Annotated in this window: 48 protein-coding genes and 2 tRNA genes (1 of these 50 running past the window's edge); 20 read left to right on the top strand and 30 right to left on the bottom strand. The window is 53.1% G+C overall.

Features of this window, described 5'->3' with window-relative positions:
* From argH to uvrA, 12 genes are all read right to left on the bottom strand, one after another.
* Positions 1 to 429: the 5' portion of an argininosuccinate lyase gene (gene argH / locus N7326_RS09315; RefSeq protein WP_263088576.1), read on the bottom strand. Its footprint begins 1,023 nt before the window's first position; 429 of the gene's 1,452 nt are visible here — the first part of the coding sequence; its start codon is at positions 427 to 429; the stop codon falls past the left edge of the window.
* A gap of 81 nt (positions 430 to 510) precedes the next feature.
* Positions 511 to 1,707 (bottom strand): argininosuccinate synthase, encoded by a 1,197-nt coding sequence (locus N7326_RS09310; RefSeq protein ID WP_259080321.1) that lies wholly within the window; start codon positions 1,705 to 1,707, stop codon positions 511 to 513.
* A 9-nt stretch (positions 1,708 to 1,716) separates the two neighbouring features.
* Positions 1,717 to 2,235, bottom strand: a complete 519-nt coding sequence (locus N7326_RS09305; protein ID WP_259080320.1) for an arginine repressor — start codon at positions 2,233 to 2,235, stop codon at positions 1,717 to 1,719.
* A 22-nt stretch (positions 2,236 to 2,257) separates the two neighbouring features.
* The gene (gene argF, locus N7326_RS09300) at positions 2,258 to 3,232 is read right to left on the bottom strand and encodes an ornithine carbamoyltransferase (protein WP_259080319.1); all 975 of its coding nucleotides are present in this window, start codon (positions 3,230 to 3,232) and stop codon (positions 2,258 to 2,260) included.
* A 116-nt stretch (positions 3,233 to 3,348) separates the two neighbouring features.
* Positions 3,349 to 5,847 carry a phenylalanine--tRNA ligase subunit beta gene (gene pheT, locus N7326_RS09295; protein ID WP_259289659.1) on the bottom strand — a complete coding sequence of 833 codons (2,499 nt, stop codon included), beginning with the start codon at positions 5,845 to 5,847 and terminating at the stop codon, positions 3,349 to 3,351.
* A 49-nt stretch (positions 5,848 to 5,896) separates the two neighbouring features.
* Positions 5,897 to 6,928: a phenylalanine--tRNA ligase subunit alpha gene (gene pheS, locus N7326_RS09290; RefSeq protein ID WP_259080317.1), complete on the bottom strand. Its 1,032-nt coding sequence runs from the start codon at positions 6,926 to 6,928 to the stop codon at positions 5,897 to 5,899.
* A gap of 99 nt (positions 6,929 to 7,027) precedes the next feature.
* Positions 7,028 to 7,843 carry a TrmH family RNA methyltransferase gene (locus tag N7326_RS09285; protein ID WP_259080316.1) on the bottom strand — a complete coding sequence of 272 codons (816 nt, stop codon included), beginning with the start codon at positions 7,841 to 7,843 and terminating at the stop codon, positions 7,028 to 7,030.
* 598 nt (positions 7,844 to 8,441) lie between these two features.
* Positions 8,442 to 8,882, bottom strand: a complete 441-nt coding sequence (locus tag N7326_RS09280; protein WP_259080314.1) for a TM2 domain-containing protein — start codon at positions 8,880 to 8,882, stop codon at positions 8,442 to 8,444.
* A gap of 82 nt (positions 8,883 to 8,964) precedes the next feature.
* Positions 8,965 to 9,348, bottom strand: coding sequence for a 50S ribosomal protein L20 (gene rplT, locus N7326_RS09275; RefSeq protein ID WP_259080313.1), 384 nt, complete (start codon positions 9,346 to 9,348; stop codon positions 8,965 to 8,967).
* Positions 9,349 to 9,416: 68 nt separating this feature from the next.
* A complete protein-coding gene (gene rpmI, locus N7326_RS09270) occupies positions 9,417 to 9,611 on the bottom strand; it encodes a 50S ribosomal protein L35 (RefSeq protein WP_259080312.1) in 195 nt (64 codons plus the stop codon).
* A gap of 30 nt (positions 9,612 to 9,641) precedes the next feature.
* Positions 9,642 to 10,202: a translation initiation factor IF-3 gene (infC, locus tag N7326_RS09265; RefSeq protein ID WP_259080337.1), complete on the bottom strand. Its 561-nt coding sequence runs from the start codon at positions 10,200 to 10,202 to the stop codon at positions 9,642 to 9,644.
* Between the two features lie 285 nt (positions 10,203 to 10,487).
* On the bottom strand, positions 10,488 to 13,343 hold the full coding sequence (uvrA, locus tag N7326_RS09260) for an excinuclease ABC subunit UvrA (RefSeq protein WP_259080311.1): 2,856 nt from the start codon (positions 13,341 to 13,343) through the stop codon (positions 10,488 to 10,490).
* 88 nt (positions 13,344 to 13,431) lie between these two features.
* On the opposite strand from uvrA, the gene N7326_RS09255 reads away from it, so the two are divergent.
* The 3 genes from N7326_RS09255 (at position 13,432) to N7326_RS09245 (ending at position 17,332) form a co-directional block, all read left to right on the top strand.
* Entirely contained in the window at positions 13,432 to 14,022 is a 591-nt protein-coding gene (locus N7326_RS09255) for an MBL fold metallo-hydrolase (RefSeq protein WP_259080310.1), read from the top strand.
* Positions 14,023 to 14,109: 87 nt separating this feature from the next.
* Positions 14,110 to 14,979, top strand: a complete 870-nt coding sequence (locus N7326_RS09250) for a DoxX family protein (protein WP_263088571.1) — start codon at positions 14,110 to 14,112, stop codon at positions 14,977 to 14,979.
* 169 nt (positions 14,980 to 15,148) lie between these two features.
* Entirely contained in the window at positions 15,149 to 17,332 is a 2,184-nt protein-coding gene (locus tag N7326_RS09245) for a HelD family protein (RefSeq protein WP_259080334.1), read from the top strand.
* Here N7326_RS09245 and uvrB read toward each other — a convergent pair.
* Positions 17,329 to 19,416, bottom strand: coding sequence for an excinuclease ABC subunit UvrB (uvrB, locus tag N7326_RS09240; RefSeq protein ID WP_259080307.1), 2,088 nt, complete (start codon positions 19,414 to 19,416; stop codon positions 17,329 to 17,331). The two genes, N7326_RS09245 and uvrB, sit on opposite strands and share 4 nt — an antisense overlap.
* A gap of 25 nt (positions 19,417 to 19,441) precedes the next feature.
* Between uvrB and N7326_RS09235 the strand changes: the two genes are divergently transcribed.
* Positions 19,442 to 20,863 carry a DUF4185 domain-containing protein gene (locus N7326_RS09235; protein ID WP_259080306.1) on the top strand — a complete coding sequence of 474 codons (1,422 nt, stop codon included), beginning with the start codon at positions 19,442 to 19,444 and terminating at the stop codon, positions 20,861 to 20,863.
* On the opposite strand, the gene coaE is transcribed toward N7326_RS09235, so the two are convergent.
* Together coaE and N7326_RS09225 are read right to left on the bottom strand one after the other, a co-directional pair.
* The gene (coaE, locus tag N7326_RS09230) at positions 20,804 to 21,400 is read right to left on the bottom strand and encodes a dephospho-CoA kinase (RefSeq protein WP_259080305.1); all 597 of its coding nucleotides are present in this window, start codon (positions 21,398 to 21,400) and stop codon (positions 20,804 to 20,806) included. The genes N7326_RS09235 and coaE overlap by 60 nt on opposite strands.
* A gap of 72 nt (positions 21,401 to 21,472) precedes the next feature.
* Positions 21,473 to 23,506 carry a glucose PTS transporter subunit IIA gene (locus N7326_RS09225; protein ID WP_259158782.1) on the bottom strand — a complete coding sequence of 678 codons (2,034 nt, stop codon included), beginning with the start codon at positions 23,504 to 23,506 and terminating at the stop codon, positions 21,473 to 21,475.
* A 347-nt stretch (positions 23,507 to 23,853) separates the two neighbouring features.
* On the opposite strand from N7326_RS09225, the gene N7326_RS09220 reads away from it, so the two are divergent.
* From N7326_RS09220 to N7326_RS09210, 3 genes are all read left to right on the top strand, one after another.
* Positions 23,854 to 24,585 carry a 6-carboxyhexanoate--CoA ligase gene (locus tag N7326_RS09220; protein WP_259080302.1) on the top strand — a complete coding sequence of 244 codons (732 nt, stop codon included), beginning with the start codon at positions 23,854 to 23,856 and terminating at the stop codon, positions 24,583 to 24,585.
* Entirely contained in the window at positions 24,578 to 25,720 is a 1,143-nt protein-coding gene (locus N7326_RS09215) for an aminotransferase class I/II-fold pyridoxal phosphate-dependent enzyme (RefSeq protein WP_259080301.1), read from the top strand. The genes N7326_RS09220 and N7326_RS09215 overlap by 8 nt, the downstream gene beginning before the upstream one ends.
* Before the next feature lie 298 nt (positions 25,721 to 26,018).
* Positions 26,019 to 27,638, top strand: a complete 1,620-nt coding sequence (locus tag N7326_RS09210) for an aspartate:alanine exchanger family transporter (protein WP_259080300.1) — start codon at positions 26,019 to 26,021, stop codon at positions 27,636 to 27,638.
* A gap of 673 nt (positions 27,639 to 28,311) precedes the next feature.
* Here N7326_RS09210 and rpsA read toward each other — a convergent pair.
* Positions 28,312 to 29,784, bottom strand: coding sequence for a 30S ribosomal protein S1 (rpsA, locus tag N7326_RS09205; protein ID WP_259080299.1), 1,473 nt, complete (start codon positions 29,782 to 29,784; stop codon positions 28,312 to 28,314).
* A 196-nt stretch (positions 29,785 to 29,980) separates the two neighbouring features.
* Between rpsA and N7326_RS09200 the strand changes: the two genes are divergently transcribed.
* A complete protein-coding gene (locus N7326_RS09200) occupies positions 29,981 to 30,745 on the top strand; it encodes a class I SAM-dependent DNA methyltransferase (RefSeq protein ID WP_259080298.1) in 765 nt (254 codons plus the stop codon).
* Positions 30,746 to 30,762: 17 nt separating this feature from the next.
* Here the strand turns inward: N7326_RS09200 and polA are convergent, their stop codons facing one another.
* A complete protein-coding gene (gene polA, locus N7326_RS09195) occupies positions 30,763 to 33,444 on the bottom strand; it encodes a DNA polymerase I (RefSeq protein ID WP_396124775.1) in 2,682 nt (893 codons plus the stop codon).
* Positions 33,445 to 33,551: 107 nt separating this feature from the next.
* Here polA and N7326_RS09190 point away from each other — a divergent pair.
* From N7326_RS09190 to N7326_RS09170, 5 genes are all read left to right on the top strand, one after another.
* Positions 33,552 to 33,625, top strand: a tRNA-Leu gene (locus N7326_RS09190).
* A 92-nt stretch (positions 33,626 to 33,717) separates the two neighbouring features.
* Positions 33,718 to 34,641, top strand: coding sequence for a DUF368 domain-containing protein (locus N7326_RS09185; RefSeq protein WP_259080296.1), 924 nt, complete (start codon positions 33,718 to 33,720; stop codon positions 34,639 to 34,641).
* A gap of 409 nt (positions 34,642 to 35,050) precedes the next feature.
* Positions 35,051 to 36,007, top strand: coding sequence for an ABC transporter substrate-binding protein (locus tag N7326_RS09180; protein WP_259080294.1), 957 nt, complete (start codon positions 35,051 to 35,053; stop codon positions 36,005 to 36,007).
* An 83-nt stretch (positions 36,008 to 36,090) separates the two neighbouring features.
* Complete coding sequence (locus tag N7326_RS09175; RefSeq protein ID WP_259080293.1) at positions 36,091 to 37,017, top strand: amino acid ABC transporter permease; 927 nt, start codon at positions 36,091 to 36,093, stop codon at positions 37,015 to 37,017.
* Between the two features lie 16 nt (positions 37,018 to 37,033).
* Positions 37,034 to 37,801, top strand: a complete 768-nt coding sequence (locus tag N7326_RS09170; protein ID WP_310470506.1) for an amino acid ABC transporter ATP-binding protein — start codon at positions 37,034 to 37,036, stop codon at positions 37,799 to 37,801.
* On the opposite strand, the gene coaD is transcribed toward N7326_RS09170, so the two are convergent.
* Genes coaD through N7326_RS09135 form a run of 7 tightly spaced genes read right to left on the bottom strand, consistent with a single transcriptional unit; the run spans position 37,798 to position 44,694 of the window.
* Positions 37,798 to 38,286, bottom strand: coding sequence for a pantetheine-phosphate adenylyltransferase (gene coaD, locus N7326_RS09165; RefSeq protein WP_259080326.1), 489 nt, complete (start codon positions 38,284 to 38,286; stop codon positions 37,798 to 37,800). The two genes, N7326_RS09170 and coaD, sit on opposite strands and share 4 nt — an antisense overlap.
* A 17-nt stretch (positions 38,287 to 38,303) precedes the next feature.
* Positions 38,304 to 38,888, bottom strand: a complete 585-nt coding sequence (rsmD, locus tag N7326_RS09160) for a 16S rRNA (guanine(966)-N(2))-methyltransferase RsmD (RefSeq protein WP_259080292.1) — start codon at positions 38,886 to 38,888, stop codon at positions 38,304 to 38,306.
* A 3-nt stretch (positions 38,889 to 38,891) separates the two neighbouring features.
* A complete protein-coding gene (locus tag N7326_RS09155; RefSeq protein ID WP_259080291.1) occupies positions 38,892 to 39,107 on the bottom strand; it encodes an acetyl-CoA carboxylase biotin carboxyl carrier protein subunit in 216 nt (71 codons plus the stop codon).
* Positions 39,108 to 39,135: 28 nt separating this feature from the next.
* A complete protein-coding gene (locus N7326_RS09150; RefSeq protein WP_263088563.1) occupies positions 39,136 to 41,247 on the bottom strand; it encodes an ATP-dependent DNA helicase RecG in 2,112 nt (703 codons plus the stop codon).
* A gap of 10 nt (positions 41,248 to 41,257) precedes the next feature.
* Positions 41,258 to 43,006, bottom strand: a complete 1,749-nt coding sequence (locus N7326_RS09145) for a DAK2 domain-containing protein (RefSeq protein ID WP_263088562.1) — start codon at positions 43,004 to 43,006, stop codon at positions 41,258 to 41,260.
* 12 nt (positions 43,007 to 43,018) lie between these two features.
* Entirely contained in the window at positions 43,019 to 43,705 is a 687-nt protein-coding gene (locus N7326_RS09140; RefSeq protein ID WP_263088561.1) for a uracil-DNA glycosylase, read from the bottom strand.
* Positions 43,706 to 43,719: 14 nt separating this feature from the next.
* Complete coding sequence (locus N7326_RS09135) at positions 43,720 to 44,694, bottom strand: thiamine-phosphate kinase (RefSeq protein ID WP_259080279.1); 975 nt, start codon at positions 44,692 to 44,694, stop codon at positions 43,720 to 43,722.
* 234 nt (positions 44,695 to 44,928) lie between these two features.
* Between N7326_RS09135 and N7326_RS09130 the strand changes: the two genes are divergently transcribed.
* Positions 44,929 to 45,846, top strand: a complete 918-nt coding sequence (locus N7326_RS09130; RefSeq protein WP_263088560.1) for a DUF3515 domain-containing protein — start codon at positions 44,929 to 44,931, stop codon at positions 45,844 to 45,846.
* A gap of 65 nt (positions 45,847 to 45,911) precedes the next feature.
* Here the strand turns inward: N7326_RS09130 and N7326_RS09125 are convergent, their stop codons facing one another.
* Both N7326_RS09125 and N7326_RS09120 read right to left on the bottom strand, forming a co-directional pair.
* Complete coding sequence (locus tag N7326_RS09125) at positions 45,912 to 46,994, bottom strand: D-alanine--D-alanine ligase family protein (protein ID WP_259080277.1); 1,083 nt, start codon at positions 46,992 to 46,994, stop codon at positions 45,912 to 45,914.
* Positions 46,991 to 48,016, bottom strand: a complete 1,026-nt coding sequence (locus N7326_RS09120) for an NAD(P)H-dependent glycerol-3-phosphate dehydrogenase (protein ID WP_263088559.1) — start codon at positions 48,014 to 48,016, stop codon at positions 46,991 to 46,993. Before N7326_RS09120 ends, N7326_RS09125 begins: the two co-directional genes overlap by 4 nt.
* Before the next feature lie 181 nt (positions 48,017 to 48,197).
* On the opposite strand from N7326_RS09120, the gene N7326_RS09115 reads away from it, so the two are divergent.
* Complete coding sequence (locus N7326_RS09115; RefSeq protein ID WP_259080273.1) at positions 48,198 to 49,148, top strand: NUDIX hydrolase; 951 nt, start codon at positions 48,198 to 48,200, stop codon at positions 49,146 to 49,148.
* 70 nt (positions 49,149 to 49,218) lie between these two features.
* Here N7326_RS09115 and N7326_RS09110 read toward each other — a convergent pair whose 3' ends face one another.
* The gene (locus N7326_RS09110) at positions 49,219 to 50,334 is read right to left on the bottom strand and encodes a glycoside hydrolase family 25 protein (protein ID WP_259080272.1); all 1,116 of its coding nucleotides are present in this window, start codon (positions 50,332 to 50,334) and stop codon (positions 49,219 to 49,221) included.
* 1,393 nt (positions 50,335 to 51,727) lie between these two features.
* Between N7326_RS09110 and N7326_RS09105 the strand changes: the two genes are divergently transcribed.
* Positions 51,728 to 52,450, top strand: a complete 723-nt coding sequence (locus N7326_RS09105; RefSeq protein ID WP_259080271.1) for an IclR family transcriptional regulator — start codon at positions 51,728 to 51,730, stop codon at positions 52,448 to 52,450.
* Here the strand turns inward: N7326_RS09105 and N7326_RS09100 are convergent.
* On the bottom strand, positions 52,447 to 53,010 hold the full coding sequence (locus N7326_RS09100) for an HD domain-containing protein (RefSeq protein WP_259080270.1): 564 nt from the start codon (positions 53,008 to 53,010) through the stop codon (positions 52,447 to 52,449). The two genes, N7326_RS09105 and N7326_RS09100, sit on opposite strands and share 4 nt — an antisense overlap.
* A gap of 60 nt (positions 53,011 to 53,070) precedes the next feature.
* On the opposite strand from N7326_RS09100, the gene N7326_RS09095 reads away from it, so the two are divergent.
* Positions 53,071 to 53,868 carry a class I SAM-dependent methyltransferase gene (locus N7326_RS09095; protein ID WP_263088555.1) on the top strand — a complete coding sequence of 266 codons (798 nt, stop codon included), beginning with the start codon at positions 53,071 to 53,073 and terminating at the stop codon, positions 53,866 to 53,868.
* 36 nt (positions 53,869 to 53,904) lie between these two features.
* Here N7326_RS09095 and N7326_RS09090 read toward each other — a convergent pair.
* Positions 53,905 to 53,977 (bottom strand) — tRNA-Glu (locus N7326_RS09090).
* 104 nt (positions 53,978 to 54,081) lie between these two features.
* Between N7326_RS09090 and N7326_RS09085 the strand changes: the two genes are divergently transcribed.
* The 3 genes from N7326_RS09085 (at position 54,082) to N7326_RS09075 (ending at position 57,464) form a co-directional block, all read left to right on the top strand.
* A complete protein-coding gene (locus tag N7326_RS09085) occupies positions 54,082 to 54,957 on the top strand; it encodes a DUF4300 family protein (RefSeq protein WP_263088551.1) in 876 nt (291 codons plus the stop codon).
* 1,013 nt (positions 54,958 to 55,970) lie between these two features.
* On the top strand, positions 55,971 to 56,681 hold the full coding sequence (locus N7326_RS09080; protein ID WP_259080265.1) for a hypothetical protein: 711 nt from the start codon (positions 55,971 to 55,973) through the stop codon (positions 56,679 to 56,681).
* Between the two features lie 60 nt (positions 56,682 to 56,741).
* Positions 56,742 to 57,464 (top strand): hypothetical protein, encoded by a 723-nt coding sequence (locus tag N7326_RS09075; RefSeq protein ID WP_263088548.1) that lies wholly within the window; start codon positions 56,742 to 56,744, stop codon positions 57,462 to 57,464.
* On the opposite strand, the gene N7326_RS09070 is transcribed toward N7326_RS09075, so the two are convergent.
* A partial coding sequence (locus N7326_RS09070) for a hypothetical protein (RefSeq protein WP_263088545.1) occupies positions 57,411 to 57,671 on the bottom strand: 261 nt, incomplete at its 5' end. The two genes, N7326_RS09075 and N7326_RS09070, sit on opposite strands and share 54 nt — an antisense overlap.

Below are 57,671 nucleotides of genomic sequence, written 5' to 3'. Positions count from 1 at the left end.
ATCTAGGGCTATGTCACGAATGGCATCACGTACCCACATCCTGAAGAGGGTAGCTACCTGGTCGTTACGGGATCGTCCCGCACGCAGCCGCCCACCGACTTCTGGGCCTACAAGCTCTATGAGGCCGCGCTCGAGGGCACCGTGCACATCCTCATCTGTTGGCAGCGGCTGGAAGCTCCCATCTTGAACACGCTCGCCTAATAGCTCAAGTCCACTCAACATGGTCTCCAGATCAGAGTCGGTGAGTAGCTGAGCTTTGTGCAGAACTCTAGCGTGCGCTTGAGAAGCCAAGATATCATAAGGTGCTAAAACCCAATCGAAATGGGTAGATACTGAGAGATTAAACATTGCTTCGGATGGACCGCCAGCGAAGCGTCCACCCCACAGTGCGCCTTGGTTAGTTCTATGTGGAGCCGATGTGTCTTCCATGATTATTTCCTTAGAGTAAAGTGTGCTCACTAGACAAAGGGGCCCAAAGGTTCATGTACCTTCAGGCCCACGTCTTCTTATTTAGGCTTCGCGATCTCGCTTATTGGAGATTTTCGACGACAGCCCGTGCAACTCCACAAAACCCTTGGCAAAGGTTTGGTCGAAAGTGTCGCCGGTATCGTACGTGGCAAGGTTGAAATCATAAAGCGAATGATCCGATTTACGACCATTGACCGTACATTTACCGGCATGCAGCACCATGCGAATATCGCCAGTGACATGCTCCTGAGTGGAGTCTATGAAGGCCTCGAGCGAGCGCTTGAGAGGGCCGAACCACAGACCATCATAGACTTCCTCTGACCAGCGGGCGTCGATCAGCCTCTTGTAACGGGCTAATTCACGCTCAATGGTCACGTCTTCGAGAGCCTCATGCGCAGTGATCAACGCAACGGCCCCTGGAGCCTCATAGACTTCACGAGATTTGATACCCACCAGACGGTCCTCGACCATATCGAGCCGACCAATTCCTTGAGCTCCTGCCCGGCGATTAAGTTCCTCGATGATCTGCAATACGCTGAGTTGACGTCCGTCCACGGCCACCGGCGTTCCATGCTCAAAGGAAATGGTCACCTCATCAGGAGCATTTCCGAGAGCTGGGTCCTCGGTATAGGCGTAAAGGTCCTTGGTCGGTGGATTCCAGAGATCCTCAAGGAAGCCGGTCTCCACCGCGCGGCCCCACACGTTTTGGTCAATGGAAAATGGAGATTTCTTGGACTGCTCGATTGGTAGACCGATCTCCTCCGCGAACTGGATTGCTTTATCCCTCGTCCATGCATAATCGCGGGCTGGCGCAATAATATCGAGTTCTGGAGCTAAAGCCCTAAACCCAACCTCGAAACGCACCTGGTCGTTGCCTTTTCCAGTACAACCGTGCGCAACGTGCGTACCACCATGCTGGTGCGCGGCTTTCACCAAGTGCTGAACAATGAGGGGGCGCGAAATAGCCGACACCAATGGGTACTGCTTCATATAAGCACCGTTAGCTTTGATGGTGGGAAGGCAATAGTGTTCAGCAAATTCGTCTCGAGCGTCGATTATGACCGACTCAACCGCACCGCAGTCGAGAGCGCGCTGCCGTACTGATTCCATATCTTCACCACCTTGGCCCAGATCGATCGAAACTGCCACGACCTCGCCACCGGTCATTTTGGCCAGATATGGGATAGCGACCGAGGTATCGAGTCCGCCAGAATATGCAAGTACAACGCGATTGTTCATGTTTTCTCCTTAGTTTTTAGGTGATGTTCCAGGAAGACGTGTCTTCTCTTGACGTATTAAAATCTCGGCGAGCTCCTTGCCACTCATAGGATCGCGAGCTAGCACAAACACGGTGTCATCACCGGCGATGGTACCCACGACCTCGTCCATACTGACTCTATCGATGAAACTTGCGAGAAAAGCGGCCGCTCCTGGTGGTGTTCTCAATACCGCGATCTGACCCGAATGATCTGCTGATACCAGCAAGTTATCCAGCATCTTGCGAAGCTTCTCTCGGGTTCCAGCGCCGGCAGCGACAGTGGATTCTTCCTCGAGAGCTCCGATTGCATAAAATGCGCGGCCATTATCGGGTCGAACCTTCTTCGCCCCCAGCTCGTCTAGATCCCGTGACAGCGTTCCTTGAGTGATATGAACATTGCGCTGTTTGAGCAAGGAGGACAGTTGATTCTGGCTGGACACGAGGTTTTGCTCGAGCAATTCCACGATCAGCGCTTGGCGGACCGTACGGGTGATCTGCGAATGTGCCATTGGTTTTCCAATTCCAGAAGTATTAAGTGTCGGAATTTGCTGCCAGTAACCACGTCAATAAAGCTTTTTGCGCGTGGAGACGGTTCTCGGCCTGATCGAAGACGACGGACTGCGGTCCGTCGATTACGTCAGCGGCTACCTCGTACCCTCGGTAGGCAGGCAAACAATGCATAAAGATAGCATTTTTATTAGCCTTCTGCATAATTTGTGGGGTTACCTGATAAGGCATGAAGTCCACACGTCGCTGCTCCGCCTGCTCTTCCATGCCCATAGATACCCATGTATCAGTGATGACAATATCGGCGCCCACAGCAGATTCGAGGTCACTGGTAATGCTAATATCAGCACCAGTCATCTCGGCCCGTGTGCGAGCTCTGTCAACATAAATTTTCGAAGGTTGATGGTTTTCAGGAGATATAACCGTTAGGTTCAATCCTGCTGTGGCGAAGCCAAGCATATACGAGTGAGCCATATTATTGGCGCCATCCCCGATATAACAAGCTCGCAGCTGCCCCAATGACCTTGGATCGGGACAAAGCTTTTCCATGATAGTCAGCAAATCAGCAATAATCTGACACGGGTGGAAATCATCGCAGAGACCATTTATGACAGGAACCGTAGAGCGGCTCGCCATATCCCACAGGTTTTTGTGCGCTGAAGTCCGCCACACGATTGCGGACACCATGCGTGAGAGCGTCGCGGCTGTATCAGCGTAGCTTTCTCCCTTACCTATTTGAGTGACCGAGGTATCTACCACGATCGCGCGGCCGCCAAGCTGGCTAATTCCGACGTCGAAAGAAAACCGGGTTCGTGTGGATGTCTTATCGAGGAGAACTGCCACGCTTTGCGGTCCACTGAGCGGCTTGAGATCCCACGGGTGTTTTTTCATCTCGAGCGCTAGCTTGAGAATATCGGCCTGTTCTTGGTGTGTGACGTGGTCATCGGCAAGAAAATGGCGCACTCCATTGATTATCGGCGATTGCTCGAATATGGACATAACGGACTGCCTCTCTTTCCAGTTACCTCACGATAACATAAATGCAGTCATATTAATTTTATGGCGGCTTTTGTGGGGCGAGCGATATCGCTCGCCCCACGTTATTCGGCCGAACTTTATGAGCGCATCGTCGCACCGAAGAGGTCACCAGCACGCTTAACAGCAGCTAAACGTCCTTCAGAGCATTCGTCATCGGTCAGAGTACGATCTTGAGCCCGGAAAGTCAGGGCAAAGGTGAGTGACTTCTTATGATCCCCTAGGGTCTCAGCACGGTAGATATCGAATAGTTCTGCACTTTCTAGAAGCGGGCCGGCGGCCTCAACGATGGCTGCTCGCACGTGCTCACTCGGCACATCTTCGTCGACTACCAGCGCCAGGTCCTGTTTGAGCGTGGGATAAGCGGAAAGGACTGGTGCAGGTAGAGTTTCCCGAATAGGTAGGGCTGTCATATCCATTTCCATGGCGCACGTTCGATGTGGCAATCCTAATTTCTCCACTATTTGCGGGTGGAGTTCTCCGGCATACCCCACCACGGTATCGTCTACCAGCAACGCAGCGCATCGACCGGGATGCCAAGGAAGCTCGTCGGCATTGCGCACTGTCAGAGTCACTCCAGCAGCCCGAGCTACGATCCGAGCAGCTTCGATCGCATCAGCATAGCTATAGGTCCGTGCTTGGGAAAGCGGCCCATCTACAGCAATCAAGCCCGAGCCAACTGCAGCAATATGAACGGGCTGATACGGCAGGGAGTTCATCACAGCCTCGATATCACGAGCACTCGGACGCGTGCGCACATCAAGCATTGGTGAACGTCCTCCACCGTGAGCGAAAGCCACCTGCTGCTGCCCAAATAGCGCTATATCGTTCGTACCGCGAGCTATATTACGACTCAAAGCCTCCAGCATAGAGGGAAGGAGAGTTGTTCCGATGATGGCGTAGTCGGCATCGAGTGGATTTTGCACGCTCACTACCGCGCGACGGGGATCATCAGCACTCAGACCCCACGTGTCGAATGTATCGTTTTTGATAAAGGGGGTGGGTAAAATCTCCACGTAGCCGTTATATGCTAGCGCATGACCAACCGCACGGCGTCGTTTCTGTGCTGGACTGAGACCATGACCCACGGGAGCCTGTGGAACGATTGATGGGATTGCCTCTAAGCCCTCGAGGCGTAGAATTTCTTCCACCAAGTCACACGGCTCCTCTAGATCCGGACGCCACGTCGCTGGCTTCACCGTGAGGTTCTCAGCTGCGGGATCCACTGTGACCTGGCATCCGACCTCTTTTAACCGGGCGACTACGGTGTCGAGACCGTAGTCGACGCCCACCAGCTCACTAGGGCGGGAGGCACGCATGAGGATCTCTGGCATGTCCGGAATTTCCCCCACGATTGTCGAATTAGGCTCGATGGAGCCACCGCCATAGCGAGCCAGGAGATCAGCGGCCAGATCTAAGGCAACCTCAACTAATGCTGGATCTACTCCACGCTCGAAACGCCTCGAGGATTCGCTCGATATTTTATGGCGACGGGAGGTTCTAGCGATCGAAATGGGGTCCCAGTGGGCGGCCTCGAGGTATATATCAGTGGTCGATTCGCTGATTTCCGAATGCGATCCTCCCATTACTCCAGCAAGAGAGAGCACGTGAGAATCGTCGGCAATGACGACATCTTCGAGGTCGAGTGCTTTAACCTGGTGGTCAATGAGCTCCAGCTTCTCCCCCGCTGCAGCACGCCTGATGCGAAGATCCCCCTCGATTTTATGCGCGTCGAAAGCGTGCATGGGTTGTCCTAGATACAGCATCACATAGTTGGTGATATCGGTTGGCAAATTGATAAGACGCTGGCCGGAGAGCAGGAGCTCACGCTGCATCCACAGTGGGGTGATTGCCTCGGGATCACAACCACTGACGTGGCGTATACCGAATCGCTGCGCCCGCGTGTCCTCTGCAATATGGATCTGTATTAATGATTCTGAGGCGGTAGGGACTCCAGAGATTTCTTCCAAGGCGGGGTCGTCGTAGTGCAATCCAAAAGCTGCCGCCAGTTCACGAACGAGGCCGCGTACCGAGAGAGCATAGCCGCGATCTGGGGTGATATTAACGTCGAAGACTGTGTCATCGAGCCCTAAAACGGAGCGAGCGTCTGCACCGAGTTCACCCTCATAATCGCTGAGCACAATGATGCCTTCAGATTTTTCGGTCAAACCCAATTCGGCAGCTGAACAAATCATCCCGGCGGATATGCGACCATAGGTTTCTCGAGTCGCGATTGCGAAGTTTCCGGGTAACACTGCACCGGGCAGCGATACAACTACTGTAGAGCCAACGGAAAAGTTGCGAGCTCCGCAGACGATCGATTGCAAGTCGCCTGTCCCGTTCGATTGTCCTACGTCGACATGGCAGTGTCGAATGGGCTTTTTGAATCCTTCCAGTTCCTCAATATCCGCCACACGGCCAATAACGAGGGGGCCTGAGATCTTCGGTAACTCTCGATACCCTTCGGTCTCGAATCCAACCCGGACGAAAGCGGCATCGAGTTCTTCGGCGCTTACCCCTGGCCATTGCGGATTGGACCGTTTCAACAGCGCGCTCAACCAGTTTTGCGAAATCAGCATAATGTCATTCTTCTCTCAAAAGTAAAATATTAGGAGTCCACAGCTAAATTTAGGCTTGAATGCCGAATGGTCGCGTGAATCGGACATCGCCTTCGACCATATCGCGCATATCATTGAGCCCGTTGCTGAACTGCAGCGTACGCTCGAGTCCCATTCCAAAGGCAAAGCCGCTATAGATATCCGGATCGATACCAGCAGCGCGCAGCACATTAGGGTTAACCATGCCGCAGCCACCCCATTCAATCCATCCGGCGCCACCCTTTTTGTGAGGGAACCATACATCAACCTCTGCAGATGGCTCCGTAAACGGGAAATAGTTCACGCGCATTCGAGTTCGGGTCTCGGGCCCGAAAAGGGTCCGTGCTAGGTGATCTAAAGTACCACGCAGGTGAGCCATGGTCAGCCCTTTATCTACTGCTAGGCCTTCAACCTGATGAAATACCGGTGTGTGGGTAGCATCGAGCTCGTCGGTCCTAAATACCCGGCCCGGACATACCACGTGAATTGGGAGGTCACGCGAGAGCATGGTACGCATTTGAACAGGGGATGTGTGGGTACGCAAGACTTGTGAGGAATCAGCTACTGAGACATGGAAGGTGTCTTGTAACGTACGGGCTGGATGGTCGGGGATAAAGTTGAGCGAGTCGAAGTTGAAATACTCTGCCTCAATCTCGGGGCCCTCTGCGACTTCGTAGCCCATCGCCACAAAGATATCTGCGATGCGCTCGCTGAGCGCTGTGATGGGGTGCAGGGCACCAGGCTTGGTTCGAGTCGTGGGAACTGTGACATCGACCCGCTCTGCGCGCAGGACTGCGGCATTTCGCTCCTCTTCGAGCACCAACTTTCGCTCAGCGAAGTACTTTTCGATACGTCCACGAGCCATATTAACCAAACGACCTGCCTCTTTACGGTTCTCCTTAGGCAATGTTCCCAGAGCCCGCCGAGCCTGCGGTATAGGCGCATCATCACCGAGATGATCTCGCCGCGCAGTAGCCAATTCATCGAGGTTTCGGGCCGCTTTGAAGGCCTTTTCCGCTTGTTCGGCGGCCGCTTGTAAGCTTGCTTGACTGAGCTCAGACACGTCTTTTAGTCTCCTTTGGATTTTTCGCGCCAGATAGCGCGCTTGTTACTCAATTAGCGTAGCCGACGGTATCAGCAGAGCCCAAGAAGACCTCGTCGACTAATTCTGACTATAAAGAGCCTTCGAAGATTCATATAAGCAGATGGCCGCCGCGGTAGCGAGATTTAGAGACTCAGCCCGCCCCCTAATAGGAATACGCACCCTCGAATCTGCTAGAGCTAGAATTTCCTCACTCAAACCATGTGCTTCATTTCCAAACAGCCAGGCTGTTGGCTGCGAAAGGATCTCACCGGCATTATCGAGGTCGATCTCACCATCGGCTGCAGTCGCCACAATATTAAGACCACTCGCTTTTAGTCGAGCTATACCGCTCGCTATATTTACTTCGCGAGCGACGGGAAGGTGAAAGAGTGAGCCCGCTGAAGACCGCACTGCTTTTGAAGACTGCGGGTCCACACTATGACCGAGAAAAATAACGGCATCTGCGCCAACTGCATCAGCAATTCGGATCAAGGTTCCTGCATTGCCCGGGTCACTTGTTTCAACCGGTACGCTAACTAGACGGGGTTTCCCGCGAAGGGCCTGGGCTGTAGACCATAAGACGGGTTCACACACGGCGTAAATTCCTGGGCTCGTGACCGTATCCGACAGCGATTTTGCCGCACGCGCCGTGATCGGATGTAGATAAAGTCCGAGATGCTGCGCAGTTTGAACGATATCTGCATAGCGTGCTGCCGCTTCCTCGGTAATAAATAGGTCCCGAGCGGCTCCTGTTGCTACGGCCGCCTCAACGGAATTTTCCCCTTCAACCAGAAACAAGCCAGTTTTTTTGCGGGCGGCGCTTCGATGCAATTTTGCAGCGTTGACAACCCGCGGCGTGCGCTCAGTATAGGGATCCTCGAAGTTCAGACTCATTGTTCGAATATTATCACGCGAGTAACTGTTGACCAGACAGTACAATCGCTCCGCTGGCGTGGTTCCCACGCAGGATCGAAACAAAACGAAGGCGGGACGCCATGCAATGAGGTAAACGCATCTTTTCGGACCTCTCAGGGATTCGAATTCGTGGTTGCAGGTCGCCGTGGAAAGCGGCGCCCTACTATCCTCAAATGCGCAGGGAAATCTTGATCTGGGAGGCTCCGCCTCTTTTCCGAATAAATCCTACTACGCTCAACCACCCGGAGATTCCTTATTCAAGTACGGATTAAACGGTGCATCTGGCTCAGCAACCTAAGCACATTATTGAGGTCACGTACGCGTCAAATATAGTGTGATAGTTGAGCGGAGGATTCTTAGCCATGTATATCTGACAGCCTCTCATTAAATTGATGTGATGAACGAACTCAACCACCATCATCGAACCAGCATGCGCTCCAGCCTTTTACATTAACTCACAGTGCATATGAGGCAATGGGTCATAGCAGATTCATAAAACCGTCTCCAAGGTTTTATTAGTTCCAAACCCCCTGAATTTTTCAGGGGGTTTGGAACTCTAAGTTCTGCGTAGGAGGGGCTATTTAGCCAAAGAAATTCCGTCGGCATCATGGGAGAAGGTGGACGCACCCACGAGGATGAGTATGAACTCCACAAAGGCCCATACGGCCACGCCAAAAACGATTGGAATGCCGATTAGTATGAACGAGGTGACTATTCCAGCTATATAAAGACCTAATTGCCAGGCAGCCCGCGTATTATAGCCCAAGTAAAAATTATGGGCGCCGAAGCCGCCGAGGAAGAAGGCAAGTATCGCAGCTATCGCCCATGATTTTGCAGGCAGGCTCATAGGAGAAGGGCTGGCATAGGTCGGCCCTACTGGTGCTTGCCGATAGTCGGGAAATTGCTGCCCACTCGAAGATGCCGGTGCGGGATACGGAAAGTCCTCCTGCTGGAAGGATCGGGGGGCTTCAGGATCAAAAGGGCCGTGCCATTGAGGGTCCGAATGTGGATTAGTCATAAGTTTTTTTCTAGGTCTTTCGCTCAGTTAGTTGTATATAAGCAAAGAACCCTGCTTGCGCAGGGTTCTTTGCTTTAGAATTTTAGGCAGCCTTTGGGGCGTTAACGTCCGCTGGCAGCGCGGCCTTGGCAGCCTCGCAGATTGCAGAGAAGGCGGCAAAGTCGTTAACCGCGAGCTCAGCGAGAATCTTACGGTCTACCTCGATGCCTGCGATCTTAAGACCTTGGATGAGACGGTTATAGGTGATGTCATTCATCCGTGCGGCGGCATTGATGCGAGTAATCCACAGTTTACGGAACTCGGACTTACGGGCGCGACGATCGCGGTAGGCGTAAGTCATTGAGTGCAGCCATTGTTCCTTTGCCTTGCGGTACAGGCGAGAACGCTGGCCACGGTAGCCCTTAGCGGACTTTAAAATCTCGCGACGCTTCTTCTTGGCGTTGAGTGAGCGCTTGACACGTGCCACTTTTAAAACTTCCTTACTTAATTAAGTTCTTACTGTATAGGTTGACGAGGATGAAGAAAGCGGGGGTTTTAAGCCTTGCCCAACAGACGCTTCACGCGCTTGACGTCGGCAGGGGCAACATCCTTCGTACCCTTCAGACGGCGCGTACGCTTGGAAGGCTTGCCCTCCAACAGGTGGCGGCGGTTAGCCTGCTCGCGGCGCAACTTACCGGAACCGGTCGTTTTGATTCGCTTAGCGGTACCCTTGTGGGTCTTCTGCTTCATGGGATTCAACGTCCTTATAACTTGTAGTGTTTACTTTTTACCCTTGCGCAATGGGCCAAGAACCATGGTCATATTGCGACCGTCTTGTTTGGGTCTTGCCTCGACTGCGCCGTATTCTGCGATATCCTCGGCTAGGCGCTCCAGAAGTCGATAACCCAGTTCAGGTCGCGATTGTTCGCGACCGCGGAACATGATGGTGACCTTAACTTTGGAACCCTTCTGGAGGAAGCGGATCACGTTGCTTTTCTTGGTCTCATAATCGTGGTCATCGATTTTCGGCCGGAATTTTTGCTCTTTGACAACTGTCTGCTGCTGATTTTTCCGCGATTCGCGGGCCTTTTGAGCTTGTTCGTATTTGAACTTGCCGTAATCCATGATTTTGCACACGGGCGGCTTCGCGTTTGGCGCGACCTCGACTAAATCCAGGTCAGCGTCGTATGCGAGCTTGCGGGCATCATCGATTCGTACGATTCCAACCTGCTCCCCGTTTGGTCCGACTAAACGAACCTCAGGGACTCGAATTCGATCATTAATGCGAGCTTCAGCGCTGATGGGGGTCTCCTCAAAGTAGCAAAATAAACAATATGTGATCTACCGGTTATCGCATTGGCTTCTATCCCAACACACAACGAAAACCCGTTTGCGTTATCCACACAAACGGGAGACCCTTGCACTCATACAGCAGTAACTCTTTCAGTGATATTACTGACGTACTCTTATACCTTGTGCCAACTTACTTTTTAAGCAAGCAGCCTCAGGTGGGAAGATCTCCTCTTGCGACCCCAACTGCATATTCTTCAGTAAAAAACATTCAGTCCAGGTGGTAGCTTCCCAAAGGTAGCACAGCACGAATCAAGCAAGCAAGTTCGAACCCAGTTAGGTCAAGATATTCGCTAGGAACTGGCCAGTGTACGAGCCACTTACTCGAGCAACATCCTCGGGAGTCCCCTCGGCCACCACCAGCCCTCCCCCAGAACCTCCTTCAGGCCCCATGTCCACAATCCAGTCAGCGGCTTTGATCACATCGAGGTTATGTTCGATGATGACTACCGAATTGCCTTTGTCAACCAAACCTTGAATCACCAGCATAAGCTTACGTATATCCTCAAAGTGCAAGCCGGTGGTCGGTTCATCCAGAATATAAATGGTGCGTCCGTTCGAGCGTTTTTGCAATTCCGCGGCGAGCTTCACGCGTTGAGCTTCGCCTCCAGAAAGAGTGGTAGCAGACTGCCCTAGTCGAACATAGCCAAGACCTACCTCAGTAAGAGTGTGAAGGTAGCGATGGATCGAGGTAATAGGTCGGAAGAACTCAGCTGCCTCGGATATGGGCATATCGAGAACCTCTGCGATATTTTTACCCTTGTATCGCACTTCAAGAGTTTCGCGATTATATCGAGCACCGTGGCAGACTTCGCATGGTACATAGACGTCTGGCAGGAAATTCATTTCGATCTTGAGAGTGCCATCGCCTCGGCAAGCCTCGCATCGCCCACCTTTAACGTTGAAGGAGAAGCGTCCTGGCTTATATCCTCGCACCTTTGCCTCTGTTGTCTCGGCGAAGAGCGTACGAACTTTATCGAAAACACCTGTATACGTTGCTGGATTTGATCGCGGGGTGCGACCAATGGGGCTTTGGTCCACTTGGACTAGTTTATCGAGATGCTCCATGCCTTCGACACGGGTTACTCGACCTGGTACCTGTCGTGCTCGGTTGAGCTCGTTGGCGAGTGTTTTGGCTAGGATTTGGTTAATCACGGTTGATTTACCCGATCCGGAAACACCCGTGACACAGGCCAGCACTCCTAGCGGAAGCGTGATGGTGATATCGCGGAGATTATTCTCGCGCGCACCCACAATTGTAAGCGCGCGCTCTTTATCGACCTCACGCCGCTGGGCAGGCACCCCCAATGTTTTCGCACCCGACAGATAAGCTCCAGTCAAGGATTCGGAACAATCTTTAATACCTTGGGGTGGGCCTTGATAAACAATCTCTCCCCCATACTCTCCTGCTAGCGGCCCAATATCTACCAGCCAGTCCGCTGCCTTAATGGTGTCTTCATCGTGCTCCACAACGATGAGGGTATTACCAATATCGCGCAGTCTTTCGAGAGTACCAATGAGCCGCTGATTGTCCCGCTGGTGCAGACCGATTGAAGGCTCGTCGAGCACATAGAGCACACCTGCTAAACCTGATCCGATTTGAGTAGCAAGTCGGATGCGCTGAGCTTCTCCACCTGACAACGTGCCTGCAGCACGGTTGAGGGTTAAGTACGTTAACCCCACATCAACAAGGAATTTAAGACGAGCTTGAATTTCCTTTAGTACGGCCCCGGCGATCATCGCCTGGCGTTTATTTAGCTCTAAGGAGTTCAGAAATTCACTGGCCTCCTGAATACTCAGCGCCGTGACACCGGCAATTGATAACTCCCCGAACTCGGCAGATCCCAACCTAACCGCCAGGATTTCGGGCTTCAATCTGGTTCCCTCGCAGGCAGGACATGGTATCTCCCGCATATAGGCCAGCAGGCGATCTTTTTGGGCATCGGAATCGGTCCCCTCTAAGCGTCGCTGTAGATTCGGGAGAACCCCCTCGAAAGAAGAGGTCCATGTGCGGGTACGACCGAAGCGATTTTTATACCGCACTGTGACTTTATCGGGGGCTCCATTGAGGACAATATCCTGCTGTTTCTTCGTCAATTCCTCGTATGGCGTGGCAGGGTCAATGCCCACAGTATTGCATAACCCCTTGATCAGCTTTTGGTAATAGCCGTCAGCGGAACCTGAGGTGCTGAAGGGGTGGATAGCCCGAATGAGGGGCGCAGATTTATCCGGTATAACGAGGTCGATATCAACTTCCAGGCGAGTTCCCAAACCGTCGCATGTCGGACAAGCGCCGAAGGGAGAGTTGAAGGAAAAGGCGCGGGGTTCTAATTCGTCCACCCCGATATCGTGGTTATTAGGGCACGCCAATTTTTCGCTAAAACGGCGACTGCGCTGCGGATGATCGTCAGGGAGGGTGAGGAAATCGAGTTCCACAATCCCATCAGCTAGTTTGAGGGCCTGCTCTATTGAATCGGTGAGCCGTTGCTTTTGAGCGGGCTTCACCTGCAAGCGATCGACCACTACCTCTATGGTGTGTTTTACTTGCTTCTTTAGCTCTGGCGGATTGGAGAGCGGATGGACCTCCCCGTCGACACGTACGCGAGCAAAACCCTGCTGCGCGAGTTCTAAGAAGAGATCAACAAACTCGCCCTTGCGAGCACGAACGACTGGTGCGAGCACCTGAAATTTCAGGCCCTCCTCCATATCCAGAACTTGATCGACAATTTGTTGCGGAGTCTGCCGCTCAATCGTTGCATCGCACACCGGGCAGTGTGCGATACCCGCACGCGAATACAAAAGTCTCAGGTAATCGTACACTTCCGTAATCGTTCCCACAGTCGAGCGAGGATTACGGTTGGTTGATTTTTGATCAATCGATACTGCAGGCGATAGGCCCTCAATGAAATCGACATCTGGCTTGTCCATCTGACCAAGGAATTGGCGCGCATAAGCACTCAAGCTTTCAACATAGCGACGCTGCCCCTCGGCGAAGATCGTATCAAAGGCCAGAGAGGATTTTCCTGAACCAGATAAGCCGGTAAAGACCACCATTGAATCGCGAGGGATACTAATATCTACGCCTTTGAGATTGTGCTCGCGAGCGCCTTTAACAACTAGCTGATCAGCCACTGGATGATTTTCCCTTCGATTCATTCTTAGGCATTATGCGCCCTATCGAACATAGCAACGAATAAACCCTTTCGCTACTGTGGGATCCATGGACTTAGATATTTTGACCTTGGGCACCATGGATAATAAAAGTTATGCTCTCAGTTGGGGCGACCGCACTCTCCTGATCGATGCTCCTGCACAAGCCGAAACTATTCTGCAATGGGCCAGTAGGAACGAGCGATCGATCGACGCTGTGCTCACCACCCACAGTCACGCAGATCATGTGGGCGCCTTGGTTCAAGTGCTTAGTGCTACTGGGGCACACCACTATGCTTCAGCGCTCGATGCCCCTGATCTCCCCGCCCCAGTCGATACGAAACTGTCGCACGGAGATACCCTCGAATTTTATGGCCAATATCTTCAGGTGATTATTTTGCGCGGACATACTCGGGGCGGAGCGTGCTTAGCCCTCCACAACGACGGCACCACACACCTATTCGTTGGAGATTCTCTTTTCCCTGGCGGCTTGGGTAAAACTGATTCACCAGCCGAATTCAAGCAACTCTTTTCCGACGTGAGCGCCCGACTCTTTGATAGGTTTTCCGATGATGCCATCGTGTGGCCAGGACATGGGAAACCTACGACTATAGGTGCGGAACGACCAGCACTAGGGGAATGGGAAAAAAGAGGTTGGTAGCTACCTCGCGCGCCAAATTCGACTACCATCATTTAAAGGTGCTTGCTAAAGCTCCAAAAATAGACAGATTTCAGTGAAAGGTTTTACATGCTCCGCAAACTCGCCCGCCCTATGGTGGCTTCATTCTATATTTCCGACGGCGTCGACATGGTCCAACACGTTGACGAACATGCCCAAGGGACCGCGATGATTATGCGTAACCTTCGTATGGTCCTCCCTCGCCAGTATTATAAACAGCTGCCTCAAGACCCAGCTCAGCTAACCAAGATTGTTGGTGGAACGAAGATTGCCGCTGGTACTACACTATTTTTGGGTAAGTTCCCACGGATGTCGGCTGGTATTCTCGCACTCGTGAGCGTGCCGACGGTTTTAGCTCGCCACGCTTTCTGGGAAACCCAAGATCCAGCTGAGAAGACACAGCGCCGCCAGGGCTTCCTCACCTCCATGGCTCTGCTTGGGGGGCTCTTCATCACGAGCGCTGATACCGCCGGAAAACCAGGTCTTAGCTGGCGCGCCAAGAAAGCTGCACGGGTAGCGAATAAGCGCGTTCAGCAGGCGCTGCCTACCCAAAGTGAAACTCAAAAGTTCGCAGATTCCGCAAGTGATTGGTTTGACGAAGCCCGCCACGAGTCTGAGAAGTTCCTCAGCCAGGCTTCCTCGTGGATTGGCGATACCGCTCATAAGGCTACGGAATACGTCGAGGATAACCGCGACGATTGGAGCCAGGCCGCCCGTTCATTCCTCAATGAAGCGCAAGCTAACTCGAAGGTAGCGCGCAAAAAGGTAGTGAAGGCTGCGGCCCAGGCTCAAGAGCGCGCCCAGGAGGCTTATGATCACGCTCAAGAGGCAACTGGCCGACGTGCCAAGAAGGCCTCAAAGAAGGCTACTAAGCTGCAGAAAAACGCCGAGAAGGCCATTGCTCGGGCTCAAAAGAAGGTGGGCAAGAAGCTGAACTAATCATCACTTAAACAGCATTGTGAGGGCCGCCCCAGATCGTGGGGTGGCCCTTTCGCGTCGGCACCAAAATAGATGGTGCTAGTAGAGTGGAGTTTTGGTTTCTAAGCAAGCAAGGAGATTGCCGTTGAAAAAGTCCACCGATTTAAGCGATGAGCAGAGCTATGTGGATATGCTCTTTACCAAGCTCGATGCCGAGGTGGAGCAAGCACGCCGGAAACTAAGCGCTGTTCAGATGCGCGTTGACCATAGCGATCCCGATGCAGGAGATCTGCTCGAACGCGATACTGAATTCCACGCACTTAATCAGCGCATAGACCGCCTCAACCTAGCCTCTCTCGGTTTAGTATTCGGAAGAATAGATATAGCTTCGAGCGGCCTCGTCGAGAACCCAGTACCGGGCAGGGATAACCTTGAGCGCCGCTATATCGGGCGGATGGGCCTCGATGATCGAAACGACGATTACCGTACCCTGCTTCTCGACTGGCGAGCCCCCATGGCTAGACCTTTTTATTTAGCCACAACTGCGCAACCGGGGGGAGTCGAAATTCGTCGGCATATTCGCACTAAGGGTCGCACGGTGGTCAGAGTTGATGACGAAATTCTCGGTGGAGATCTGAGCGGAATCGAATACGCGCCCCACTCTGTGGCCCATGAATCTGCTCTCCACCTAGCTTTACAACAAGCCCGTGGGTCGCATATGCACTCCATCGTAGAGACCATACAGAGCGAACAAGATACGATCATTCGTGACAAAACCCGCGGAGTGATGGTTGTTGAGGGTGGTCCCGGCACCGGAAAAACAGCTGTAGCCCTCCATCGGATCGCCTATCTGCTCTATACGTGGCGAGAGCAATTGGACCGCCAAGGCGTATTAATCATCGGGCCCAATCCAACGTTCCTTGAGTATATTTCGCGAGTTTTACCCGAGCTCGGAGAGACTGGCGTCGTTCTAAGCACTATTGGTGAGCTGTACCCGCAAATGGTCCCCTCGAAGCCAGAAAGCCTCGCGGGGAAAGAAGTAAAAGGCTCACTAGAGATGATCACCATTCTCAAGCGAGCTGTTGCACGCCACCAATCGGAGCTCCAGGAGAATAGAATTATCCGCATCGAGGGCATCGATATCACATTAACCCCTGCTATGGTCAAATCCGCCCGCACCAGGGCACGACGGGGACGGCGGCCGCATAATCTCGCCCAACCTCTTTTCGCCGATGCTCTCTCCGCGCAGTTAACCAAAGCTCTGGTGTCAATCGTCGGCGCTGATCCTTTGGGGCGGCAGAATTTGCTATCCCAGGGAGACCAAGCGCAGATACATGACGATATTTTGGCTAGCCCTGAACTCCATGAACTCGTCGCAGAATTCTGGCCGATTCTGCGGCCTCAAGATGTGCTCGCCGAAATGCTCTGCGATGCCAAAATTTTAAGCGAGATTCTCTTCGACTACGATGAGGACACTTTCGATGCTCTCTTGCGCGATGATGTCGAGGGCTTCTCCGCCAGCGACGCAGCGCTTCTCGACGAATTAGCTCAACTCATAGGCCCCCATCCTGCCGCGACTCGCGAGCAAAAATGGGACTTGGAACGGGAAGCTGCTGAGTCAACGCTTGAAGGCCTCAGCTCCTCGGCAAACTCAGATCTCGACGATGAATCAGACGCTGAGATTCTCTCCGCTTTCGATATTATCGACGCCGAGGAGTTGGCGGACTGGCAGGTAGAAAAAGATATTCGCACCACAGCCGACCGCGCCCGCAATGATAGAGAATGGACCTATGGCCACGTCATTATCGACGAAGCCCAGGAGCTGAGTCCGATGGAGTGGCGGATGGTCATGCGACGAATACCCGCTCGATGGATGACTGTTGTGGGCGATACGGCTCAAACCGGGTCACCCGCCGGGGTCGACTCGTGGGCGGAAACCCTCGCTCCCTTTGTCTCGCAGCGCTTCACGAAGCACGAGCTCACCGTTAACTACCGCACTCCGTTAGAGATCATGGAGTACGCGCACAAAATACTCGCCCGCATTGGTCATGACCGACGACCCGCGACGTCTCTCAGATCCTCGGGGTATCCAGTACGGTTCTACCCTTCAGATACCGATCCAATGTGCATTGCTCGGGAACTGAAAGAGAAAGACCCTCACCGCTCCGTGGCGATTATCGCAGCTGATCATCGCGAGAATTCGGCCATTCGAGGGGTCAGTTCAATCAAAGGACTTGAATTCGATCACATCGTGGTAGTGGAACCGAATGAGATTGTCGAGTCCTCCCCGCAAGGGTACCAAGATCTCTACGTGGCTCTCACCCGGGCTACACAATCGTTGACCATCATTGGAGACAGCACCGATCTCACCTAGATCCCGGCTTCCTTTAAACCACGCAATTCTTTCTTGAGGTCCGCAATCTCGTCCCGGAGGCGGCCTGCCAACTCGAATTTGAGTTCGCGAGCCGCCTGCCCCATTTGAGTGGTCAACTCTTTGATCAGAGATTCCACCTCGCTGGAGGCCATAGTGGAGGTATCTTTGCGCGCGACGAGCGCGGCATCGGCTCGTCCCTCGTCGCCACTATCGGAATGAGCGTCTTGAACTTGGTCAAGAATATCGGCTATCTTCTTGCGCAACGGCTGCGGATCGATCCCATGTTCTTTGTTGTAGGCCAATTGCTTCTCTCTGCGCCTATCGGTTTCTTCGATGGCGAATGTCATGGAGTCCGTCATCTTGTCTGCATACATGATTACCTCGCCAGAGACATTCCTTGCGGCGCGTCCGATAGTTTGAATGAGGGACGTTGTGGATCTGAGGAAACCTTCCTTATCTGCGTCGAGAATGGCCACCAAGGATACCTCAGGAAGATCCAAGCCCTCGCGAAGCAGGTTGATGCCCACCAGCACATCGAACTCCCCGAGGCGCAGCTGTCGCAGCAATTCAACCCGCTGGAGAGTATCGATATCGGAGTGTAGATAGCGAACCTTCACTCCGTTTTCTAATAAATAGTCAGTGAGATCTTCGGCCATCTTCTTAGTCAAAGTAGTAACGAGCACGCGCTCATCCTTCGCAGTCCGCTCCCTGATCTCGTGAATGAGATCATCGATCTGACCCCGCGTAGGTTTGACAGTGATCTCTGGATCGACCAGACCAGTTGGGCGGATAACCTGCTCGACATATTCTCCACCAGAGGCGGCCAACTCGTAATTGCCAGGGGTGGCCGACAGATAAACCGTCTGCCCCACCCGCTGCGAGAACTCCTCCCACGTGAGAGGGCGGTTATCAAGAGCCGAAGGCAGACGGAAACCAAATTCCACTAGATTGCGTTTTCGCGACATATCGCCTTCAAACATGCCTCCAATCTGGGGCACCGTCACATGCGACTCGTCAATAATGGTGAGGAAATCATCGGGGAAGTAGTCGAGTAAGGTCGCTGGCGCGGTACCCGCAGCGCGCCCATCAAGGTGTCTGGAGTAGTTCTCAATACCAGAGCAAAAACCGACTTGTTCAATCATCTCGAGATCGTACTCCGTGCGCATTCGCAGGCGCTGTGCTTCCAGCAGTTTTCCACGATTTTCCAAATCAGCGAGCCGGTCAGCTAATTCTTCTTTGATATCTTCGATAGCTCGCGCCATACGATCCGGTCCCGCTACGTAGTGGGTGCCCGGAAAGATGCGAACGTCTTGCACCTGGCGGATAATCTCGCCGGTCAGGGGATGGATATAGTAGAGTGCATCAATTTCATCGCCAAAAAACTCCACACGCACTGCGGTCTCTTCATAGGCTGGAATGATATCGACGGTATCGCCCTTAACTCGGAATGTGCCGCGTGTGAAACCGATATCGTTGCGGCCGTATTGTATGTCAACCAGCAATCGGAGGAAACGATCTCGCTCTATTTCTTCTCCTACCTCCAACCACACGGAGCGATCGATATAGCCCTGCGGCGTTCCCAAACCATAAATACATGACACTGAGGAGACCACCACCACGTCGCGTCGCGTTAGCAAGGACGAGGTAGCCCGGTGACGCAGTCGTTCCACATCATCGTTGATGGAGGAATCCTTTTCGATATAGGTATCGGTCTGGGCGATATAGGCCTCGGGTTGGTAGTAATCGTAGTAGGAAACAAAATACTCAACCGCATTATTCGGAAGTAAGGAGCGCAATTCATTCGCGAGTTGGGCAGCAAGAGTTTTGTTGGGAGCCATGACCAATGTGGGTCGCTGCTGCTTTTCGATGAGCCACGCGGCGGTGGCAGATTTACCGGTACCCGTAGCACCGAGTAAAACAATATCATCCTCACCGCGGCGCAGACGTTCGTCCAATTCTTTGATCGCGGTGGGTTGGTCCCCGCTGGGCTGGAATTCCGATACCACCTCGAAGGTGCCCTGGGAGCGAGCTATTTCTGTAACGGGGCGATGGTCCGGCTGTTGATCGGCAGGGAGGGAATTCATAACCACCAATAATATAGTGGTAGTTATGCAAATGAGAAGACTGGCGTTCAGTGTGTGTGCTGCCACCGTACTCGGCCAATTATTCACCGCCCCCGCGGTCACCGCAGCGCCATGTGACTACACTCGCGTGCCGCAAGAAGGTGAACACTTTCAACCCCAGGGGAGTTCTTCCTTACCCTTCTTGTCGGGCTCGTCCTTATTTAGTTCCAGTCATGGAAGTAGTTCGCTTGATCAGGGGCGGCATCCTGGCCAAATGCCCATCCTCCAGGGTGCAACTCAATCCCTTCATCTACTGACTGGTCCAGGTTCCCCGCAGCGTACTCATTCTCGTTTTGGTATTTCGGGCACCGACTTAGGTATCGCGTGGTCCGGACCTGAAAATTACACCTATATGGCATTTGGCGACACCATGAGCTGCGATGGAGCTGATAATGGCTGGCGCTCGAATGTCCTGCTACGCACTGTAGATAAGGACTACTCGGATGGGTTAACCCTCGATGAGGCTTTGACTGCGGGTGGATGGTCGTCGTCGGGATTCGCCCGGGAAATTATCGGCTCGCTGAAGGTTCCGGGAATAGAGCACACCACCATCCCCACCGCGGGGATATATGTCAATGGTGCGCACTATATTGACTATATGTCGGTGCGTCGCTGGGGTGCTCCAGGGTATTGGGATACCAATTATGCGGCTACAGTGATGAGTGTCGATGGAGTAAATTGGTCACTCGTTCCCGAATCCATTCGTGTCAATGCAGATGCAGAGAACCTACCGAGTATCCCAGGGTTTAGCGCCTACAGACACGGGAATTCGCACCTTCAGATGAGCGCCTTCACTCACGATGACAACTATATCTACCGGATAAGCACTAAATCCGGTCGCGATGGGTCAGCTTATCTATCTCGTGCGGCTAAGTCGGAGTTCCCCGCCGAAAACGCTTTCGAATACTTCGACGGCTCGACGTGGACTGACGATCCGGCGGTGGAGCTTCCACTACTGGATGGAAGGGTTTCTGAACTTTCGGTGACCTTCCACGAAGGTTTAGGCCGATGGGTAGTACTCTACCTGGACGAGAACGGAATGGTGCTTCGTACCGCAGAAAAGATAACCGGCCCGTGGAGTTCGAAGCGCATGCTTATTAGTCGCGCAACAATCCCCGATATCTATGGTGGTTTTATCCTGCCCCATCAGAATTCAGGGACACTCGAATGGGTGGCGTCTACGTGGGGAGCATATAACGTACTGGTCATGCGCACGAAACTTGATGAAATATCTCTAAACGCCAGCGTTAAAAGCAACCACGACACCGAGGATAATCTCACCGTAGAAAAGGTTGTGGATCTATCCCCTGCCCTTGAGACTACTAGGGTTACAGGGCTTACAGAGCTTTCACTGATCCCGAAGTCTTTGGAGAATCCGAGAGACGTGCGCGGGAATGGCGTCGAGTGAGCCGTTATTATCGATGACAAAGTCGGCGACCTGTAGTCTCTCGGTGTCGCTGATCTGAGCAGCAATGCGAGCGTTAGCATCCTTCTCGCTCAGCCCGCGCAAGTGTACTAACCGCCTGAGCCGCTCGGTAGCACAGGTATCAACCACGATAACGGCATCGCAGTGACGGTGGTACCCCTTATCGACGAGGAGCGGTACATCCCAAATGACTATAGGATGCCCTGCCTTACGGTAGGACTCAAAGAGGGCCTCGGTGCGCTCTCGGATGCGAGGGTGGGTAATCGAGCTCAGTTGGGCGGTCTTCTCCGGGCTGCTAAAAGCGCGCTCCGCGAGTAATCCTCTATTGAGATGACCGTCATCTTTGATGATATCCCCGCCGAATGCGTCAGCTAGTTCGTTGAGGGCTGGCATTCCTGGCTCGACGATGTCGCGGGCAATGTGATCGGCGTCTATCACCGTAACTCCAAGAGATGCGAATTCTTTTGCAACAGTCGATTTACCGGAACCGATGCCACCAGTGAGCCCAATGATCTTCATGAAATTTATACTAGTGCATGTTAAATCCCCAGCGCCCGTGGAGAGTGCTGGGGATTTGAGGAAAAGAAGATACTACTTCTGAGTGCGAATTACTACGGTATTGGTATCCACGTTTTGTGGGGCCAAACCGCTCACGTCTGAGAATTTCGCGTGGTTGGTAACCAGTACTGGCGTCACCAAGTTATAGCCCTTTGAGCTGATGAATTCAGGATCGAAGGAAATCAGCGGGGTTCCAGCAGTTACATGCTGTTTACGCTCCACATGAATCTCGAATCCCTCGCCACCGAGTTGAACGGTGTCGATACCAACGTGAACAAGCAGCTCAATACCGTTGTCCAGACGCAGGCCTACGGCATGGCCTGACTTAGGAACGGAAATGACAGTTGCGTCAGCTGGAGCGTAAACGGTTGTACCCGTGGGAACAATCGCTACGCCTTTGCCAAGCTTTTCAGCAGCAAAGATGGGATCTGGAACTTCACTGAGGGTGATAGCTGCGCCGGCGAGGGGCGAAACCAGCTCAGTCAAAGCGCCCTCTTCGAGTGCGGTCTTAACCGGAGTGGCAACAGCGACTGCGCCACCGGAAGTAGCGGCTGCAGCAGGTGCAGCGGCTGGAGTAGCAGCAGGAGCAGGAGTCGCGACAGTCGGAGCTGCTTCAATCTCGGTCTCACGCTGACTAGCCAGGCTAGCAAGCACTTCGTCACGCTCTTCTTTGGTGCGGTAATCGAGGAAAATGACTAAGAACATGGAGGTGAAGAAAGCGACGGCAATACCGATTGCGTATCCACCAGCGGGGTCCATAGCGCCGATTGTGAGCAGCGAGGTGAAGACGAAAGCCTGAGCCTTGACATTGAAGATACCCATAACGACACCACCGGCGATACAACCCGGAATGAGGCGGAAATAGGTCTTACGGAAGCGCAACAGCACGCCGTAGAGCGAAGGCTCAGAGATACCGCCAAGAAGACCGGCCATCATTGCGCCAAGGGAAACCTGGCGCATGCCGTTGTTCTTTTCACGGATGGAGATGACCATAACGCCGGTAACAACTCCGAAGCAGGCGAAGTTCCATGCACCCATGGGGCCCTGGATGAAGTCGTAACCGAGGGTTGCAATATTTTGGATCATAATGGCGTTGAGCGGCCAGTGCAGACCCAATGGAACGAGGAATGGGTAGAGGCAAGGAACCAAAATAGCCAAGATGAATGGGCTGAAACCGTTTACCGCTGTCAAAACGCTGGTAATTCCGTTACCGATGAAAATACCGAAGGGGCCGAGCAAGAAGGCGGTAGCTGGGATCATGATGAGCAGGGAGATAAATGGTACAAAGACCATTTGCACCGCACTCGGGATGATTTTCTTAAGACCCTTCTCCACCCAGAACAGGCCAATTGCAGCCATAATCGGAGGGAAAACCTGACCGGAGTACTCGTTAATAACTAGTGGTAGACCAGCAAGATCTACGACGTCACCCTTGCTACCCATCGCCATGAAAGCGGGAGTGAGCAAAGCGGCGGGAATGGCGGCGCCCACCCACTCGTTTGCTCCCAGCTTACGCGCTGCGGTAGCACCGATCATGACGGGGAGGAAGTAGAAGACGGAAGTCCACATGGCGTGGAGTAGCTGATAGACCGGAGGCTGCTCTGCGACATCTTGGCGGAAATCTTGCCAGCCGAAGGTGTCAGCCAGCACGAGCATGGTGATAATCAGCGAGGCGCCAAGAAGAGCCCAGAGAATCGGGCGGAATGTATCAGAGAGGAACTCGAAGCAGTAGTCCACCCAGCTATATTTGCCTCTGACACCGTCGTATTGCTTCTTCGAAGACTCGGCGGCACTGTCTTTGGCTCCCATACCTGGAAGTTTCGTAAGCTCCTGGTAATAATTGGCAACATCGCCACCCATGACGACCTGGAGGCCATTGGAGCCCTGCGGTACAACACCGAGGACCTTAGGGTGAGAATCGAGAGCCTTCTGATCAGCTTTGGACTGATCATTGAGCTGGAAGCGGAGTCGGGTGGCACAGTGCGTCATCGAGGCGACGTTTTCCGCACCCCCGATCTTATCGAGGATAAACTCTGAGGCGGTCCCCAGGGTAGTTTTTTCAGCCATTTTCAGGCCTTTCGCTAGAGATTTACATTAAAAACGTAAAAGAGTAAGCACCTAGGACTCACTCTCTTCGATCCAACCGCCTGAGTCAGCAACGATGCTGCCACTCAATGATCTGGCTGAACCTTTCTTGGTTTGTTCCGACCAAAAATTTGGTTCACAGAACAATCCCTCCCAGTATATTGCATAGCCCAGCTCACATTCAAGAAAGCAAGCGGATTTTCTCACATGACTCAAAAATAAACCCACAGCAAAACCACAGCAAACCCACAATTTTGACCGCGAGATTCACCCCGTTTCCCACATCCCTTTCCCCCTCATGCCCAGCTATCCTGTTACTCTGTTAGCCCATGGCCTACTACTCAATCCGCATGCATGCCTCCAACCAAGGAACCCACATCTCCGGCGCCGAACGTCTCACGAACGCTTCCGCTAGAGACAAACCTAGCGATATTACCCAGATTGCAGCAGATTTAATAGAGCGCGCCCTCACTCATCCTAAGGCAGAGCCGGATAGCATCTCCTTGCGCGTCGAGAGACTAGACCAAGACCCACTGCGTGTCCCTCTACTTCCCTGCGTAGAGCTTCCCGCCGGCACCAGTATCGCAGAACTATTAACCAAAAATGGGCTTAGCACCTCCGCGGCAGAACTGGCGCAAGACTTGATTTTCTCAATTAAAGACATGCGTGGGGCCGCCTTGTTAGATGCTCGCCGACTCCGCCGCATAGAGCCCGATCGGCATCGCGGTATTCGAGTTAGCACCTTTGACTATGAGCACACTATCCACCGAGGATCAAAGAATCACCACGTCGAGGCTCGCATTTTGGCAACGAAAACCCTTAGTGCACCTGGGGTTGTGGCTGAACTTTGCATGAGTGACGATCCCGACTACACAACAGGTTATATAGCATTAGCAGGAACCTATTACCGAATTCCTAATATGAAGAAAAACGGTAGTGGTGGTCGAGTGATCATCGTGGATAGTACCCAATATAATTTCGACCTCGGGCGTACGATCGCTTATCTCGAAGACCAACCCGTCCTTGTCACGGGACACTTCCACGGTGGTCACGATGACTAGTCTGAACAGCGTCACCACATCCTGGAACCACCAATGGGAGGCAGCTGAGTTACAGCGAAGTCCCCGTCGGTTCGACACCGCCCCACAACCGCGCACAGTCCTCAATGGGCATCCCACACTTAGTTTTGCAAGCAGCGATTACTTGGGGCTCGCGTGCGATCCCCGCGTCATTGCGGCTGGACAAAAAGCCTCCAATTTATACGGTGCAGGTTCTGGTGGGTCTCGGCTAACATCCGGCGAAACGATTCATCGAATGCTAGAGAACCAACTAGCGGAGTTCTTCGGTTACTCCGACTGTATTTTTTTCGCTACCGGCTATCTGTGCAACTTGGGCGTCATTTCAGCACTAGCTGGTCCCGAGGTGACAGTGTTTTCCGACGCCTTCAACCACGCCTCGCTCATTGATGGTATTAAGCTCGCTAAAAGCTCTCAGCTCACAATCTACCCCCACCAGGATTTCGAATACCTCGCCCGCGCGTTGAGCCACCGCACGACTCCACACGCTCTTATCATCTCCGATGGTGTCTTCTCTATGTCGGGTTCGGTGGTGGATCTGCCCAGACTGGCGCAGCTAGCCGCCGACTACGATGCGTGGTTGCTCATCGACGATGCACATGGGGTAGGCACCGTGGGACGGACTGGACGGGGCGTCAGCGAGTGGGCCGGTATAAAGCCCGATATATTAATCGGAACTGCATCTAAAGCTTTGGGTGTGGAGGGGGGCTTTGCTCTCTGCAGCACTCCGGTGCGGGAATTCCTTTACAACCACTCTCGTAGCTTTGTTTATTCCACCGCTCCAACTCCAGCCACAGTTGGAAGCTGTAGCGAGGCTCTCCGAATTCTCGATACCGATCATCAACTCATCGCTCGTCTGCACGAGGTCATCGGATATTTTTATGCATCGATGAGAATGCAATCGCCCTCGGTCCCCCATCCCATTATCCCGGTTCCCATTGGCGATGAACGCCTAGCTATAACCATCGCTCGCAATCTCGAAGATGCCGGGATATATGCCCCCGCCATTCGATATCCCACTGTTGCCCGCGGGAAAGCATTACTCCGGTTGTGCCTTTCTGCTTTGCACACCGAAGCCGATATTGATCGACTGGTCGCCTCAATCGTCTGCAATAGCTAAACTATGTCACGCTCGTCTACTTTCAATAAGGATGAAGTTTTGATCACACATCCTCGTATAATGTCACTGTAAAAGCATGGGAGGTTACCCCCATTGGATTGGAGAAAAAACACCCTTCCCCTCGATTCGCAGAGCTTAGTGCACGAGCGATAAACAGACTTAGCCCTATTTGGACACAAATTCCCAATAGCGTTGACGAGAAGATGAGAGTTTAGGCGAAAGAGTTGTGCGCCTACCCCCATCAAGATCACTAAACCGCAGGTTGAATTATGTTTTTTTGCGTGCCACCATAGGTAACGTGCAATTACTTGTTGAAAATCAGCTCCTCGCTTTGATCACCATCATGGCCGTCGGATTACTCGTAGGGAAGATTCGGATCGGAAATTTTCGACTCGGCGTAGCTGCTGTGCTTTTCGTTGGTCTGGCCTTCGCTACCATTGAACCGCGCATCACCCTACCCCCCATTTTGTTCATTGTGGGTTTGAGCCTATTCGTCTATACCATCGGGCTCGAAGCCGGCCCAACATTTTTCGCATCGATGAAAACCATCGGGCTCAAAAACAATATGCTGGGCTTTAGCATGATCATTGTGCTGACCGGGATTTCATATATAGCTATCAAGCTTGCTGGAATCGATGCCGCTTCCGGAGCGGGACTATTTACCGGTGCTGGCACGAATACTCCTGCTATGGCTGCCATTGTGGATACCATGCCACAGCTTCTAGGTAACGAAAATAGTGACGTAGCAGAGCTTCCTGTCGTTGCGTACTCGCTTGCCTATCCCATTGGTGTGCTCGGTGTCATTCTCTCGATCGCACTCATGTCCAAAGTTTTTAAAATCAATCACGAGCAGGAAGCAAAAGACGCAGGCGTAGCTGTCACCCCTCTAGAGACTCGTCGATTCAAGGTCACCGAAGAGAACCTACCCCCCATCAATCAATGGCCCCATGCCTTCGAATTGGAGATTATAGTATCCCGAATCGAGCATAACGGTAAGTTCTACCTGCCAGAACCAGGCGATGAAGCCGAACTCGGCGACACGGTCTCGATAGTTGGCACAGCCATGGAGCTCGACAAGGTGGGCGCCTTCGTCGGTGAGCACGTCCCTGGCTCTCCCACTCACGGCGAGACTATTGACTACCGCAGAATCTTTGTGTCGTCCCCAGATATTGTTGGTATCCCTCTCCGCAAGCTACGTTCTCGTCTCCACGATATGTTGGTGACACAGGTGCGCCGAGGGGATATGGACACGGTGGCCACCCCAGATACCGTCCTGCAGTTAGGCGATCGAGTTCGCGTTGTGGCTCCTCGAGGTCGAATCGATCAAGCCACAAGGATCTTCGGCGATTCCTACAAATCCCTGTCCGATATTAACCTTCTTCCCCTGGTTACGGGCCTCGGATTCGGTGTACTGCTAGGCATGGTGGCACTTCCTCTTGTTGGTGGCGCTGAACTTAAGCTCGGCTCCGCGGGCGGCCCCCTCATCGTGGCATTACTTCTCGGCTATATCGAGCGCACCGGTCCTGTAGTGTGGCAAGTACCTTATGGCGCTAATTTGGCCTTGCGTCAATTCGGTATCACACTCTTCCTTGCTGGAATTGGTACCACCGCCGGTGCTGGTTTCGGAGAAGCCCTGAAAGATCCAGAATCTCTAAAGATTATTTTTGTTGGCGCTATAGGCACGATTGCCATGAGTTTGTGCACCCTGATTGTGGGCTATAAATTACTCAAAATTCCATTCGGTCAAGTAGCTGGCATCCTCGCAGGTATGCAGACCCACCCTGCAATTTTATCCTATGTTTCGGACCATACCCGCAACGAGTTGCCCTCTATTGGCTACACGACGGTATACCCGATGGCTATGGTCACGAAGATCCTCTGTGCCCAGCTACTCGCGTTTGCTCTTGTCCTCACTTAACGCCTGATCCAAGACGGAAAAGCTCGCTTCACCTTAACAGGAGGCGAGCTTTTTTTGAGTTTGAACCCCCAATCGCAGAGAGCCCGACCATCCTCTAGATGGCCCCTTGCTGCCATAACTATAGATCTATACTGTAGCTCTTTACCGGTATCTTGGCTTTGGTGAAAGGGTAATGTATGAACGACTAGAGTCCACTACTAAAACCCTAGGTCTCAAAGCGCCACGGTATTCACGGTGCCCGCGATGAGATCAGCTCCTCGGGCCGGAACCTGCAGCGCGCCGAGGGGTTGAAATTTTGTAAGATACTCAACTTTGACCTCATCAACGTATCAACAAACTCGAGTAATCCTCTCACAGGTGACTCTACAATTCTTAGCAATGGGAAAAAGGAAAATTAAGTTACCTTCCCCATCGGCATGGTCGACGAAACGGCGAAAGCAACCACCAACAGAATAAATTGGCCCATTAAGTGACTGATGGGGTGCTTTACCTAAACCAGATATGAACGTCGCTTTAGCAGCTCGACAGCAGCCTAATTAACGCGCAAGTGACTATCCGTTGAATTGTCTAGGAGGGCGAATACCTGAGCAGCCGACTTAAGTTCATAGCGGAAAATAAAGAAAACCCCATTCACCTGATCATTCAGGTGAATGGGGATTACGCACAGCGAGCTTTAGCTGCCAGCGAGCTTCTCGCGCAAAGCGGCAAGTTGCTCATCAGAAGCAAGTGAGCCACCGGTTTCCGCTGCTACTTCCGCTGCTTCGGCCGGAGCTGCCTGGTCAGACTGGGAAGAGTAGTTTCCACCTTCGGACTCACCCGCTGCGGCAGCCTCAGCGGCTGCGGCACGGTTCCGCTCGATTTGCTGGGTGTGAAGCTGGAAGCGACGCTCAGACTCGGCGTAACGAGCCTCCCACTCCTGACGCTGAGCATCGAAGCCCTCGAGCCATTCATTAGTCTCAGGATCGAAGCCTTCAGGGAAGATATAATTGCCCTGCTCGTCATAGGAGTCGGCCATACCGTACTTCGAGGGATCGAATTCCTCGGTGTAGTCCTCATCAGCCTGCTTGAGGGAGAGGGAGATGCGACGACGCTCGAGATCGATGTCGATGACCTTAACCATTGCCTCTTCGTTGACGTTGACAACCTGGTCTGGTACCTCGACGTGACGCTGAGCCAGCTCGGAGATATGTACGAGACCCTCGATACCCTCTTCGACGCGGACGAAAGCACCGAATGGAACGAGCTTGGTAACCTTGCCGGGAACAATCTGGCCGACAGCGTGGGTGCGTGCGAAGACGCGCCATGGATCTTCCTGGGTTGCCTTGAGCGAGAGCGATACGCGCTCGCGGTCAAGATCAACGTCGAGCACCTCTACGGTTACTTCGTCACCAACGGTGACGACCTCGGATGGGTGATCGATATGCTTCCAGGAGAGCTCGGATACGTGAACGAGGCCGTCAACACCGCCGAGATCGACGAAAGCGCCGAAGTTGACGATGGAAGACACGTGACCCTTGCGTACCTGGCCCTTTTGCAGCTGGTGCAGGAACTCCGAGCGAACCTCAGACTGGGTCTGCTCAAGCCATGCACGGCGGGAAAGAACAACGTTATTACGCTGCTTATCGAGCTCGATGATCTTTGCTTCGATCTGCTGACCGATATAAGGGTCGAGTTCACGCACGCGGCGCATTTCAACGAGAGAAGCTGGCAGGAAGCCGCGCAGTCCAATATCAAGGATGAGGCCGCCCTTGACAACCTCGATAACGGTACCGGTAACGGCCTCGTCTTTTTCCTTGAGTTCTTCGATGGCGCCCCATGCTCGCTCGTACTGAGCGCGCTTCTTGGACAGGATCAGACGACCTTCTTTATCCTCTTTAGTGAGAACTAGGGCGTCGATCTCGTCGCCAACCTCGACTACTTCGCCGGGGTCGACATCGTGCTTGATGGACAGCTCGCGTACCGGAATGACACCTTCGGTCTTGTATCCGATATCGAGCAAAACCTCATCGTGGTCAACCTTAACCACGGTACCTTCGACGATGTCTCCATCGTTAAAATATTTGATGGTGGCGTCGATGGCTGCGAGGAAATCCTCAGGAGAGCCGATGTCGTTGACAGCGACCTGAGGTACGTTCTTGGAGGTCATAAGTTAAAAGTGCTCCGAAATATGTAGGAATCGATGATGGACAGTTCATGTCTCTTGAATTGCATCTAAAGAGAGCGATTCAATCTCGCCGCATCCCGTCTTACTTCCCTACATAAGCAAGATGGCGATACGAACATAGACACGCGTGGCCAAGGATACGCCATTTTCCCAGCTAAAGCAAATAGAATGGGTCGCTGTGTTTGCCGATAAAACTCCAACCCCAATAGCCTCATTGGCCAATCAAAAATATTGGGACCTCGATGCCACGCAGTACCACAGAAGTCACGCTGAATATCTGTCATCCTTTTACTGGTGCCCTGAGATGCTTCACGAGCAAGAGGCCCAGTTGCTGGGTGATCTCTCCCAGCATACTGTCCTCGAACTAGGCTGCGGCTCGGCTCCCTGTTCCCAGTGGTTGAAGGTGCGCTTCCCCCACGCATTCGTGGTGGGCTTCGACATTTCATCGTCCATGCTCAAGTATGCAGCGACCTCGTTGCCTCTAGTACAGGCTGATGCCACAGCTCTCCCCTTTGCCCAAGAAACATTCGATTGTGTCTTCTCGGTTTTTGGCGCCATTCCTTTCGTGGAAGATCTCACCGAGTTATTTGGTTCAATCTATAATTTGCTCACCCCCGGTGGACGTTTTGTTTATTCCACGAACCATCCCATGCGATGGGTTTTTCTCGACGATCCAGGCGAAGCAGGACTCATGGCAGTCACATCGTACTTTGAGAAGGACTACGTGGAATATTCCGCTGACGATACTTGCCCTGACTATGTGGAATTTCAGCACACCTTGGCCGACCACATCAACGCCTTAGCCACCAGTGGTTTTCACATCGACGCCTTCGTCGAACCCGAATGGCCGGATTCTTTGGAAACAACGTGGGGCCAATGGTCTCCTCTCCGCGGCAAAATTTTCCCAGGTACTATGATCATTCAGGCTCACCGCCCTCTATAAGGCCACCACTAGAAACTTTAGTGGGCAGCCTCTTCCCAGTTAGCTCCATGTCCGGCTGATACTTCCAGGGGAACCGAGAGCGATATGGCTCGGTCCATCTCGGCTTCCACAATCTTGGTAACCATGTCGAGTTCCCCGGGAGCTACCTCTACCACCAACTCGTCGTGGACTTGGAGGAGCACCCGAGATTGCGTTTTCTCCAAATGCCGGTCGACGCGCAACATAGCAACTTTAATGATATCGGCAGCGCTTCCTTGGATGGGCGCATTCAAAGCCGCACGTTCGGCGTTTTCCCGAGCAACCCGATTTGTGGAACTCAACTCTGGTAAATAACGCCGGCGCCCGAAGAGGGTAGCTGTGTATCCACTGCGTCGAGCTTGTTCGACGATATCATCAAGATAACGTTTAACTCCACCAAAGCGCTCGAAGTAGTTTTCCATGATTCCCTTGGCCTCACCTGGGGTGATTCCCAGCTGTTGTGATAGGCCGAAGGCCGAGAGCCCGTAGACCAGCCCGTAGGACATGGCCTTGACGCGGCGGCGCAACTCCGCCGTCACTTCAGAAACGGGGACATCAAATACTTTTGATCCCACGTAATTATGAAGATCCTCACCACGTTGATACGCCTCAATAAGGCCAACATCTTGCGAAAGATGCGCCATCACTCGCATTTCAATCTGGGAATAATCGGCAGTCAAGAGCGTGTCGTACCCTGGCCCAGGAGTGAAGGCGGAGCGGATTTTGCGCCCGGCTGCAGTTCGCACTGGGATATTCTGCAGGTTAGGTTCCGTGGAGGATAGTCTGCCCGTGGACGTCACAGTTTGGTTAAAGGTGGTGTGAATACGCCCATCCTCGCCGATAGCTTTAATCAGACCCTCTAGAGTGGTCTTCATTTTCTGATATTCGCGGTGTGCTAAAAGATGATCAAGGAAGGGATGCGGATATTTGACAGCAAGCGCTTCAATCTCTTTAGCTGCTGTGGAGTAGCCTGTCTTGGTTTTTTTAGTTTTGGGAAGTCCCAGAGTTTCAAAAAGGACAACCTGCAGCTGTTTCGGTGAGGTCAGGAGGAGCGTCGGGTCACCCGCGAGCTCACGTGCTGCCTCTTCCTCCCTGGCCACTTGGTCTTTGAAGTCTGCCAGCTGTTCCTCTAACACAGCTCGATCCACCGCAATTCCGGCATCCTCCATCACAGCGAGTGACTGGATAAGAGGAATCTCTAAGTCGCTATAAAGCTCGAAGGAGTCCATTTCTTGCAATTCCTTGGTCAAGGATTCAGCTAGCGAGATAATTGCCCGAACAGAGTCCTTAAGGATGCGATGGTTATCCTCGTCGATCAAGCTCAATTGACCCCCGTTATCGGCACCGAGTTGTCCCTGAAGATGCCGCTGATAAACATCCTCGAGAGAGTAGGTTCGCTGGCCGGGGCGCAATATATAGGCAGCCACAGCAGTATCATGGCGGATCCCCGATAAAGTGAACCCGCGTCCCTTTAACATGTGGTAGCACGCTTTGGCCTCATGCATAATCTTGGGGGCGTCGCTGGAGAAGAATTTAGCCAGCGCCTTCTCCTCCTCGGGGCTCAGATCTGCAAAGTCACCCACGATAACATGGTTCTTGCTATCGAGGAGTGCATAGGCATAGGCGTCGCCGCTCGCCGGTGTTCCTCTCCCTTGAATATAGACCGCCGTTCCCGCAGCTAGGTCACGGCTAGGATCTTCTAACCAATGATGGACAGGTTGACTGTCTTCGATGAGTTCTCTTTCGTCGCGGGCCGATTCCTGAGTCTGAGGTTGCTCCCCTAAACCTAGGGCTTCAAAAATGCGTTCGCGAAGATTTTTACCAAATTCGAGATCTGAAAATTTATCCAGAACCGCCGTAATATCGACCGTTCCCCGCTGGAGCTGCTCCGGGGACAATTCTAAGGGAAGATCTTTGACCATCTCGGTGAGCGTGCGATTCATACGCACTTGATCAATGCGCTCGCGGAGATTGTTGCCTACTACTCCCCCAATTTCTTCAGCATGCGCAAGCAAGTTGTCTAGATTACCGTAGTGGGTAATCCACTTGGTTGCGGTTTTCTCTCCCACTTTTGGAATCGAGGGGAGATTATCCGATGGGTCGCCCCGAAGAGCTGCGAAGTCCGGGTATTGCTCAGGACTCAGACCATACTTTTCCTGCACAGCTTCAGGGGTAAAGCGGTGCATAACCGAAACCCCCTTCATGGGATACAGCACCGTGGTGGAATCGTTCACCAACTGGAAAGAATCGCGATCTCCAGTAACTATAAGAGTAGTAAAACCAAGGGGTTGAGCGGCGGTAGCCAATGTGGCAATCACATCATCGGCCTCATAATGGTCTTTTTCGATGGTTTTCAGGCCAAGGACTTCAAGCACGTCCTTGATTAGCGAAATTTGCCCTTTGAACTCCTCAGGGGTGGGCGCACGCTGTGCCTTGTAATCTGGGAACAGTTCACTGCGAAAAGTAGGAGCCTCGAGGTCAAAGGCCACCGCGATATGAGAGGGTTCTTCTTCGCGTACTAATCCTGCAAGCATAGAAAGGAAACCGTAGACAGCATTGGTGTGCTGACCTCCAGACGTGGAGAATTTATCGCTCGGAAGCGCGTAGAAAGCACGGAAAGCCATAGAATGACCGTCAATGAGCATAAGGCGGCGTGGGGCGTCGATTTTGTTGTTCTCCATCTCAGTCACGAAAGACCAGTCTAGTCGATCGCGGGAATAGTCGGGGATGGGTAGGATGACGTTGGGATTTCCAGAAATCTAGAAAATAGGTTAATATTTCCCCGTGCGCCCCTGTAGCCCAATTGGCAGAGGCAACGGATTCAAAACCCGTCCAGTGTGAGTTCGAGTCTCACCAGGGGCACGATAGTCACCGCCACGGAGTATTTTTACACGTGGCGGTTTTGCTATCACATTATAAAAAATCTGATACTCATATAAACAGTAAGGCGCTCAATGGACCACTCAACTCAGGGGATCCGCTCCTCAAACCCTGTTTCACATCTTGTTCATGTTGTCATTGGTGCTCTCATTGGACTTGCCGAGATGGTTCCGGGCGTCTCCGGTGGCACAATTGCGCTCATCAGTGGTATTTACGAGCGCGCGATTAACAACGCCGACGCGCTGCTGAACGTGGCGAAATCGCTCGTTCGCGATCGTTCGAACCTTGCGGCTGCGGTGAGGAAAGTCGAGTGGCTCTTCCTCGCTGCGGTGGCTGTGGGAATGCTAGGTACTGTCTTTGCGCTTTCTGGAGTGGTTCATTCCTTTGTGGAGAATTCTCCCCAGACTGCCCACGCCCTTTTTCTCGGTATGGTTGCTGTCTCACTGGTCGTCCCGATCAAGCAGACCAACAAGCAGGACTTAAAAGCCAAGTTGATCCCTGCGCTTTCGCTCCTCGTTGCAACCGCTATAGGTATGTTTTTCCTCACCGGATTCACCTCGGCCGAGAAATCTGATCCATCACTACTGATCATATTTGGGGCTGCTGCTATTGCTATCTGCGCGCTTGTATTACCTGGAGTATCCGGATCCTTCATTCTCCTAGCGATCGGTCTATATGAGCCAGTTATTGGCGCAGTGAGCGAACGCAACCTCACGGTCCTCTTGGTCTTTGTCGCGGGGGCGCTCACGGGGCTGTCGTTGTTTATCAAAGTGTTAAATTATCTGCTCAATAACCATCACTCTCTCACCATGATGGCGATGGCGGGGCTGATGTTGGGTTCGTTACGTGCACTATGGCCGTGGACTGGCGATTCGGGAGAGCTTCTCGCACCGAGTGGCAATACTGGCTGGTTGCTGTCCATGATGGCGCTCGGTGGCGCCATTGCTGGTGCCGTGATGATCCTCGAACGCTTTAATACCCAGGGATCGAAGAACTAACAAGGTTTCCGAATAGCGAAGTAGTTACCCGCGTGTGTGCCGAGTGTGTCTGGTTGGACTAGTAGCGCGGGTACGATTATCGCTTGCACCTTCGCGCGGTTTGAGGTCACAAGTAACTGGGTGCGGGTGGAGAGACCTGAACCAGGCTGTTCTCAGCCCCCTTTGTGAAGTATTGGTGGCGAGCATCATTCCCGTAATCAAATGCATACTTTCCGCATATTTTGTGAATTGTATGCATATATTCGATAACTGCCTCGCAGGGCTGACTCCGCAAAGGTTGGTCAGGCACCCCCAAACCTCCGGTATAACCACTGCTTGGAGACATTTTATTGTCTCCTGTCGATTACGGGGGTAAGACGTCCACCGTAAAGGGTATGAAAAATTTATTCAGTGTGATAAATTTATTTCCATGACTTCAACGATGAAACACCAATCGATCTACCGCTCGGCAGCGAGCATAGTCACCGTCGGTTTACTCCTCAGCGGTTGCGTTACAAACACGGAAGGTAATACCGCCGCCATTGATGGTGAATCCCCGTCCTCCGCTGCCAGTAACGGTCTTCCCTCTGGTTGGAAGGAAATTACTCCTGACACCGTTGACGCTATAGCCGCTCTCGTTCCATCAGACATCGCTGAGGATGGCAAGATCAGCATTGGCACCAACCCACCCTTCGCCCCCGCTGAATTTAAAGATTCCGATGGTAAGATCATCGGCTTTGATATCGATCTTGCTCGTGCGGCCGCTTCCGTGCTGGGCTTGGAACTGGAAGTTAAGGACCTCGACTTCTCATTGATCCTGCCCCAAATCGACGGTGGCTCCGTAGAATTCGGGGCTTCCGGCTTTACCGATAACGAGGAGCGGAGGGCTAACTTCGACTTCGTCGATTATTTCAATGCCGGTATCCAGTGGGCCGCAGCTCCCGGCTCAGGCGTCGATCCCGATGAGGCGTGTGGCCTGACTGTGGCCGTTCAACGGGCCTCAGTCTCCGAGACGGTAGATGTAGCCGAACGCTCGGCAGCATGTGAAGCAGCTGGCAAACCAGCAATCAAAACCTTATCTTTCGACAGCTCCGATGCCGCCGCTAATGCTGCCATCCTTGGGCGTGCCGATGCATTCTCGGGCGACTCCCCCACGGTCGCGTGGGCTGTTGAACGCTCTGAGGATAGACTCGAACTAGTTGGAGATATCTTCGCCGTTGCCAACTATGGTTGGCCCGTTAAAAAGGGCTCAGAATTAGCCCCCGCTCTCGCAGCCGCCCTCCAGCACCTCATCGACAACGGCGACTACGAAGAGATTTTAGCTCAGTGGGGCATGAAGAATGGCCTCGTTGAAGCCGCTGCTATCAATGGTCAGCCCATCAACTAGCCAACCATCCTCTGATATCCCACCCACTCCCTTGGCACCGCATGAGCAACCGAGGGAGTCTAAACATTCGAAAGATTCTTGTTATGAGCACCCCACGAGGCCCCAAACCCATTGAGGCTAAATCACTCCACCACCCAGGACGGTGGGTTACGGCCACCATCTTGCTGAGCATTGTCGCTCTTTTTATTTATTCATGTAGCCAAAATGAAGCCTTCGGGTGGGACACTTATTTTCAGTACCTTTTCGATACTCGTATTGCCGAAGCGGCTCTGCACACTATTGCGCTCACAGTGCTAGCCATGCTTATTGGCGTTGTCCTCGGTCAGATCCTCGCCATCCTAAGGATGTCGCCCAATCCCGTGTTGAGCGCCATCGCATGGTCTTATTTATGGATCTTTAGAGGCACCCCAGTCTATGTACAACTGGTGTTCTGGGGTCTAGCTGGCAATATTTTCAAAGTACTCAACCTGGGGATAGCTGAGATCGACCTCGAAAGCGCACTGAGAAATACGTTCTTCCTCGCCGTCCTAGGACTCGGTCTGAACGAGGCGGCCTATATGGCAGAAATCGTGCGCTCCGGGATTCAGGCTGTGCCCCCTGGACAAATCGAAGCATCAAAGGCCCTCGGTATGAGTTGGTGGACCACTATTCGCCGCACAATCTTGCCGCAGGCACGCCGTATCATCTTGCCTCCCACAGGCAATGAGTTCATTTCCCTGCTCAAGACCACGTCGCTCGTCGTCGCGATTCCTTATTCAATGGAGTTATACGGGCGGGCCATGGATATTGCGAACGCTCTTTTTGACCCGATTCCTTTGCTTCTTGTTGCGGCAACGTGGTACCTCGTTATCACCTCGTTGCTGATGGTGGGCCAACACTACCTAGAGATTTACTACGATCGTGGGGCAACCAAGGAGTTGACAGCTCGCCAACTCAGCGCCCTAGCCGATGCAGAGGGAACGCTTCCGAAAAATATCAATATTGTTCCCGAGACCCCTAAGCGGAAATAAGAGAAGGTACTCAAAGATGAATACACCCATGATTGAGGCTCAACAGGTCTGTAAGTCTTTCTCCGGCCTCAAAGTCCTCAAAGGTATCGACCTTATAGTTCCGAAGGGCTCAGTAACGTGTTTGATCGGACCGAGCGGTTCCGGTAAGTCCACCTTCTTGCGCTGCGTCAACCACTTGGAGAAAGTCACCGCGGGTCGCCTCTACGTCGACGGAACTTTAATCGGCTACCGCGAGAAGAATGGCGTACTCTACGAAATTTCCGAGAAAGAGGCGGCTCGTCAGCGCTCCGATATCGGTATGGTTTTCCAAAACTTCAACCTATTTCCGCATCGCACCGCGCTGGAGAATATCACTGAAGCTCCGATTTATGTAAAGAAAATGGATTCTGACAAAGCAAATGAGCGCGCCAGGGAACTCCTTGCCCAGGTGGGACTAGCGCACAAAGCGGATGCTTTTCCGGCTCAGCTATCTGGTGGCCAACAGCAGCGGGTCGCTATTGCCCGCGCGGTGGCGATGGATCCCAAGTTGATGCTATTTGATGAGCCTACCTCTGCTCTCGACCCTGAACTGGTTGGGGAGGTTCTCCGCGTAATGCGTGATTTGGCTGAACAGGGAATGACTATGCTTGTTGTCACTCATGAGATGGGTTTCGCTCGGGAGGTATCCGATCAGGTGGTTTTCATGGATGGTGGCGTAGTTGTTGAATCTGGCCGTCCGGAGGAGGTCCTGGATAATCCTCAGCACGCACGTACCCAGGAATTCCTTTCCAGTATCTTGACCTAGTCGAGGGGCTTGTTGTACTTTTCCTTGATGGCTTTCTCAACGTGCGGAGGTAACACTTCTTTGATATCTCCGCCAAACCGAATCACTTCTTTGCACAGAGTCGAGGACACGTGACCGTATTTGGGATCTGTCATAAAAAACACGGTGTCCACCCCGGAGAGATTGCGGTTCATCTGCGCCATCGGCACCTCGTACTCGTAGTCGAGGGAGGATCGTAGGCCCTTGACGATGACTGAAATATCGTGTGCGCTGGTGTAATCGACCAAAAGATCTGCCCACCAATCCACCACGATATTGGGTACATCGCTAAGACTACGCTCGATGAGATCGATACGTTCCCTCACGCTAAACAGTCCATTTTGCTTATTCGGATTCGCAGTCACCAGGACCGTTAATTCGTCAAATTGGGCCGCAGCGCGACGGAAGATATCAATATGTCCCATCGTCACCGGGTCAAAGGACCCAGGGGCAACCGCTCTGCGCATATGCTTATTCATCGCCATTACCCGTCCGCTAATTCGGAATCAAAAACAGCCATATCCATACGCGCTATACCGAAGGTACGCTTCTTTAATTTTTGGGTGGTTGGGGTAAAACCTGCGGGCCATGCAGTTTGAGGAGAGTCACGGTGGCGTTCGACCACCACAGCGGCACCATCTACAAGCAGGGGTTTAAGCGCCGTGAGCATCTCGATGACGGCAACATCCTCGAGCTCATAGGGGGGATCTGCCAGCACCATGTCAAAATAGTGATGAGGCGCCATCGCTAAATAGCTAGACACGGCCCTTTGTTCAATGCTCACACCAGGATGGCCTACCACTGCAGCGTTCTCTTTGATGATCGCACAGGCACTGGCCTGGGACTCGACCAATACCACCTCGCTAGCCCCCCGAGAGGCCGCTTCTAGGCCGAGCGCTCCTGAACCTGCAAAGAGGTCGAGAACGCGCGAATCTTGAAAGCCGAAGCGTACTTGAAGAGAAGAGAATAAGCCTTCACGGGCCCTGTCTGAGGTAGGCCGGGTCCCCTGCTCGGGAACTTTGATCTTGCGGCCGCGAGCTTGTCCAGCAATAATTCGCGTTTTGCCCATCTACTAGCCCTCCTCAGCAATCACGAGCAGCGGGTCTCCGCCTAGGACGTCCTCGAAATCATTGAAGCACAATTCGCTAACAATCCCAGGACCTGGTGCCACGATCGATGTCTCGAGTTTCACGGCCTCGACGATGGCTAATTCCGCGCCGGTTTCAACGCGGTCGCCTACTGCTACTGTGTAGCGGACGATTCCTAGGAATGGGGCGCAGATTTTCATGGGCTTTAGTTTATCATTGCGCTGCATTTTAACTCTTTTCGAGATAGTCCCGATCGTGCTCTGTGTAGCGGGATGTCAGAAGCTGGGCGAGGCGGGGGTTCTCCTCCACAAGATCACGCGCGCGAGCGTTAGCATGCTCGATGAGATGTGCATGGTGTAACAGATCGAGGTAGCGAACTGCGCGTCTCGTCCCCGACTGGGCGCTGCCCAGAACATCGCCTTCACGACGCATGCTCAGGTCTAGGTCGGCTACCTCAAAACCATCGGTCGTTTCACTGAGTTGTTTAATGCGCATAAAACTAGCACTCTCCTGCTCAGCTTCGGTGACGAAAAAACAGTGTGAGGCATTGCCACCACGCCCAACCCGCCCTCGCAGTTGATGCAACTGAGAGGCGCCGAAGTGGTCTGCCTCCAACACGATCATAACGGTAGCATTAGCAACATCGATACCTACCTCAATGACCGTTGTGGACACCAGAGCATCTATATCGCCTTGCGCGAAGCGCTTCATAATGTCATCTTTATCGCGTGGTGCGAGAGAGCCGTAGAGACATTCCACTGTGAAATCGCTCAGTTGATGAGAGCTGAGTTGGGCGTGGGTTTCTAGCACCCCACCCTCCTTGTGCACTCGGGGGCACACCACATAAACCTGATGCCCCGATGCTATTTGTTCGCGAACCACCTCCCACATCCTCTTGGTCCAGGCCTCTAGCCACGTTGGTACGCAAAAGCTCTTGATTGGTTTTCTCCCCTGGGGTAGTTCTCTTAGTACCGAACTACTGAGATCGCCGAAGTGCGTCATCGCCACGGTCCGTGGGATGGGTGTCGCTGTCATAACAAGCAGATGGGGCGTTAGGCCGTTTTTTCCCTTGCTACGCAGGGCGTCACGCTGTTCCACACCGAACCGGTGCTGCTCGTCAACGACGCAAAACCCAAGGTCAAAGAATTCGACGGATTCTTGAATGAGGGCGTGGGTTCCCACAACGATATCTGCTTGCCCCGAGACGCAGTCAAGCAACGCTTGCCGACGCTGTGCGATTGGCATACCCGAGCTCAATACGGTGACCGCAATATCATCCAGCCCCGCAAGATCTAGAAGATCCTTAAGGCTGCGTGCGTGTTGGTGAGCTAAAACTTCCGTTGGCGCCAAAAGCGCACACTGCTTGCCGTTGTCGATTGCCTGCAGCATGGCAACCAGGCTCACCACGGTTTTACCTGAGCCCACTTCACCTTGGAGCAGACGTTGCATCGGGTGCTCGAGGGTGAGATCAGCGGCTATGTCGGCTATGACTGATCGTTGTCCGTCAGTAAGAGCATACGGAAGGCTAACGATGAGTTGCGCAGCGGAGGCATTGGGAATGTGCTCGAGGCGAGGAGCTAGCCGAGCGCGAGATTCTTGGCGTCGGGTGGCCATGACGGTAGCCAGGGCTAGAGCCTCATCGAAGGCAAAACGATCACGATAATAGCTAGGTTTCGTTTGTGGATCCTGGTGCAATCCCCTAATAGCTGCGTCGAGGCTGGGGAATCCGGGAGGGATATAGGCAGCTAGGGGATCTGATATGTGGGGAGTGCGCCTGAGGACTTCAGCAATTGCGGCAGCAATGCGCCACGTGGGAAGATTTTTCGTTGCTGGATAGATCGGAATGGTCTCAAGATGCGCTATATAGCGACTACAGTCACCCTCGTCATCATAAACCGTATCGGAGTCTGGATCGCTGGTTAATGCGGCTTTATCCAAGATGACATAGTCGGGGTGCTGCAACTGGGCTTCGCCGCGAAAATATTTCAGTTTCCCTGTAAAAAGTGCTACCACGCCTTCGTGCAGGACTTTTTGTAACCATCGCACCCTAAAAAACACGGCCGTGATCTGTCGTTGCCCATCGTAAATAGTGGCAGTAAGGACAAAGGTGCGCCCTGTATCATTAACGGAAACCGACTGGATCACCCCGATACAGGTCACGATATCGCCCTCGGTAAGACTATCCATACTCATCGGCGAATGGCGAGTTGCAAAGCTGCGTGGCAAGTGTCCGAGGAGTTCGTTGGCAGTGGAATAACCCAAATGCTTTTTGATGGCGCGAGCCTCTTTCGCGGGTAAGAGCGAATTCAAGGGGCGGGTGTCAGTCCAACTAATGGGCATCGCAACTGTCCTATTCAGCGCCAATTTCGGCGAGTGACCCGAAGTCGCTCCCAATATAAAGAGTCAATTCCAGGGGCAAGGTGGCCTTCGGGCGTTTCGGTAAGGCGGCGAGAATACTCTCGTGATCTATATGCGCGGCCATGGAGGCATCGATCAGCACCGTCAATTGTTCAGTGTTATCGCGGATGAGTATGCGGCAGCAGGATGTGATCGCGTCAAGGAATGTATCGGAGATGCTCCGGATATCGCGGGAAGCTACGCCTAAATAGTCACCTTTTGCGCACGCACCCACAGATGTCAGACGCGCCTTATCGGCCTGTCTGACCCGCATATACTCCATGGCGTTGATCGCTTCTGCCATGGCGTATCCATCGACCGCGAGTGGCTGAGCGGGATCATGGACGGCAACTGCCGCAAGCCCTCGCACCACGGCGCCGGTAGGCACAATCAGCAGGGTTTGCTCGAAAGCGTAGCCTGCGCGCTCAACGGCGCTCAACTGGGCTTTTTCCAAGAATCCGTTGGGCAGTAGAATAATCTCATCAGCCTGCGTAGCTCGTGCAGCTGACACTACGGTGTAGACGATATCGGCACTTGAGTCGACCGCGACGACCTGTACCCCCGAACGCTCGTATAGCTTCGCTAATTCACCTGGCGGAGTAATCGCGAGAATGACGCGCGAGCTTAGCGCAGGGGTAGAGATATCCGGCAGGGCCTCCAGACGCAGCTGCGAGACCTCGCCCAGCGCAAAAGCGAGCTCGATGACCTTACCTGCATGATGCGAATGTATGTGCACACGGTGAGCATCCCCTGCGTTATCGAGACTGGCAATGACCACGCTATCACCAAGCGGTTCCAGGTTGTCACGGATAACCTGAGGGTGACAGCCCCGAAGCATAAACATAACTTCCAAATAACTACTAGTCATGTCTTCGTGCGGGCTGGAAGCTGGTAGGTTGTGCGAAGGCATGCGCTGCGGGTTAAGAATTTCCGCCAGCCCCTCGGGCTGTCCAAAATTCCCTCGAGGCACCGGTTTTCTCGCGGGCGCTTCCTCCACGCGCTGTGCGCCAGCAAGTTGAGCGAGGGTGTCCACTCCCACCTGATATTCGGAAATCTCAGTCTCTTTGTGTCGCGGCTTACGAGAGCTGGCAACTATCCAACATAGCGACTCGAGGATCACGATTAGTCCCTGCCCCCCTGCATCAACGACACCTGCGTCGCGAAGCGCTTGCAGTTGCGATGGCGTCCGTTCAAGAGCGCGGCGCGCAGCTTGTGTGGCTGCTGTGACAATAGCCATAAGATCGTGGTCATCGGTTTGATTTGCAGCTACCGACGCAGCGCGCAACACCGTAATCACTGTGCCCTCTACCGGTTGAGCGATTGCTCCCATCGCAAAGGTATATCCAGCTTCAAGTGCCTTTTTTATGTGGGGGCCCGACACGCCTTCGTCTCGAGCGTATTGGGCGATTCCACGGAGAACTTGACTGAGGACCAAGCCCGAGTTGCCCCGTGCTCCAAGTGTTGCGCCTCGAGCTAGGGCTGCGCTAACAAGTGCGATATCGTGTTGGTCCTCGCCGTCGAGGCGGTCCACCTCGGTGAGTGCGGCTAGCATGGTGTGAGCCATATTAGAGCCGGTGTCTGCATCGGGGACGGGGAAGACATTGAGTGCGTTGATCTCCTCGCGACGGATTTCCAATTCACTCGCGGCGCGCCGCACCCAGCCCGTGAGGGCCATGGCATCAAGGCTCAATAATTGTGACATAGAGTTTTCATTCTACAACTGCCACTCAACGGAGGGCAGTTTGTGGTCGCGCAAATATTCATTTGCCCGAGAAAACGGCCGAGAGCCAAAAAATCCCCGGCGCGCCGATAGCGGTGAGGGATGTGGTGAAGAGATAACCATACTATCCGGATGCCCAGCAAAGTGGGGGCTAAGTTTCTGGGCTTCGCGGCCCCAGAGGATGGCCACAAGTGGCTGCTGGCGGTTGATGAGAGTATCCACGATATGCGCAGTGATGTGTTCCCAGCCTTTATTGCGATGGGATCCGGCTCCGTTGGCCTCGGCCCGCACTGTCAACACCGTGTTCAGCAGCATAACGCCCTGCTGCTGCCAGGCACTGAGGTCTCCGGTTGTTGGTTGGGGGATGGAGAGATCGTCGCTGAGTTCGCGAAAGATATTGCTGAGACTTCGAGCTGGTGGCCAGATCCCTGGGGCTATGCTGAAAGCCAGCCCTTGTGCGTGCCCTGGAGTGGGATAGGGGTCTTGTCCAATAATGAGGACATTGGTGCTAGCGAGTGGAGTTTGTAGTGCCCGCCAGCGTAGATGCGCTGGCGGCGCGATGGGAATTCCTGCTTCCTCTTCGCGCTGCAGGAACTCCCCCATGGCATTGATGAGCGGAGCTATTTCGCGTAGCGGCTCACGCCAGCTGGGGTGGATGTTTATTTCTTCAAAATAGGTCACGTTTCCCCCTTGTGTTAAAAGCTTCCCCAACCTTCCTGGTAGCGCGGAGGTGCTGAATCAACCGTGACGAGGCCCTGGGGGTGATGGCTCAGCACGGTACCAATGGCGCGGAAGCCAGTAGGAGCGGGACCGAAGGTGGTGCCAATGAGGGTGTGGTCTTCGCCGCCGCTGAGGACAAATTTCCACGGGTCTTCCTCGAGAATCTCGCAGGCGCGCATAATATCTTCAGTGGGGCCAATAGCCTGGGAGTCCAGATTGATTGCAACCTTCGATTTCGCCGCGATGGCGTGGATATCGCGCACGAGTCCGTCGGAGTTATCTGTCATGGCGCTCACCCCCGCCGAGCGAGCAACGTAGCCGCGTCCTGGGGGCATGATGGTGGAGCAATGGGCACGGAGCAGGGATTCGAATTCTGGCAGAGCTGCTTCGCGTCCGAGACGAGCAAGCAGGGCATGACCGGTGGCGGATTCACCGATTCCTCCAGAAGCGACCACGATTTGTCCAGGGCGGGCGTTGCGGAGATGGAGCGGTTCGAGTGGTCCTCCGAGTTGACCGATAGCGGTTACTGAGATCACGATATACTCACCGTCGGTCATATCTCCGCCGATGAGTTCAGCGCCGTAATCACTGATACGTTCGTTGATGCCGCGGGCTAATTCGGAAACGAATTGCAGTCGGGTAAACCCGGGTGCTGACAGCGACAGAAGAGCTGCTACGGGGCGAGCACCCATGGCCTCGACGTCGGCAAAATTCTGGGTTATAGCCTTGCGTCCGATTTCAGCTGGATTGGACCATTCTTTGGTGAAGTGCCGTTCCTCAACCAACATATCGGTGGTGACCACCATCCTCGAGTTGGGGGCGCCGTAATCAAGTACTGCGGCGTCGTCTCCATTACGGGTGCTGGGAGCAGTGCGCAGAATGGTGTCGATGACGGCTTTCTCGCCGACTTCCGAGAGGGTGGGGTTTTTAGGGTCTTTTCCGTCTTCCATCGTTCTCTCTTGGTTGAAAAGGCTAGTGGTCTGTTATCGGGTGCTCTATAGAGGTTAACCCCGAAGGTACTGTTGTTCATCTACCTAAAATAATCTTTTAATATTATTGATGATAACAATGACAAGCGCCACCATCTGATGCAGAAGTGTGGCCTATATCCCGCTATGTCGAGAAGTACCTTGAGGTTTTCCGGTACGAGCCGACTATGATTTTTCACTATGCAATCATCCCCCATGCCAGTGCGACCCCTACCCATTGTCATCGCCTTGATCTTGGCTATGTCGTTTATGGTAGCTGTTCTAGTGGGAGCCAAGATGGTCTATAACCACAGTGCTCATCAGCCGGTGGCCATGTCCACCTTGGACACTCCAGAATCTAGCTCGATCGAGTGTGAAGAATTTCTTGCAGCGCTACCAACCTCGGTATTAGGACATCCTCGCGCTGATATAGTGGCCCCGATCCCACCTGGGGCAGCAGCCTGGAGCTCGTCTTCCCTCGAGCGGATCACAGCCCGGTGTGGGGTGAATTTACCACGTCAATACACGTCACTGAGCAATATAGTTGAGGTCGGCGGTACTCGATGGCTTGAAGTATCAGATGCCACGCCAGCGTCAACCCTTAAAACGTGGTACAGCGTCAATCGTGCAAAAATAATCGCTATCACTGCCGACGATCTATCCCTCGGTGATCACCCTCATCCCCTGGAGGATATTGCAGCCGCTGTTGCGATAATTCCCCACCAAGAATTTCCACCCAATCCTATCCCCCTGAGTGGACTCTCTAGTGCTGTAGGGCCGCAACAAAAAGCGGCATGCCAGGAGGTGCTCGCCGCTTTGCCGAATGATTTAGATAGCGGTTATAGGCGCAGTACCACCGATCTGGGGACAGAAATGGTGGCGTGGTCCGCACCCGGTGAAGAGGCAATCGTGGTGCGATGTGGGGTGGAATATCCCCAGAATTATACGGCGGGCGCTGTCTTGCAGCAGGTTAACGATATCGTGTGGTTTGAAGACGTCATTGTGGGCAACGGTACCACTGCGAGCACCTGGTATGCGATCAATAAGAGCCAGGTAGTTGCCGCCCATATCCCTCAAGCGCGCGGGAATGCGGCGCTAGTTGCGATATCGCAAGCTATATCGCATCACCTCTAGGAGAAGCCACCTCTTGGTCTAGTTTTTGGAGGTGGATTCGTGGGGTTTTAGAGGGCGTGAGGGGTTCAGCGTCTATTACAGTTCAGAGCGTGGTCAATGAGAATTTCGAGGAGTTCTGGATAGTCGACACCCGATGCCGCAAGCACTTGGGGATACATGGAAATAGGGGTGAAACCTGGCATGGTGTTGATTTCATTAATAACTGGACCATGATCGGTTAGGAAGAAGTCGACTCGAGCAAGTCCAGTGCAGTCAAGCGCTTTAAATGCCTCGATTGCCAGGCGTTGGATCTCCGCGGTGTGGTTGTGTGGGATCGCGGCGGGAATGACTGCGCTGACAACACTGTCGAGATATTTGGTGTCAAAATCATAAAATCCGCCCTCGCTGGCATCGGTGTCCACAAGCTGAGCAGGCACAGAGGCGCGCAGGGTGCCCTCCGCGTTTTCGAGGACTCCGCATTCGATTTCACTGCCGATGATCTCCGATTCAATGACGACCTTCGCATCGTATTGGCGAGCCTCGATGAGGGCTTGATCGAGTTCTTCCCATGACTCAATCCGAGAGATACCGATCGATGAACCTCCGCGTGCGGGTTTAACGAAAGCAGGCAGGCCAAGACTGTCCCTGTCTGTGGCGCTCAAGATCTCTCCCGGGCCGAGAACCTTCTCACGGCCTACCGGCAGCCCTGCCGCGCCGAGGATGCGCTTGGTGTATTCCTTATCCATGCTGCACGCCGAAGCCAAGACCCCGCAGCCGACATAGGGAATTCCCGATAAGTCAAAGAAACCCTGAATTGTGCCGTCCTCTCCGTAGGGACCGTGCAGAACTGGAAAAATGACATCTACACGCGCATACAGGCGGCCATCTAGGTAGCGAATCTCGCCTTTGTTAGCGGGAGTATGAGCAAGCCTGATCTCCTCCTTGAGCTTCACTTTAGGAAGCGTTCTACCTTGAATGAGCAAGTTACGAGGATCACTCTCCCCCACGGTCCATGTGCCGTCTTGAGTAATCCCCAGGGGAATAATCTCGAAGCGACTGGGATCGAGATGCTGCATAATCGCTCCAGCGGAAACACAGGAGATGGAATGCTCGGAGCTACGCCCACCGTAAATCACGGCGATCTTAATTCGGGAATCGGTTGCAATCACAGCTGATTACTATACCCCGAATTCTCGTGCTCACTTTTCTTTGAGCGACCCATGAGTTGCCCCACCATCTCTTCCACTGTCATCCCCTTGTGGCACACGGCGTATACCGCTTGACTAATCGGCATCTCAACCCCCATTGATTGAGCTAATTCATAGACCGAGGCTGAGGACGTGACCCCTTCAGCTACTTGACCGTGCGTGGCTGCACGAGCTTGCTCCAAACTGGCGCCGCGCCCTAAGCGATCACCGAAGGTGCGATTGCGCGACAAGGGCGAGGAACAGGTGGCCACTAGGTCCCCCATGCCGGCAAGCCCAGCGAAGGTGAGCGGATTAGCTCCGAGGGCGATGCCCAGCCTGGAGATTTCCGCCAGGCCCCGAGTAATCAAGGTAGCGAGTGTATTTTCTCCTAGGTCCCGCCCCGCCGCCATACCGCAAGCTAGAGCAATGACATTCTTACATGCCCCTGAAATTTCGCATCCAACGACGTCAGTATTGGTATAGGGGCGAAAATAAGGCGCAGCTAGAGCCTCTTGGATCACTTGGGCGTGGTGCTCATCTGGGCACGCAATAACGGTAGCAGCGGGCTGTTCAAGGGCTATTTCTCGAGCTAGATTAGGGCCGGTGAGAACCGCTATGCGGCGCGAATCAATACCGCTAACCTGAGCTATGACTTCAGACATGCGCATAAATGTCTGCTTTTCCACGCCCTTGGCCAGAGAAACCACCAGCGCATGCGAAGGTATAAACTCGGCCCACGTCAATACATGGCCTCTCAGCGTTTGACTAGGAATCGCGAAGACTACGATATCAGCCTCGGATATCGCTGCACGAGCATCTGAAGTAGCCACAATAGTGCGCAGGTAGATATCGCTGAGATAGTCAGGGTTGTGGTGATGAGTATTGATATACTCTGCCACCTCTTCTCGACGTGCCCACAGCACCACCTCATTTCCAGCGTCGGCTGCGATTTTGGCCATGGTTGTACCCCAACTTCCGGCACCCATTACGGCTATCTTGAGCATGTCGTCCTTTCCACAGCTGCTACCACTTCGGTGCGCCATGCGCCCCAACATTGTCAGTCTAGTAGATAAAAGCCTGAGTCAATGCCTGTCTTTGTTGTAGAAGTAGCTAAGCTGAATTGGGCGTTTGGCTTAAAGGCGAGCCTTCGTGAAAAAATCCCGATCTACCGATTGTCTACGAACTATGTCAAAACTTCCGTCGCAACAGCGACATAACCCTGCCCATAACCCGAATCCGCACCGCCTGGAGCGACGGTTCCAAAAGATTCCAGCTACTCCTGCTGCTGAATTCGATTCCCCTGTTCTCGCTGCTGGCGCCGTTTTATGGCGCCACGATCGCAAGGGCCGTGTGGAATTTGCGTGTATTCACCGCCCTCACCTTAACGACTGGTCTCTCGCTAAAGGAAAAGTGGATCCCGGCGAGTCCCTCGCGATGACCGCAGTGCGTGAAATCGCGGAAGAAACAGGCTACGAGATCAAGCTCGGAGAACTTTTGGGGCGAATTAGTTATCCTCTAAAAAAACGCACGAAGGTTGTCTACTATTGGCTAGCCGAGGTAATCGGTGGCACATTCGTCGCCAATAACGAGGTCGATGAACTGCGCTGGGTCTCCGACTCTGCGGCTCGCAAACTGCTTAGTTATTCCGCAGATCATCAGGTGCTCGATGCCGCCTTGACCTACCTATCACAACCAACGGATTCGCGCCTCATTCTGATCAGGCACGCCGACACCGTCTCATCCTCTTCGTGGTACGGCGGAAGCATCTCGCGACCCCTCAGCCCCGCAGGCTTCAAACAAGCTACCATGCTAGCCCCCCTGATTGCGGCTTATCACCCTGACCGTCTGATCAGTGTTGAAAATAAACGGTGTCAAGCGACGCTCGAGCCTGCAAGCAAGGCTTTAAGCCTGCCACTGACCGCCGGATCCCCACATGAGCTACCCGAACGCGACAAGACTATTGCATCCTGTCTCGATAAAAAGGCGCTCATCGGCACCATGAAGAAACTAGAGTATTCCCCACACTTCCACCCCCCACGAGCGCGTGTAAAAAAGGCTGGAATGTGGGTGTTCTCCTTCCACAAGGGTCTGGTAACTAGTGCAGATTATTTCGTATCTCCGCTAGCTATCACCTAACAGAAAGAGGCTCTCCCCATCCCGGGGAGAGCCTTCTGGACTACTTTTCAACGAAATTAGGTACAGGAACCTACAGGTTAGCGAGGATAGCTTCGAGATCCGATGATCCTAAGAGGTTGCCCCGCTCAGGGTCGACACTGACAAGGTGCTGAGCGTTGTCCAGCAAGATCACCAGATCACCAACGCTATAGTCACCTTCCGCGATACCTCGAATTTGTTCCACTGGGAGCTCGCCCTCTGCGATGAGCTGGAGCACTAAGCCTATAACGCCTTCGATGGCTTCAGCGCTCAGGCCTAGCTCAGCTACCTGGTGTCGGACCTCAGCCGGAGCGGACTCACCAGTCAAAAGATTGATGATCGAGTTAGCCAACTGCGATGCATCAGCTCCAAGATCAGGAAGAGATTCGAGAGCTGGGATCTCACCGAGATCACCAAATACGCCACCGGATGCTTGGTAGTTACCGCTAATGAATGCTTCAAACTGCCCTTGATGACCATTATAGAGGTTCAAATCAACATCTGTTCCGATTCCGCTGACACGACCCTTGCCCGTTCGTTGCCAAAAGTCGAGGACGTCCCAGCCGCCTACAGGATCCGGGGCTTTACTTTGGTAGGCGGCCAGCCACAGCGGATACTCCGAGAATTCGGAGGTATTAGCCATTTCATGCATCCAGAAATAGCGGTAGGTGTAAATCATGGGCTGACGCCCGGATTGTGCCTTGAACTCGTTGAGGAAGTCGCGAGTCCAGGCGGCAAGCTCTTGTGGGTTTTTACCCTCTGCGACCTCGAGGTCGAGGACCGGGGGCAACGGATGCGCTGCGATTCGGGTGATCTGATCAGCGTAGTGGCGAGCCTGGGCTATAGGATCACCGCTGGGGCGAGCGTAGTGGTACGAGCCCACAGATAGGCCGGCTGCGTGAGCGGCATTGGCATCATCAACAAAGAAATCATTCGTCCAACCTGCACCTTCACTCGCTTTGACGAAAGCAAAGGAGTGACCATCAGATTTTACGTGATCCCACGCGATGGGCGCGCCCCCTGGGTGTTGGTGGCTTGCAACATCGACCCCGGATAGGGAGCTGACGCTATCGAAGGGTTGGGCTAGGGCAGGTTGTGCGCTTAGAGCCAGCACAGCTGTGGTGGCCAGTGCGGTTACTGCGCGAAAAATCCGCTGCAAAGAAGTCATGCGACACACAATAACACAAGTAGTCATTAGTCACACCAAACACACCTGTCACATTCTACATTTCTCAAATTTTCTTAGAGTCCCCTCCCGACCTAGCTCGTCAATCAAGCCCACAGGCTAGATATCCATCGATTCGGAGGCCTCGTGCGCGCCTAAGCGCAGCCAGTTTGAAACCCGGTGTCTTCCACTCCGCAGATTGCAGCAGAGTACCAGTAGACTCCCACCACGCCAGCCCCTTTTCACTCAAATCCATGAGCGGGTCTTCGGTCACCTCATATTGCGCACGCTAACCACCAAGAATACCCCCTTATTGTCCCCATTCTTTGACGGTTTCAGTATGGCTCGCTATCGAGTGACTACCTTTGGAGACTGCCTCCCTTCGATGCTCGAACCACAGTCTCCGCGCATAAAGTGCTCGGCTTATTTTTGGCCTGCATATAATAGCCCGGCCAAGAATCACACCGCTCGAACTCCCGACACCGAGCGTGCCCCTATATATACAGTATCCGCCGAGACACGTTCGGACAGATTCACCGTGTTGAATGGTCGTTGATCACCCATGGTGAGGGCTAGGAATACATTTCAGGAGATGGATTTCTCCCTGCACACATCCCAATAAATATAAACCACGCTATTCCCGGAGGGTCTTCTTCCACTTCGTGAGGGGATCAAATATGTCTCATATATTAACCTGTGAAATCGGCAACATCCCCACCCAAGCAATGGGGGACATTTGGCAAAACTTTTATCCTGATGCTGCGAATCTTTGTGTCTTCGAACCAAGAATCAAGATGGGAGACTTGATTTTATCAATTATGAACAAGGACCACGGCTCACCCCCTCACCAAACCGACCTTTCGATTACGGTCCCACGAGAGTGTGCCTGCTGTTTTGAAGTAATTCTGTGCACCAATATGCGGCCTATATATTTTCAATTAGAGTCTTGATACCTCTTTAGATTCCCAACATCCCCACCAATGCAAAGAAGCAAATATGGCGGAGCAATGGCCGCGAACCTAGCTGTGATTAGGTAGGGAGAGAGCGCCTTCCCGACACTGCTCTCGCTGCGATAATCCCTTCGTGAATACCCTGGGGCTCTCCAGTGATATTCAGCTGGTGAAGCAGTTTACTCAGCCCGCACCTAGGTCAATCTGAGCCCACGGGCTACTTTTATATTTAGGAATATATCGTCTCCATACACCCATTGCCCGCGGGCCAGCCATATGATAAGTAGTCGAGGCTGGCTTAACAGCAGCAATAGCCCAGGTGCGTTAGTCACCCCCTGTCGCTCCAGTGACTTCCTAAGATAGGCGCCCGTGCGAGCTCAATATCTCCCACATTTTTATCGTCAGGGAGTTTATAATCCCATTTTTTGGGATGATAGTATCACCCTATGGGAAATTTCACCGTCGCTGCGGCCACGACAAGCGGCATCAAAGTCCTCGACCGAGCGGTACTCATCATGCTCACCGTGGCCGAGCATCCCTGTACCCTCCATCAGCTCTGCGAAGCGACTGGACTCCCCCGCGCGACCACTCATCGCCTCGCCACGGCTCTAGAAGTGCACCACCTTCTTAGCCGCACCGTCGACGGCCGCTGGACCATAGGTGACATCCTTTCCACTTTCGGCACTAATAATGCCACAAATCTCACCGATATTGCCGCCCCTCTCATGCACAAGCTCATGGAGAAAACCGGCGAATCGATCCAGCTCTATCAGCTAGCAGGGGCGTCGAGAGTGTGCATTGCCTCCGAGGAACCCCATGTTGGCCTCCATAATTCAGTTCCTGTGGGGGCTAGGCTCCCGCTGAACGCTGGTTCCGCCGCTAAAATTTTCTTAGCCCACTCTGCACCCGCCCTTCGCGACAGCATTATGGAACAGCCCTCAACCTTCACCTTGGAGGATATCAATGCTGCGCGAGAGCGTGGTTGGGCGCAATCGATATCCGAGCGCGAAGTTGGACTCGCTTCCATTACTGCTCCTATATTCAACCGCGAAGGAATATTTGTCGCAGCCCTGTCAATCTCCGGACCTACAGATAGATTTCAACCTTCACCCGCCATATGGGCTCAAGACCTTAAGATCGTCGCCACACAGATAGGGCTAGCCCTCTAGAGAGTTTCTAAAAGCCCGACCAGTACTTGATACTCCTCAACCAGAGGATGACCAGCACACCGAGACGAGGCTAGTTCCAGTACTTTCCGGTGCCACCAGATTTGCCCCTCTTTGCCAGTTCGAAAACGCTTCCATATCTCGTCGCCGACCAGCGCATAATCATCTAAAGTACATTGCACATTGTGCAATTTATCTGCAACCGCAATCACAATGACTTCTTCACCAGCTAGTGAAATTTGAGAAAGATAGCTTTCACCGCACTCATACCAATCATCAATCGCTCGAGACTTGGTGAGAGCATGAACCCAGGTAGCAACGGTTGCTCCCAGCTGCTCTCTAATTTCCTCAAGACTTATGCGGTCAGGCGCATCCTCGATCGCATCGTGGAGTACGGCCGCACAAAGAATATCGGTGTGTGATCCCGCAAGACTAGCCATAACAGCTACGGGGTGCGATATATACGGTAACGAAGACCCTTTTCGCACTTGCCCATCGTGGGCGTAGCAGGCCAAACTAATGGCGCGGTTAAGCTTCTCACGCTCTGTATGATGAAGTTTCATTCGACTCCAATTTCAGGCTTTCATCGTGGTGTTAGTTAGGACATGCTAAGCTCACATACTATGAGCTCTGATAACTCCCCCTCACGTCGCCCAACTGCCACCGCCGCAGGTCACTGGATTCTTGCTCGCGCTGGTAAGAAAGTTCTGCGCCCAGGGGGTCGTGAACTCACAACTCGAATCTTGAAACAAGTAGATTTCGACGGACGCGACGTCGTGGAGTTTGCACCTGGATTGGGGCACACTGCTCGGCTTATTTTAGCCTATGCCGTAGCCTCTTATACCGGGGTCGAGCAAGATTCCTTCGCAGCCGCCCAACTTCGCCAGCACATAGGCAGTGACACCCAAAAAGTTCTCAATGCCTCCGCAGATACCTCCGGCTTGGCCGATCTGAGTGCCGATATTGTCATCGGTGAAGCCATGTTGACCATGCAAGGGAACAATGCGAAACAAGAAATCATCCATGAGGCCCACCGCCTCCTGCGCCCTGGCGGGCACTACCTCATCCACGAGTTATCGCTCACCCCAGACGATATCGGCCCTGATCGCGCCCAAAGTCTGCAGCGTGATCTTTCTCAAGCTATTAGAGTCAATGCACGACCTCTGACGCAGCCAGAGTGGACCAAAATCCTCGAAGCGCAGGGCTTTAAAGTGATATGGTGCGGGCACGCACCCATGGCCCTTTTATCTCCCTCTCGCTTACTTGCCGACGAAGGGCTACTCGGTACCTTAAAAATTGTGGGGAATATAGTTAAGGATAGAGATCTTAGAGCCCGCATCCTGCACATGCGCAGCACCTTCAAAGATTATGAAGACAATCTCGCAGCCATCGGGATCGTGGCTCAAAAGAGGGAAGAATAGCAAAAGCGAGGTAGCTAGACTACCTCGCTTTAAAAGTACCCCGTACGGGATTTGAACCCGTGTTACCGGCGTGAGAGGCCGGCGTCCTAGGCCCCTAGACGAACGGGGCAAGAATGACCTTGCTGGTACGAGGGATTACACTATACCAAAGCACCCCAGCCAGCAAATTCCCATGTCATAGACATAATCAAAGTGAGTACTACAATCCGATATATGAAAAAGGCTTCGCTTAGTACCTATACGTGCACACTCATCCTTGGAGTGAGCGGTGCAATGCTCATGAGCTGTGCCCCTGAGCACTCACAACCTCCTGTTCGTGCTTCCCAAGCAAAGATAAGTGCCCCCATCGAGGTATCTAATCTTGTGGATCAAGCTAGTCAGGATCAATTATCTACCGCACTGTTAGCAGCAGGGATTGAAAAAGAGCGCGTCCAGGATTTTATGTCAGAAGTTCAACGCGTCAATGTGGACGTTCCGCACAATTCCTTAGTTGACCACGGATTTGTTCCGTTGACTGACGCCTACCACCTTCCGGCAATCTCTAGTACGAATACAACCCTCACCAACTGCCGCATTAATACTTTCCTTTTAAGCAAAGATCTCATTAATGCCCGTAGCTCATCTGAGGTTGATTCCAGCCTTCTCTTTTTTGATAAGGAATCGATTGATGCTTTCCAGCCACCCTTATTCACGTCTGATGAAATGGCAGTCTATAACACTCTCTTTGGGCGAATTCCCACTACGTCGGCAAAAGACTCTCACCAGCACGTCGCGGATATTGGTAGCTACTTTGACCAGCACCAGATCAGTTTCACCAACCCCCACGTTCATATAGTCAGCGTTTTTCTACACGATGTTCTCACCGAACCTGCGGCGCTTTTCATCGGCCATGTGGGAGTAGCTGTAGCCGTTGATAATGGCTACCTCTTTGTTGAGAAAGTAGCCTTCGAAAGTCCCTATCAGCTATTGAAAGTCAGGAGCTTGAAAGACCTCTATGCACACCTATTCCGGGTTTATAACACCAGTGATGGGCAAGATTATGGAGCCCCAGTAATACTCGATAACGCCGAGGTAAAGCTATCCCTTTAGCTTTCGGATCCTAGATAGCTTTGTCTTGCCGCTCACCATAGGCCCCTCCTTCACCCGCGGTTGGGGTATGGACTCGATATGAGAGCCAATAACGTGAACTGCGAAAAGACAATGCGGCTTAGAGCCTGCTTAGAGCCTTTAGACGAGGATGCTGCCTCATATTTCAATCGTGCCTACGGGGCTCCGGAACACCTCGGAAGGCAAATTTTCGTTTATGCCTAAAATTAGAATCGAGGAGTTGTACCTTAAAGCTCTCACGACATAGTCGAGCTAAACCTCGCTGATAAGGTACGCGTCCAACTGCATCAAGATAATAACTAAAACAACACAGGTGAAGTGATCGGTAACCAACTGGCTCCGCTTCCCTACCGACCTATCTTAAGGCGAAAATCAGCCGACGACGCGATGACTATCAGAGTTCTGTGGAAAACTCCTGGTACACCGTTATTCTCAAGTATTCGCGAAGCCAAGGTTGCTGAAAAGGTCCTCAGTTAGTGAGCTGTATTAAACTTCGCGGAGCTGCCCGATCATTTTCTCGACTATTCGTATAAAGCGGTGCTCCCACTAGCTCGAGGCGGCATCCTGGCTCTCGAGCTTTCCTCACCTAGTATTCCTAAATTTTAGGCTTGGTGGCTAACAGATTCGACATAAAATAAATTAACCTTGCTGCGCTGTTCTGAAGTGGCTCACTGAACGTTTGTTCCGGCGGTCTATCTGGGTCTAATTGAAATCTGTTTCGTATTTAGCCTTTACGCTGTACCTATCCCAACTACACCCATGGTTCAAACTCTTAAACATTTTCCACTACTTCAGCTTTACCTGTCGGCACTACTGGGATGAGTATAGGAAGAAATGGTGCGAGAAGCCGTGCATCAAGAGCTTTTAAAAAAAACTTCTCTCCCTTGCACGGCTGGCACCACCTCAAAGTTCAAGGAACCTTTAGCGCCTATTCGCAGTCTAACGGTCTACATACGGTAACTCTCGAAAGATTCATCGACCAAAGGACGCAAAATATGAGATTGTTCCCTATCGGAATACTAAGCATCTGTTGTGTCCACCTAGCTGCGTGCACAGGCCAAACCCAGCAGATCGACGTCGGCTCTTCAACCTCGCCTGTCTCGACCGGGCTATCCACGGCTACTTTATTCCCCACTATCACCACTGCTCCCACTACAAAACCCGACTTGCAGCCAGTCGATGTGGACCCCGACGACCCCAAATTCGAAGGCTACCGAGAGTTATATGACTCATCAGATCGTGAGCTTATTGTCCATGATTTCTGCGATCACTTTAACTCCGAAGAACTCGCTGGCATCGGGCTGCGCGCCCACGACAGCTCAGAAACCGAAAGAAACGTAGATCTTAAAAGTTCGGTCTGTTACTTCGATCCCATCCCTGAAGACCGAAGCGTCGAATACCAAGTGTTAACGGGCCGCGTACCATACGAAATACGCCGCCTAGCCGGCAGAGTTCTGCACTTCGATTTCGAGGGGCGTCACCCCCGCATCTACTTCTACTCCGACTTTCCCAACGGTGAGTCTAGCGTCTTCTTCCAGTGTATCGCTGCAACGAGCACCACTAACGGCACCATAAACCTCACCACCGAAGCATTCAATGACGAATTTATACCTGACGCGCGCTTCAACGATGCCGCTAGCACCTGCCAACACTCACACGACAAACTCATCGAGCTGATCAACCTCAGCGGAGTCCCATGGCCATAGCCTCTCCACCACGCCCAGTCATACCCAATCGCACTCACGATCACAGAAACGCCGACCCTGATGAACAAACTACCCATCCTCCTCAGCACCACAGCACTCCTTAGTGCTAGCGCGTGCACACCAGATTCTTCTGGGCCAAACGAACCAAAGGAAACTGAAACGGCAACGGTGTCTCGCACTGCAGCTAACACTGCACCCCAAGCACCCCAAGCACCCCAAACCCCCGAGACTACTGCCCCCACCGTGCAGCCGGTCGATGTGGACCCCGACGACCCCAAATTCGAAGGCTACCAAGAAGCATACGACTCATCAGATCGTGAGCTTGTTGTCCATGATTTCTGCGACCGCTTCACCACCGAAGAACTCGCTGGCATCGGACTACGCGCCCACAACAGCTTAAAAACATACAGAAACATCGATCTCAAGAAATCGTACTGTTCCTTCGATCCCATCCCTGAAGACCGAAGCGTCGAATACCAAGTGTTAACGGGCCGCGTACCATACGAAGCGCAGCGTAGCTTGGGAACTCTTTTAGACTTCGATTTCGAGGGGCGTCACCCCCGCATCTACTTCTACTCCAGCTTAACCAATGCTAAAGCAGGCTTCTTCCTCGGTTGCACTGCCGCAACGAGTACGACTAACGGCACTATAAATTTTTCCACCGAAGCGTTTAGCGACGAACTTATCCCTGATGCGCGCTTCAACGATGCCGCTAGCACCTGCCAACACTCACACGACAAACTCATCGAGCTGATCAACCTCAGCGGAATACAGTGGCCATAGCCTCTCCACCACAGCAAGCTCAATCCAATCGCACTCACGATCACAGAAACGCCGAGCACTGATGAACAAACTACCCATCCTCCTCAGCACCACAGCACTCCTTAGTGCTAGCGCGTGCACACCAGATTCTTCTGGGCCAAACGAACCAAAGGAAACTGAAACGGCAACGGTGTCTCGCACTGCAGCTAACACCGCACCCCAAGCACC

The sequence above is a fragment of the Corynebacterium sp. ES2794-CONJ1 genome, from assembly GCF_025660615.1.
In the GTDB taxonomy this organism is placed as follows: domain Bacteria; phylum Actinomycetota; class Actinomycetes; order Mycobacteriales; family Mycobacteriaceae; genus Corynebacterium.
The sequence above is the reverse complement of the archived record's forward strand: the minus strand, read 5'-3'. Positions and strand labels throughout refer to the sequence as shown.

Bases quoted from the DNA above. Each gene is read 5' to 3' on its own strand.
- N7326_RS09310 (WP_259080321.1), bottom strand. From the start codon at position 1,707: ATGAACAATCGCGTTGTACTTGCATATTCTGGCGGACTCGATACCTCG.
- N7326_RS09305 (WP_259080320.1), bottom strand. From the start codon at position 2,235: ATGGCACATTCGCAGATCACCCGTACGGTCCGCCAAGCGCTGATCGTG.
- argF (WP_259080319.1), bottom strand. From the start codon at position 3,232: ATGTCCATATTCGAGCAATCGCCGATAATCAATGGAGTGCGCCATTTT.
- pheT (WP_259289659.1), bottom strand. From the start codon at position 5,847: ATGCTGATTTCGCAAAACTGGTTGAGCGCGCTGTTGAAACGGTCCAAT.
- N7326_RS09285 (WP_259080316.1), bottom strand. From the start codon at position 7,843: ATGAGTCTGAACTTCGAGGATCCCTATACTGAGCGCACGCCGCGGGTT.
- N7326_RS09280 (WP_259080314.1), bottom strand. From the start codon at position 8,882: ATGACTAATCCACATTCGGACCCTCAATGGCACGGCCCTTTTGATCCT.
- rpmI (WP_259080312.1), bottom strand. From the start codon at position 9,611: ATGAAGCAGAAGACCCACAAGGGTACCGCTAAGCGAATCAAAACGACC.
- N7326_RS09255 (WP_259080310.1), top strand. From the start codon at position 13,432: ATGGACTTAGATATTTTGACCTTGGGCACCATGGATAATAAAAGTTAT.
- N7326_RS09250 (WP_263088571.1), top strand. From the start codon at position 14,110: ATGCTCCGCAAACTCGCCCGCCCTATGGTGGCTTCATTCTATATTTCC.
- N7326_RS09245 (WP_259080334.1), top strand. From the start codon at position 15,149: ATGCTCTTTACCAAGCTCGATGCCGAGGTGGAGCAAGCACGCCGGAAA.
- uvrB (WP_259080307.1), bottom strand. From the start codon at position 19,416: ATGAATTCCCTCCCTGCCGATCAACAGCCGGACCATCGCCCCGTTACA.
- N7326_RS09235 (WP_259080306.1), top strand. From the start codon at position 19,442: ATGCAAATGAGAAGACTGGCGTTCAGTGTGTGTGCTGCCACCGTACTC.
- coaE (WP_259080305.1), bottom strand. From the start codon at position 21,400: ATGAAGATCATTGGGCTCACTGGTGGCATCGGTTCCGGTAAATCGACT.
- N7326_RS09225 (WP_259158782.1), bottom strand. From the start codon at position 23,506: ATGGCTGAAAAAACTACCCTGGGGACCGCCTCAGAGTTTATCCTCGAT.
- N7326_RS09220 (WP_259080302.1), top strand. From the start codon at position 23,854: ATGGCCTACTACTCAATCCGCATGCATGCCTCCAACCAAGGAACCCAC.
- N7326_RS09215 (WP_259080301.1), top strand. From the start codon at position 24,578: ATGACTAGTCTGAACAGCGTCACCACATCCTGGAACCACCAATGGGAG.
- rpsA (WP_259080299.1), bottom strand. From the start codon at position 29,784: ATGACCTCCAAGAACGTACCTCAGGTCGCTGTCAACGACATCGGCTCT.
- polA (WP_396124775.1), bottom strand. From the start codon at position 33,444: ATGGAGAACAACAAAATCGACGCCCCACGCCGCCTTATGCTCATTGAC.
- N7326_RS09185 (WP_259080296.1), top strand. From the start codon at position 33,718: ATGGACCACTCAACTCAGGGGATCCGCTCCTCAAACCCTGTTTCACAT.
- N7326_RS09180 (WP_259080294.1), top strand. From the start codon at position 35,051: ATGACTTCAACGATGAAACACCAATCGATCTACCGCTCGGCAGCGAGC.
- N7326_RS09175 (WP_259080293.1), top strand. From the start codon at position 36,091: ATGAGCACCCCACGAGGCCCCAAACCCATTGAGGCTAAATCACTCCAC.
- N7326_RS09170 (WP_310470506.1), top strand. From the start codon at position 37,034: ATGAATACACCCATGATTGAGGCTCAACAGGTCTGTAAGTCTTTCTCC.
- coaD (WP_259080326.1), bottom strand. From the start codon at position 38,286: ATGCGCAGAGCGGTTGCCCCTGGGTCCTTTGACCCGGTGACGATGGGA.
- rsmD (WP_259080292.1), bottom strand. From the start codon at position 38,888: ATGGGCAAAACGCGAATTATTGCTGGACAAGCTCGCGGCCGCAAGATC.
- N7326_RS09155 (WP_259080291.1), bottom strand. From the start codon at position 39,107: ATGAAAATCTGCGCCCCATTCCTAGGAATCGTCCGCTACACAGTAGCA.
- N7326_RS09150 (WP_263088563.1), bottom strand. From the start codon at position 41,247: ATGCCCATTAGTTGGACTGACACCCGCCCCTTGAATTCGCTCTTACCC.
- N7326_RS09145 (WP_263088562.1), bottom strand. From the start codon at position 43,006: ATGTCACAATTATTGAGCCTTGATGCCATGGCCCTCACGGGCTGGGTG.
- N7326_RS09135 (WP_259080279.1), bottom strand. From the start codon at position 44,694: ATGGAAGACGGAAAAGACCCTAAAAACCCCACCCTCTCGGAAGTCGGC.
- N7326_RS09130 (WP_263088560.1), top strand. From the start codon at position 44,929: ATGCCAGTGCGACCCCTACCCATTGTCATCGCCTTGATCTTGGCTATG.
- N7326_RS09120 (WP_263088559.1), bottom strand. From the start codon at position 48,016: ATGCTCAAGATAGCCGTAATGGGTGCCGGAAGTTGGGGTACAACCATG.
- N7326_RS09115 (WP_259080273.1), top strand. From the start codon at position 48,198: ATGTCAAAACTTCCGTCGCAACAGCGACATAACCCTGCCCATAACCCG.
- N7326_RS09110 (WP_259080272.1), bottom strand. From the start codon at position 50,334: ATGACTTCTTTGCAGCGGATTTTTCGCGCAGTAACCGCACTGGCCACC.
- N7326_RS09105 (WP_259080271.1), top strand. From the start codon at position 51,728: ATGGGAAATTTCACCGTCGCTGCGGCCACGACAAGCGGCATCAAAGTC.
- N7326_RS09100 (WP_259080270.1), bottom strand. From the start codon at position 53,010: ATGAAACTTCATCATACAGAGCGTGAGAAGCTTAACCGCGCCATTAGT.
- N7326_RS09095 (WP_263088555.1), top strand. From the start codon at position 53,071: ATGAGCTCTGATAACTCCCCCTCACGTCGCCCAACTGCCACCGCCGCA.
- N7326_RS09085 (WP_263088551.1), top strand. From the start codon at position 54,082: ATGAAAAAGGCTTCGCTTAGTACCTATACGTGCACACTCATCCTTGGA.
- N7326_RS09080 (WP_259080265.1), top strand. From the start codon at position 55,971: ATGAGATTGTTCCCTATCGGAATACTAAGCATCTGTTGTGTCCACCTA.
- N7326_RS09075 (WP_263088548.1), top strand. From the start codon at position 56,742: ATGAACAAACTACCCATCCTCCTCAGCACCACAGCACTCCTTAGTGCT.